This is a genomic window from Myroides odoratimimus (assembly GCF_001485415.1).
Taxonomy (GTDB): Bacteria; Bacteroidota; Bacteroidia; order Flavobacteriales; family Flavobacteriaceae; genus Flavobacterium; species Flavobacterium odoratimimum.
In genome coordinates this window covers 1-57,671 of record NZ_BCMQ01000011.1, presented here as the reverse complement: position 1 = coordinate 57,671, position 57,671 = coordinate 1, and the positions used below count along the sequence as shown (strand labels likewise).

Sequence of the window (57,671 nt, the reverse complement as noted above, 5' to 3'; positions counted from 1 at the left end):
CTACTTCTTTTTCAACAAAGAAAATACGAGTCTGTAAATAAGTTTCGTATGTTACGTCTTTATTCACTCCTAGTTGTAGACTATCTTTATCTTTTATAGCCTCTATTAATTGGTCTTTAGTCACTGACTTACCTTCTACTAAGAAGTTATTAGCATCTTTTAGATATACTACTTTATCTAGAGAAGTAGGTCCTACGAAACCAAAGTCTAAGTCTTTAATTGGAAAAAGAGAAAGATGCTTGTGTAGTGTATCAGCATAACTTAGATATACTCCCTTCTCATCTCTATGCATATTGTCTTCTGCATATTTGTGATCTTTAATTCTCTTTATCTCTTGTAATACTTCTTTAGCATTCAAATCACGTTGAACAGAAACAATATAGTTCGTACCAGCAATTCTGTTGGCATCATTTAAATTAAAGCTCTTTCCTTCTTCTCCGGTTTCAAAGTAAATAGGTGAATGATCGTCTATTCCTTCTTCAACAATAAAAGAAGCTCTACTTAATTGCATTTCTTTCTTATTACAGCTCACTAATAATAGTAAAGCAGGTATTAATAGTAGCACTTTTTTCATATACTCAATTGTTTTATTATTTCTCTTGTTTGTACAGCCTCTTTCACATCGTGAACTCTTAAGATATGAGCTCCTTTTTGTAAAGCTACTGTATTTAATACTGTCGTTCCGTTTAATGCCTCTTGAGGAGTAATATCAAATAACTTATAGATCATAGATTTCCTAGATATACCTACTAAAATAGGCAATTCAAAAGAAGATAACAACTCCATTTTACTCATCAGCTCATAATTTTGTTCCAATGTTTTAGCAAAGCCAAAGCCTAGGTCTAGTATGATATCGTTAATCTTATATTCTCTTGCTTTTGCTACTCGTTCTGAGAAGTATATTTTCACTTCTTTTACTAAATCATTATATGTAGTCATCGTCTGCATCGTCTGAGGAGTTCCTCTCATGTGCATCATAATATAAGGCACTTGCAACTCCCCTACAGTAGGCAACATCTGCTCGTCTAAATGCCCTGCGGCAATATCATTTATAATAGAAGCTCCAGCAGCTACTGTAGCTCTAGCCACACCCGCTCTAAAGGTATCTATAGAAAGATGCATAGTCGGGAACTCTTTTTGAAGTAACTCTACAATAGGTACGATACGTTCTATCTCTTCTTCTTCACTGACATACTCTGCACTAGGTTTACTAGAATACGCCCCTACATCGATAAAGTCAGCACCTTGCTTTATCATCTGCTCTGCATGATTTAAAAAAGCTAGATCAGACTTATACTTTCCTCCATCAAAAAAAGAATTAGGAGTGATATTTAATATTCCCATTATTTTTGGAGAACTTAAATCAATCAATTCTCCTTTACAATTTATTGTCATTGTGTGTAATGCGTTACTTTTTTATGTAGTTTTATATAATTAAAAACAGCTAAAATACTTCTACCTCTTTCAAAGGGTTAGTATTATTAGTATTTTTGAAAAAATATTACACAAATATAATCCAAATGAATACGACTTCTACTCAATTTGATCAAGTAATTGCGATATGCAGAGATTTATATACCAAGAAAATGAAAGACTATGGATGTGCATGGAGAATCCTTAGAATGCCTTCATTGACTGATCAAATATTTATAAAAGCACAACGCCTTAGAAGTATTCAAGAGAATGAAGTTAGAAAAGTAGATGAAGGAGAAATCCCTGAGTTCATTGGTATTATCAATTATTGTGTGATGGCGCTTATCAATTTAGAGATAGGAGTTGCGAACCAACCTGACTTATCTACTGAAGAAGCAATTGCTTTATACGATCAAAAAGTAGCTGAGACAAAGCAATTAATGGAAGATAAAAACCATGACTATGGAGAAGCTTGGCGTGATTTAAGAGTTAGTTCATTAACAGATCTTATCTTACAGAAACTATTGCGTGTAAAGCAAATTGAAGATAACAAAGGAAAAACTATTGTATCAGAAGGAATAGCTGCTAACTATCAAGATATGCTAAACTATTCTGTATTCGCATTGATACACTTAGATTTACCAAACCAATAAATCACTGTTCTAATACAATCAAATAACTATGAAAATAATTGCTCAATTATCTCGAATATTTGTAGGAATACTATTTATCCTTTCTGGATTAGTGAAACTAAATGACCCTATGGGGTTCTCATATAAGTTAGAAGAATACTTTTCTGAAGCTGTATTAAATATTCCTTTCCTAGCTCCGTATGCTGTAGGATTGGCAGTGACTCTTGTGATTGCTGAGGTACTATTAGGAGTTGCTCTGTTAATAGGGTATATGCGAAAGTTGACAATTCTTTTACTGTTCTTAATGATTGTATTCTTCACATTCCTTACATTCTACTCTGCATTCTTTAACAAAGTAACAGATTGTGGATGTTTTGGGGATGCTGTTCCATTAACACCTTGGGGATCTTTCACAAAGGATATTGTATTACTTATCTTGATTCTTATTATCATGAAATATAATCAAGTAATAAAACCTATCTTCTCTGGTAAGATTAACAATATTATAATGATTCTGTCTTTAGTACTATGTAGTTTTATGGGATACTGGGTATTGAACCATTTACCTTTAAAAGACTTCAGAGTTTATAAAGTAGGTACTGATATCGTAAAAGGAATGGAGATTCCTGAAGACGCTCCAAAAGCAGTTTATGAGATTACGTTCTACTATGATGTAAATGGTGAAGAGCGCAAGTTCTCTGATAAAGAGTTAACTAAATTACCTGAAGGTGCTAAATACCTAAGAAGAGAAGAGAAACTTATCTCTGAAGGATACCAACCTCCTATTCATGATTTGACTATGGATAAAGACGGTATTGACCACCTATCTATGATGATGGCAGAACCGAAATTAGTAATGCTTATCTCTTATGACCTAACTAGAGCTGATGAAAAAGGCCTAGAAGCAATGAAAGACTTTGCTAACAAAGCTATTGTTAAAGGATATGTAGTAGCTGGTATGACTGCTTCGAATCAAGACTTAATAGAATCTGTAGTTAGTAAATACAAACTTCCTTTTGACTACTATACATGTGATGGGACTACACTAAAAACAATAGAGCGTGGTAACCCAAGTATAGTAGTAATAGAAAATGGTGTTATTGTAGAGAAGAAACATTGGAATGACAGAGAATCTGTAAACTTAAAATAAGCCTACACGACCTTGTTAAGTTATTTTTTAAAGAAATTATTATACGCATTCTTCACCTTGTTTGGTGTAGTTACTGTTGTCTTCTTTCTATTTAATATTCTTCCTGGAGATCCAGCTAGGATGATGCTTGACCAGAATGAAAACTCAGAACAACTATTAGCTATCAAAAAAAAGTATGGTTTTGATCAACCTAAAGGAAAGCAATATCTGCTTTACTTAAATGACTTATCTCCTATCTCTGTACATAGTGAAACAGAAGGAGATTACAGTTTTAATACCGATCAAAAGTACAATGGAACAGTCCTATTTAGCACAGGGCAATACAACTTGATGCTGAAGACACCATACTTAAGAGAAAGCTTCCAAAAAAGTGGTAAGAAAGTAAGTACCATATTAGGAGAAACCTTGCCAAACACTATTCTATTAGCAACATTAGCTATTAGTATTGCGCTTGGTATTGGTGTACTACTAGGTGTTGTTTCAGCTCTATTTAAAAACACATGGCTAGACAAAACAATAGCTATTATAAGTACTTTTGGGATGAGTATTCCTTCGTTCTTCAGTGCTATTTTATTTGCTTGGATATTCGGGTACGTACTGCATAGTTACACTGGACTACCGATGACAGGAAGTCTCTATGAGGTTGATGATTTCGGAGAAGGAAGACATTTAGTGCTAAAGAATGCTATATTACCTTCGATAGTACTTGGAATAAGACCATTAGCTGTTGTAATTCAGTTAATGAGAAATACACTATTAGAAGTACTTAATCAAGATTATATACGCACAGCCAAAGCTAAAGGATTAAGCACTACACAGGTTATCTATAAACACGCTTTAAAAAACTCTCTGAATCCTGTAGTTACAGCATTATCAGGATGGTTTGCCTCAATGCTGGCAGGAGCAGTCTTTGTTGAATATATCTTTGGGTGGAATGGCCTAGGTAAAGAAATAGTAGATGCACTGAATACACTAGACTTACCTGTGATTATGGGCGCAGTACTTATTATCTCTTCTTCTTTCGTAATCATTACTATTTTAGTAGATTTGATATATGCTTATTTAGACCCTAGAATCAAGTTAAATTAAAACAATAAAACAGAAATAGAATCAATGAAAAAAATATTCATAACATTAGCACTAGCTGCTGCAGTATTTACTTCTTGTAAAGAAAAAGCAGAAACAACTACAGAAGAAATCTCAACTACATTACAAGAGGAGACTTCTGCTACACCAGAAGTAGAACAAGTAAAAGATACAACTGTATTTGCTTCTAGAGCATTAGAACAAGACTTTGCTGAATTAGATGGGAAGTCAATTACACTTCAACAAATCCTTGATCAACAAAAAGGAAAAGCTATCCTTATAGATGTATGGGCTGCTTGGTGTCCTGATTGTATCAAAGCGGTTCCTACTATGAAAGAGATTAAAGCAGAATTTACAAATGTAGCATTCGTTAATCTTTCTCTTGATAAAACAGAAGAATCTTGGAAAGAAGCAATTGAAAAATATGGTATTGAAGGACTTCACTACTACTCTAAAGAAGGAAAAGGAATGAAAGGAGACTTTGGTAAATCACTAGATTTAAACTGGATTCCTCGTTATATCGTAGTAGATAAAGAAGGAAAAATAGCACTATACAATGCTACTGAAAAGAACTTCGATCAAATAAAAGACTTACTTAAAAAAATTCAATAATATGAGACATTCAATCGTTGCTGGTAACTGGAAGATGCACAAGACATATTCTGAAACGCATACTCTATTAGATGAGTTAATTGAAAAATTACCTTCAGGGAAAGAAGTTGAAGTAATTGTAGCTCCTACTTTTGTAAACCTTGCTAGTGCTGTAGCACATTTAGAAGGAACTAATGTACAAGTAGCTGCACAAAATATGCATCAAGCTGAAGGTGGAGCATTCACAGGTGAAATATCTGCTCAAATGCTTACTAGCATTGGTGTAGAGACTGTGATCATTGGACACTCTGAAAGAAGACATTACTTTAATGAAACTGATGCTGTATTAGCTGATAAAGTAAATACTGCATTACGTCATAATATGCGTGTTATCTACTGTATAGGAGAAGAGCTAAAAGATAGAGAGAATAAACAGTTCTTAAACGTTATCTTTAATCAATTAAGAGATGGGTTATTCCACCTTACTAAAGAGCAATGGAGCAATATCGTTATTGCTTATGAGCCTGTTTGGGCTATTGGTACAGGAATGACAGCTACTCCAGAGCAAGCACAAGAAATACATGCTTTTATCCGTCAAGAAATTGATAGAAAGTATGATAAATCTGTTGCTGAGAATACTTCTATTCTTTATGGAGGAAGTGTTAAACCTAGCAATGCTCAAGAAATCTTCTCTAAACCTGATGTAGACGGTGGTCTTATCGGTGGAGCTGCTCTTGTAGCTGATGACTTTGTCGCTATCGTAAATGCTGCTAATTAATAGTATTTCATAATATTAAAGAGCATAAACTTTTGACAGTTTATGCCCTTTTTGTATATCATAACTTATACATATTGCCTTATTTCACACCCCTTTACAAAAGTACTTACCCTCTATTTAAATAGATTCTAAATAATTACAGTATATTTGTAGTCTATTAAATAACAATATAATGACTCATACTAATGATATTATCACTTATAGCCAGTCTCCTAAAGCATTAGGAGGTATTTATATAAAGGATCATACACATATAGAACAAAAAAAGTCTATCATTAACCACACGCATAGAGATGATTACTATGTAATTTCTATTGTAACTAATGGAGAGATGAGAATGGACTGTGAAATGGAGACATTCACTGCCTTACGCAATAACATACTTATTGTCAAACCTTACCAAATACACAACGTTAGACACATTAGCGATGACTTCACGGGTTATCTTTTAGGCATACAAGAGTATAGAATACCTAATGATCTCAATGACTTGCTTTATACTTTACCAGAAAGTCAACAACTTCTAAACATAAAAGAAGAAGAGATGCAAATGCTTGCTACTACTTTTGAGTTAATGAAGAAACATACGGCTACCAATAGCCAACATAAGATGCAGATCATTAATGGGCTATTCTCTACTGCATTATATAGCATTTGTTCTCAAACGACGCATAACTTGCAAAACAAAGAGTTAGGGACTCAGTCACAACCAACAGTGATTACAAGCAACTTTAAACGCCTGATCACACACCAGACACATCTAAACCTACCTTCTTATTTTGCAAATAAATTAAGCATTACAACAGCGCATCTGAATGACTGTGTAAAGAAAACCACAGGACAAACAGTTAGTTATTGGTTAAAGAAATCAATACTAGATGAAGCGAAACGCTTACTATATTACACCAACAAACCTGTTAAAGAAATTGCCTTTAACCTAGGTTTTGAAGACCATACGTATTTTTCTCGTATGTTTAAAAAACTAACCTATCAGACTCCTCTACAATTTAGAGATACTGTAAGAGCTTAATTCTATACTGTGAATTAAGCTCTTTTTTATAAGGAAAAAGAGAACATAAAACAGGGAGCAGTCAACTAAATTTAGAGATGTACATAACTCCTAATTCTTAATTCTACACTTTCCCCTCTTTTATCCAATCTTCTCCTATTTTAGTTTTACATCCTATTCCTTCTTTTTAATGAATTTTGCTTAAAACTAAAAGAGAAGAAAATGCCAAAGATTCCAAAACTAATAGGTACAATAGTAAAGACTGCATGGAGTAAGATGTTTGTTACTGTAGTAGTTACACAAAAAGAACAGCTAGCTAATGGCTTATTGAGAATACGTTTTGAAGCTGACCTTTCTAATGCTAAATATGAAATAGGACAAGCCATATTAATGCAAATATCAGACACAGAATATCGCAATTACACTCCTAGCATTTTTAATAAAGAAGAAGGGTACTTTGATGTAATATTTCATCAAAAAGCAAAAGGTCCTGGCACTACTTTTTTCAAGAATATAACAGTAGGTACTGAACTCACTTCTAGTTTACCTAGAGGTCTAAATATCTATAATGAGAACACCTATTATCACTTCTTCTATGGAGACGATACCTGTATTGGCTTCTGTCAGGCATTACAAGAAGAAATGAAAAAGAATAACCACAAACTAGAAGGTCTGCTTGAGTTAAGTGATCATTCTATCCCTTATGCCAATGACCATCTACCTCATATGGAATATATTGAAAAATCAGATGATAAAGAAGTATACCCTGCAGTAGATTATTTAGAATCTATAGATACTTATCGTTGGAATAAACTAGTTCATGGACAGTTCTATTTAATGGGTAATGGAAAGAGTATTCAGAAGTTTAGAAAGGCACTACGAGCAAAAGGAGTCTCTTCTAACAATATCATTACGCAGCCTTTCTGGGTAGAAGGAAAAATAGGCTTATAAAATGACAAATCTAACTAACTCAATAAACAACTGCTACGGAGAATAAATCAGATTAACTTATTCTCCGTAGCTATTTTTACAAGTTCAAACATATTCTTTGCTTTAAATTTCTGTAACAGATTTCGTCTATGCGTCTCCACAGTAATTATTGAAATAAACAGTTTATCCGCTATTTCTGCAGAAGTCAATCCATTAGATATAGCTTGTAGTACCTGCTGTTCTCTTTTAGTCAAACGAGGCAATTCTATAGGATTAGATAATTGAGTCAACATAATCTCTTGTACTTTCTTACTCAATGCTAACTCTCCATTAATAGCTCTTTCTACACATTCGACTATTTCTTTAGCGTCAGCATTCTTCAGAATATATCCATTACCTCCATTCTCTAAAAATTGAAAGATAATACTTCTCTCTTCCTGATTACTTATCCCTATCACAACAATATTAGGGGATTTCTGTTTAATCATCTTACAGAAATCTAATCCACTGCCATCGTTGAGTACTATATCTAGTAATACCACATCTACTTTATTCTTCTGTACAAAATCTACTATTGCCTCTCCACTACTGAAAAAGAATAATTGATATTTCTCATCTACTTGAAACAATGATTTTAAGCCTTCTAATATCATTGGATGATCATCTACTATCGCTAACGTGATTATATCCTTATTACACATTACATTCTACATTTATCGTTGTTCCTTGTCCTTTTTGAGAGTCTATACTTAATGTTCCATTGATTAACTGTACTCTACTTTCCATATTTTTAATCCCTAATCCATATACTACCTTAGTAGTGTCAAATCCTACTCCATCATCCTCTATTGTCAGAGTCAACAAGTCTTCGTTTTGACTAATCTGTACAATCACATTATCTGCTTGAGCATATTTAATTATATTACTCAATCCTTCCTGTGCTATGCGATACAAAGCTAATTGTGTCTGAAAAGGAATAGTCGTACTTATAGTAAATGCTTCGAACTGAATACTCATTTTTTCATACGTCATAGATTCACACAATTCTTTTAAAGCAATTTCTAATCCTAAATTCTTTAGTGTCTCAGGCATTAGGTTTCTAGATATCCTCCTCATTTCTATGATAGACTTATCTATTTTAGCTAATAGCCCACTAGACTCACTCGTCTCTGTAGAAGAAATAGACATCCTTATATTCGCTAACATTCCTCCCATGCTGTCATGCAGATCTTGAGCAATGCGTTGTCTTTCTTGCTCTTCCCCTTTTAATACAGCCTGAGAAGCTTCATATTTTCGCTTATTCTCTAAGTTTATCAATTCTTGTTGATGGCTTATGTTGATCTGTTGATTTAGCTTTTGTTGATTTTTATAATTTCTAAAAGCTAATATAGCTATGATTACACTTAGTACTAGGCCTATTGCTAAAAACAGCATACGCATATTTCTATTTTTAGCCATCAAAGCATCTTCCTTTTTCTCTTGTATTAATTGATTAATTGTCTGCTCCTTATCATGAGTATCGTGTATAATCTCTAATTCGTTCATCTTTTCCAACAGCTTTTGTTGTTGGAGGCTATCTCCTAATACACTTGATTTTTTCATCCATTGATAAGCTTCTTTATAATCGCCTAACACCTCATTAACGGCTGCTAACTGTGTAAAAGTTATTTTGCGATTAACAGCTTCTTTACTCAAGATATTATCCTTTAAGATCTGCTCTAAGATAAGTTTAGCTCCCTCGTAATCACTCTGCATCAAATACACATTATAAACGCGGAAATAAAGCATTTGAGTAAGCTTAGGTTGCTTCATTTGCTTAGAGAGTTCTATTCCTTTATTTAAACTCACTAGAGCAGGTTTATATTCCTGTCTAGTGGTGTGATACATTGCTAATTGATAATAATAATTGGGATACTGTCTCGAATTAGGGTAGTGTTCTAACAGTTGAGTCGCTTTATCTAAATAGATCTTAGCTGCAGTGCTATTAGCTTGATAACAATAATTACTCACTAAATTAAAATAAGTAATCAAGTGAATAGTTTCCTCTTCAGGCAATTCTTTTAATACCTCTAAAGCTTTAAAGTGGTACTCTTCTGCTTTATCAAATTGTCCCACTGACATAAAGGTCAACCCTACTTGCGTATTAGCATAAGCTAGATATAACTTATTTCCTGCCTTTTCACTTAATGGAATACACTTCTCTGTCAGTATTTTTAATAAGACTTCATACCCCATATCCTCTACTTGCACATATGCGTAGTTATACCAACTTCGAATTAAAACATCTACATTTTCCTTATCCTCCTTCAGCTCTTTAATCGCCTCTTCATAATATTGTTTCGCTTTGCTTTTACTCCCTTGATTAGTCTCATAAATCCCTTGATAATACGCTATCACGCCTTTAGATAACAAATGCTTATGAGGCGAAGACAATACCTTAGTCAGCGCTTCCTTACTTTTCACACTATCTGTAGGAGCATAAAACTCTGCTAAAAGCAAATAATGCTCTAAACGATTTTTTTCACTCTTACTAGTCTTGATTTGTTCATTTATTTCTCTGAAGTAACCTTCTTCATCTAAAGGTAATAGCTGCTGACCATAACTAAAAGAAATGAATAAAGTAAAGGAAACAAGTAGATAAAGTTTTTTCAACATAGAATCATGTATTAAAGTACAAATATCACAATAAAAACACATTCATCATTTACTATTCTAAAATTAATGGTAAACCATTAGAAACAGATTCATGGTATTCTGTGATTGTCATAAAAAGCCAATCTACTGATATTTGTAACTCACATATAAAACAAAACAAAAAACATGAAAAACTCAAAATTAAGAACTGCTTTTTTAAGTGTATTAGCCGTTTTAACATTAGGCTTAGCTACTACAGCTTGTAGTAGTGATGATAATAGCACTGACAGCCCAGCTTTAGAAAAGAATACTTACAAAGTCACAGTATCCTTAACTAATGTTGGTGAGAATGATTTCGTTTCTCTAACTTATGCTGGAGGAACACTTAGCGGAAAGACAGATGTATGGAAAGTAAATGGTAAAGTTAGAACAGGTGAGTCTGCTATTAGTCTAGCGAAGAACGACTTCGGTGCTGGTACTAAAACGTATGTAATCGAAACTACTGAGCCAATCAACGCTTTTGCTAATAGTGTACAGATTATTAACTATGGAGAGAGTTTGCCAATCAACTATAAAATAGAAAAAGAAGGAAAAGTATTGGTTAATGAAGAACTAACTTTATCAGGAGATGGTAAAGACTTCTCTAAACAATACGCTTTCTAACACATTCTTATTACTTTCTCAAGTATTGTTTAGTTACTAGAACATCTTTATTATTAGTTGTCTAAGATGTTTACATGAGATGTTTGTTAACGATTACCCACTATAAGTGTTAGTACCTATAGTGGGTAATTTTATGTTTAAAAAGGTACTATACACTAATACATCAACCCCACAATTCCTCTATTTAACCCTATCTTACTCCTTATTGCCATAAGCTAATAAACTATCATAAGGATTGCCAGTTAACCCTAATAACTGTGCAAAAGCAGGCTCTGTTTTTACCCCTGCTTTTTTCAGCTTTATTACTTCTTGCTTGAAGCTATCACCTTTCTCGTTTAAGATAGCATATTCGATGAGCATATGTCGATAACCATTTTGTTCTTCTACAGGTCTAGGTTGAGCAAATAACTCTACAGAAAATTCTTCTAACGTAAAGTTGACTACTACAGTAGGTATACCTCCTATCTCTACTTCTGTCAAAGTATAATCTTCTATAAACGAAAACGAAAGTTGTACTGTTTGTATAAACTCCTCTTTATTCTGATAACAACAAGCAATATCTAAATCACTCCCTTCAACGGCAATATCTATCGGAAAAGTACCGATTAATACTGGATCAAACTTACGTAACTTATCCATTACTAATCCTTGTTCTAGTACCTCAGCTATTCGCTGTTGTACCTTATTTCCTTCTCTTAGATAACTCAGCTCTTTAAAATTAATATCACTCATTCTTCTATCTGTTATTTAATGCGCACTCATCTTAGAGAACACATTGATTACAACTACCCCCGCTATAATCAATCCCAGCCCTAATACAGCAGGAACATCTGGTTTTTGGTTATACAGTACTATCGCTATCAAAGTTACTAAAACGATACCTACTCCTGACCATATCGCATACGCTATCCCTACGGGAATAGTGCGAAGAGTCTGACTTAAACAATAAAATGCAGCCGCATACATCAATACAGTCAATACACTAGCTCCTAATTTAGAAAATTGTTCTGATGCTTTTAAAGCACTTGTACCTATTACTTCACACACAATAGCTACTGCTAAAAAGATAAAATTCTTCATATATCATTTATTTACGCCACAAAAATAGCCCTCTGTTGAGGGCTACTTTTTTGATATATGTCAAATTCTTCTGATTCTACTAAGTGTTTCTTGGGAGATCCCTAGATAAGATGCGATATTTCCTAAAGGGATTCTATTCACATCACTCCCTAGATCTTTTAATAATCTGTGGTATCGCTCTGTAGCAGACATGGTCTGAAGTTGAAAAGCTCTATCTTCTAACTGTAAACAATAGTCTTCTGTAGAGCGTCTTAAAATCAAGTTTAACTCAGGATACTCTTTAAAAAAACGAAATATAACTTGGTTTGGAATCGCATGTACCACACAGTCTTCCATACATTGTATAAACTCAAGAGAAGCTTTGCTCTTATACATCTGATAAGTAGACCCCATGATGGTTTGTTCAAAAGCAAACCATACATCTATCTCTTGATCATTATGCATATAGAATCCACGCACAAAGCCTTCTTCTAAAACATAAAGACTACCTGATAGTTGTCCTTTTTTTAGTAGGTACTCCCCTTTTCTCTTATAAAATATCTGAGTATTTTTTTCCAAAGCCTCTTTACACATTGGTGATAAATACCCGTATTGCTCGAATAATCTAATTAACATATTCATAGCGTTCCTTCGTTATAGCCTTTTTATTTCTTAAGTCTAATATACCAAAAATTTGGCACACCTTCATCTAAAAATGTATCGACTACTTTAAAACCTACTTTTTCTAACACATGTCTAGAGCCATCATTACCTACTTCAGAACTAGCATGTATCGGTAACGTTGTCAAATGTTTGTCTGCATATACTAAGCATGCTTTCGCAGTCTCAGTAGCATATCCCTTACCCCATGCCTCGTAGATAAAGCGGTATCCTAAATCTAAGTATTCTGCGACTCCACTAGGACCGTCTTTTAAATACTTAAAGCCTGTCCACCCGATAAAAGTATTCGTTTCTTTCTCTATCACAGCCCATCTTCCGATACCGAAGTCTTCGTATTGCTGACGAATAAATCTGATTACGCCGAGCGCCTCTTCTTTACTCCCTATCGGTTTCTTACCTAAGAACTCTAACACTCGGATATCTCCGTCTAAAGCCAATATCCCCTCTACATCTCCTTCTTCTAAAGGGCGAATTATTACTCTATCAGTCTCTATTATTTCTTTCATTTTCTTCTTTCTTTAATTGATTCATTACGAAGGTTACGCGTTCATCTACTGTCCCTTTAGGCACCTCTATTAGAGTATAACCATATCGTTGATACGTTGTTTTCATTGTCTCATAAGTTGCCCTAGCTACCTCCATATCCTGTTTGCGTTCTTTGTCTTGCGTATAGATTTCTCCCCACGGAGGTAAGATAAAGACAGTTGGCATATAGGGAAGACTGGAGGCGATACTATGCTGTGCCTCACTTATATCTAATCCTTCTAATACGGCATAGCCTATGCTATCGAGTATCCCTCTGTCCCATAATATAACCTCATCCGTTATACAATGTTCGTAATCATAAACAGACTGAGATAGCATCGCTTCATAAAATAATTGTTTATTCTCCCAAGGCAGTACATCGCTACCCAATGCTTGTTCGCGCTGGATAATAGCCCTCCCCACTTCAGGCATTACGGTATATCCTTGAGCTTCTAAGGCATGAAGTAACGTCGTTTTTCCGCTACCTGGGCCTCCTGTAAATATATAGAATGGTGGTATGTTCATGTATAAAATATGGTATTACTCACTCTTATTGATAATCTCAACAAGAGCAAAACTGTTGTTACTGATACTTGTATTCTTAGGAAAAACGAAAAGCAATCACTGTAGTAGTACCTACACACTTTTCTAAAAATGAAGTCATTAAGATAGAAGATAAACTTAATGTAGTAAGGCAAATTTACTCAAAATATCCTAATCCCAAAAAACAAACGCATTACCGCCTCACTATGGATATAGATATACACCTCATATTCTATTCACTCTATACTATAATATACGCTATATATAGACTCAACTATAGGCACGGATTATACTCTGTTATCTCATATATATAAGCCGCGTCATGCTTACTTTCCTGCTACGATAGCATATACTAAAGGAGCTTTATCTCCAAAAGGTTTAATCTGATACTTCTTAGGTGCTATCTCTACCACCTGATTAAAACAAGGATAAGGAGAATAATTATGTTCTTCGAAGGCCTTTATTTGCAATTGATTATTAACCAATCCCTGCACAACATCAGCAATACTGTGATTCCAACTTACACTACCAAACTCGGCATCAGCAGTCTTATCTGCGTAGGTACCTGTCTCTGTCTCTACAATAGGCTCTATATTAAAATAAGAGTACTCAATCTTAGTAAAATCGTAGTCATACATCCAAATGAAAGGATGAAACTCTACGAATACAAATTTACCTCCTGGTTTGACAAACTTAGATACTACTTCAGCCCATTTATTCATATCAGGTAACCAACCTATCACTCCATAACTGGTATATACGATATCAAACTGCTCTTCTAACACCTCTGGCAGTTGATACACATCACTGCAAATAAAACGAACATCTAGTCCTAACTGCTGAGCTAGTTCACTCCCTTTTTCTACAGCTTTATCAGACAGATCTACACCTGTTACATCTGCCCCCATTCTAGCTAACGAAAGCGTATCTTGTCCAAAGTGACATTGTAAATGAAGAACCTTTTTCCCTCTAACATCTCCTAACAAGTTTAACTCTATCTCATTTAGAGAAGTCTCCCCTGCCAAAAAATCTTTCATATTATAGAACTCAGAATCTACATGCAAAGCCACCTTCTCATTCCAAGTTTTTTTATTGATCTCTATATAGTTATTATTTGTGTCCATGATTAGTTTACTCTTTCTATTTTAAGAAAGCTAAAAATAATAATTCCCATTTATAAATCATCTACAGAGATGGTGTATTTTAAGGAGATACAGAGACCATTAGTATAATTTTAAAATTAGAACTCTTTTTTTACTAATTCAACAGCATCATTTATAGAGTTTTTTCCTTCAAAATACTTTGTTTTTATTTCTTCAAACTTCTTATCATCCTTAATTGTCTCCTTTAACGTAGAACATAGAAAATCATAGTTTGTAAAATCAGTTTTTGTCATAAGAATATTTCTTAACCAACTCCACATCTGTTTATCTCCGATTTCTTTTCGTATCGCCTCGAATAACAAAGGTGCATAGTAATACACATATAACTCTCTATCCAAATACTCTTCTTGAGACTTTATTTTACCAAACGGAATAACAGCTTCTTTAAACTTATCTAATGCCTCTATCTTTCTAGATACTATCCCTTTATAAATATCCTTACCTAAGACATCCTTAGTTAATTGCCAAGATAGATATTCTGCAAATCCTTCACTCATCATATCTCCTAACTCTGAATTAAACACCTTATAAGTCCCAAAGTAATAATGTCCTAATTCATGTGCTATAAAAGGTCTAAACCAATTCTGTGTCTTAGGCTTAAAAATACTTTTCAATCCATTATTTCCCCAACCAATAGTATATATACTAGGATAAGATACAAACATCCAAGAATTATTCTTAGAAGTAGGTGTAGTATTTATAAATACTGTTTCTTGTTCAAATGGAATACCGATATTAGTAGTATAATATTTTTTAAATGATTCTATCAAATGGCCGAATTCTTTTATTTGACTTTCTTCAATATCTGGATTTAATAAATAGGTATTATCAACTTTTGAATATTTGTAATCTCCACTAAAAATAGCTAGTTCTTGAGGTACATCACTTTTAAATCGATGAGTTTGGCTCTTCACTGGTATATTCCCATTGATATAAAGCGTAGTACAGTCCTTACATGTTAATTCAATATCATATTTTACCCTATCATAAGCCTTATCCTTATCTATATCGTATAAAACAGGATACCAACCTGATTGATTCCCATCTGCTCTAACAGAATAATTATTAAAAGCTATATTCCCTTTCCAATCCTCTCTACTATAATTCTCAATAGTATCAGTAGCTACAGGAAATTTACCTACATATCTTATCTGCAAAGATTTAGGTAGAAACTTGCCACTCTTAGTATTATCTGCAAAATAGTAAGCTAATGTTTCTCCTGTTGAAGTTGAATCTGTAACTGATTTATCTGCATAGATTAAAAAGTCATTTGGTTCCTTACTTCTAAAGTGTAAAGGGTTCATGCCTGAGTTTAAACGAATATAATAGTTCTTTAACTGCGGAATATCTGATAAAGTCAAGTCACATTCAAAGGTTCCCTCTTTAATAGAAATATTAACTTTTCCCGTGATTAAAGGTGCATTTTCTTGAGCAAACAAATACATTGATGTAAGGAAGATCAGTACTAGCAAATATGCTTTTTTCATAATATAGTATAGGTATGTTTAATAAGTTACAAGATAATAAAAAACAACCCCTTAATAATCAAAAAGTTATACTATTAATCAAACAAATAGCTTATTCTAAAGAATTATAAAATCTGAATAACATAATTAAACCTATAGTTCATTATAAGCACACATTCAATAGTTCTAGTATTATTCTATTCTCCTAAAAATACCCTGACACATCTTAATAACTTTTTCTCTATACAATTCTCTTCCACCTCAATAGAATCACAAGAGCTAATCCTAGAACAATAGCTGGATAATAAAAGGAGCATCCTTCGACAAACCATCGCTTTCCTCCACCATTCTCTAGGTATTGTCCATGAATTGTCCAAGGATTTTGCTGTATGCCTCGTATTTACTAGGGTTAAAGCAGGTATGAGTAAAGTATAAAAAACAGTCAAAAACAAACAAAACACTAACAATCAACAACTTAAGATAAAATATCCTTCAAAAAAATGATAGCTTTTTTTAATATATTGGTTGTATAAAGGTCAAAACAACTGCTTTAACTAAAAAAATAAGAGTAAAAAAAGCTATTTACCATTAAAAAACAGTAAAAAGAAGAGAGAAAACAAAAAAAGTACAGGTAGTTTTCTCGAATAGATACAGTAACAAAAAGACGCAGTTCTGTGGTGAACTACGTCTCTATCTATATTTATTTTTGATAATATTTCTTTTGCCAATACAAGCTTAATCTCACAAGAGCAATTAAAACAGGTACTTCTACCAAAGGCCCGATTACTCCAACAAAAGCTTGGGGAGAATGTATTCCAAAGACTGCAATAGCAATGGCAATAGCTAATTCAAAGTTGTTTCCTGAAGCAGTGAAAGCGATAGCAGCATTGTGATCATAAGGTAATTTCATACGATAATTCAGCCAAAAACTGATGGCAAACATCAATACAAAATAAATGACTAAAGGAATACCTACTTGTATCACTTCCATCGGTAATTCTACTACTTGCTGTCCTTTAAAAGAGAACATCAACAGTATCGTAAACAATAAAGCATACAAGGTAAAAGGTGATATGCGTGGAATAAACCTGTGATTATACCACTGCTCTCCTTTGTATTTCACCAAGTATTTTCGGCTTAAGAAGCCTGCTAAAAAGGGAATTCCTAAGTAGATCAAGACACTTTGTATCACATCACTTATCTCTATATGTACATCATAAGTAGCCAAACCTAATTTGGCAGGTAGTACATTGATAAAAAGCCATACATATACACTGTAAAAAAGTACTTGAAACACACTATTCAGAGCTACTAACATAGCAGCATATTCTTTATTTCCTTTTGCCAAATCATTCCATACTAGCACCATCGCTATACACCTAGCCAATCCGATTAGAATCACTCCTATCATATAGTCAGGCTGATCCCTCAAAAAAATAATAGCCAACACAAACATAAGAACAGGACCAATCACCCAATTCAGTAGTAAGGATGAAGTCAATGCCTTTTTATCTTCAAACACTTTTGGTAATAAGTTATAATCCACCTTAGCTAATGGAGGATACATCATCACAATCAACCCTATCGCTAGAGGGATATTCGTACTCCCAATAGACACCGATGCCATAAGATCTTGAATGCGGGGAAAGAAATAACCGACGCCAACACCTAATATCATGGCCAAAAATATCCAAAGGGTAAGGTAGCGATCTAAAAATTTCATCCTTTTATTTCTCATCCGAACAACACTCGCTACTAGGTGAACAACAAGATTCTGCTTTTAAAGAAGACAGAGCTACTTTAGGTTTAGATACAGGTATACCACATGCATCTTCTGCTAAACACGCTGTCAAGGTATTTTGTAATACAAAGTGCTTATTAGTTGTATCAAAACCAAGATTATACTTACCTATAGTAGCCTGTTGATACTCTACCTCTACTTCAGCATCTTGGATCTGTAATAAACGCTCAGACAAATTAATAATGTGCAATAGCTTCTCAGCTTTCAGTTGATGATCGTAATCATCTGCTAACCACAACTGGAAACTCACTTTCTGCTCTTTTCGTACAGTACCTCCACAGTCAATAAAGTTTTTATCAATCTGACCTACTTCTGTAATATGAAAATGCGAGGGTACACTATTACCGTCTTCTAATTTAAATACCACGTCTTGCATGGTTGCTAACACTTGTTTTACTTCTGATAATTTCATATTTCTAAATTTTAATGCTCATTAATACATCGTAATATTACGATACGTTGGTTTAAAAAAATGCTTTAGCAGCATTCGTTGTTTTGAATAGATTGTGCAAAGAATAACCCAAATTCTTGAGCAAATTCATTCCATACAGTATCATCTATACAATAACAGACAGACTTCCCTTCTATACTTCCCTTAATAAGACCACTTTTTTTTAACTCTTTCAGATGTTGAGATATAGTTGCTTGTGCAAGACCTAATTCTTCTACTAAGTCATTACAGATACAGGCTTTCTGATTAATGATGTATTGAAGAATAGCTAATCTAGCAGGATGCGCTAGTACTTTAAACATACTAGCTAACCGATTCTTTTTCTCGCTAAACAATTCTGCTTTTGTAATTCCCATAATCTCTTCATTTAATACATCGCAATATTACGATACATTATTTAAATAGCAAAGGAAATGAGGGATAATTACACGAATGATATAAGGAGAGACGCAATACTTTGCGCCTAACAGAATAATACACACAATCAAGGTCATGTAGAGACGCAACACTTTGCGTCTAACACCCAGTATTTAAATGCATTAAAAAAAACAGGAATACTTTTTGTAGATATTACTTAAACCAAAAACAATGAATCAAAACAATAAAATATATAGAAGTCCTACTAACAGGGCTCAATGGTGGGATTATAGTAATAATGGTACTTACTTTATTACAATATGTACAAAAGATAGAATCAATTACTTTGGTACAATTCAACAAGAAGAAATAATCTTGAGCCCATTAGGACATAGCGTATTAAAATGTTGGAATAATATTCCTTCATATCATCCTTATGTCATCTTTGATGCTTTTATCATAATGCCTAATCATATACATGGTATTTTACATATTAACAACAGTAACACATTTAATGACAACAGCACATTAAAAAAGGAATGCAAAGTTACTTCTGGTAGTTTAGGCTCTATAATAAGAGGATTTAAAGTAGGAGTAAAGAAAGATGCTTACACACTAAATATTCCTTTTTTCTGGCAACCAAGATATCATGATCATATCATACGAACTGCAGAATCTTATATTAAGATTGCTAATTATATTATAATGAATCCTATTACATGGAAACAAGACAAATTCTATAATAACCTATAAATCATATTGATGGACATACTATACGGTAGACGCAATGTATTGCGTCTCTACAGAACATTACTGGTAGACACACTACACGTTAGATACAATGTATTGTGCCTCTACAGAACATTCTTTGTCATATAAAATTCATTAACCAATGAATATAAAAAAAAGAGGATGTTCTATAAAGAACACCCTCCACTTAAACAATTAAAAGTACTTATTACTACTAATAAGCTTTATCTATATCAGTTACTCTGATCAGTTTTTCATTGACGAATTCATGGATACCGTATTTCGCTTGTTCTCTACCATACCCTGACTTCTTCGTACCACCAAAAGGTAATTCTGGTGAGATACCTGTCACATGGTTGATATACACCATTCCGGTAGCGATCTGACGAGCGACCTTCACTCCTCTTTCTTTATTCTCTGTGAATACACTACCACCTAATCCATAATCTGTATCATTAGCTAATGCGATAGCCTCTGCCTCGTTCTCTACTTCATAAATCATAAATACAGGCCCGAAGATCTCTTCACTATAGGCATCCATCCCTTTCTTGATACCAGTTAGAATAGTTGGTTCCATAAACCATCCCTCTCTATCTAATTTATTTCCACCATAGACTAACTTAGCGCCTTGTTCTACAGCTTTCTTCACTTGTTTTAATACATCTTCTCTAGCTTTCTCACTACTTAGAGGTGCTAACTGAGTATCGGCTGACATAGGATCTCCTACTTTTGTTTGCTTTACTTGTTCAGTCACTCCTTCAATAAACGCCTTAGCTAATTTCTTATCTATTATAAGACGTTTAGGCGATACACATACTTGACCAGCATTCCATAGTCGACCTTCCACGGCTCCTTTGATAGCTTTATTAAGATCTGCATCATCTAGTACCACGAAAGCATCACTACCTCCTAACTCTAATGTCGTTTTCTTAATGTGCTTACCTGCAGCAGCAGCTACACTCGATCCTGCTGGCTCACTTCCTGTGAATGCTACAGCTTTCACTCTAGGATCACCGATAATCGCTTCTATAGATGCTCCTGGCACAAATAAGTTAGTGTATACCCCATCAGGTAGACCACATTCTTTAAAGATTATCTCCATAATCTCTGCACATTGAGGAATATTAGAAGCGTGTTTTAACACCATTGTATTCCCTGCCATAAGATTAGGAGCAGCAGAACGTGTAATCTGATAGAATGGGAAGTTCCACGGCTGTACACTAAGGATAGTACCTATGGGTTCTTTACTAATAAATGCTTCTCCGTGAGGTGTTTTTATCTTTTCATCTGCTAATAAGGTTTCTGCATTAGTAGCATAGAAGTCAAAGATATCCGCACATAATAGCACTTCTCCTATCCCTTCACTGTGTAGTTTACCCATCTCACGAGTGATTAAGGCTCCTAGCTCTTCCTTACGTGCTCTGAAAGCTTCTGCTACTTTATGAATAATAGCTGCTCTTTCTTTTATCGTTGTCTTTCCCCATGTCAGAAAGGTCTTATCTGCTTTAGCTAAGATCTTATCTATTTCTTCAGGTGACATCACTGGATACACTTTTTCTTCTTTTCCCGTAGTTGGGTTAATTGTTTTAATACTTGATTTTATCTGTGTACTCATAATTATATTTTTTTAAGTTCCCACTAATTTACTTAATTGAAAATGAAACACTTAAAAACTTATGTTAAATCCCTATAAGCGAAGAAAATATAACAAATGTGAGTCTGAATAACACAAGGATCTCATAAGAACAAGAACTGTTGTACTATAATAAACAGTAGTATGAGTCTATTGTATTCCATATTTAGCTATGCAACACTGTTGCAAAGACATAGTCTATGTTTTATCATCTCATCTCTTTCTACTATATTTGCCTTATGAAACAATTCAACAACATATTAAACTTATTTCTTTCGTTAGTTTTTCTAGCGATAAGTTTCTATCCTTGTGCGGATAGTTATGTTGATTTGAATATTACTCAAAGTACAGAATCTATACACTTAACTTCTTTACAACAGGCTGACTCTGATATAGACCACTTAGATGTGTGTTCTCCATTGTGTAGCTGTTCTTGTTGTGCAGTTTCTTTAACTGTGGCAGAAGTTATTAATGTAATAGACCTTTCTTCTGTAAAACACAATCACAAAATCCCTTCATATCACAAAGATGCTGTGATTAGAATGGAGTATCCTATTTGGCAACCACCTAAGATAGTTGCTTAATACCCTTTTAACTTTTTATTTCTATCTATTCATTGAGCTATAATATTGTTCAATGAACCTTTAGAGCTACTTATTTCTGTAGACATATTCTAACAGAGAACAAGATTGTAGTTATCCTATACAGGCTTATAGAATCATAAAGTTAACTCTTGTTATGGCGTATTACTTAGCCCATACAACACATCACAAATCATTTTTAAGACTATTACTACTATGTTAGATAAAATCATACATTTTAGTATCCGCAACAAGTTTATTATTGGACTATTTGTTCTAGGGTTAATCACGCTTGGGACTTATTCTCTCCTTAATTTACCAATGGATACTCAACCTGATATAACCAATAATCAAGTTCAAATTATCACTAGTTCTCCTACACTAGCAACACAAGAAGTGGAACAATTCATCACCTATCCTATCGAGCAGGCTGTAAAGCCCATTCCTAATATAACGGAACTTCGCTCTATCAGTAGGTTTGGACTAAGTGTGATCACTGTAGTATTTACAGAAGACACGGATATATACTGGGCTCGTAATCAAATATCAGAAAAACTAAAAACTGCTGAAGAAGTCATTCCTAAAGGAGTAGGAACACCTGAGTTAGCTCCTGTGAGTACAGGGCTAGGCGAAATATACCAATATGTAGTCTACCCTAAAGATGGCTACGAAGAAAGATACAATAGTATGGATCTACGTACTATACAAGACTGGATTATCAAACCGCAACTGGTAGGTGTAAAAGGAGTGGCTGAAGTAAACACCCTAGGAGGTGAATTAAAACAATACGAAATAGCAATAAAACCTGACTTGCTTAACAGTATGAACACCTCTATCCTGGAGATATTTAACGCACTAGAAGCCAATAATGAGAATACTGGAGGAGCTTATATTGACAAAAAACCTTATGCTTACTTCATCCGAAGTGTGGGAATGGTAAAAAGCATAGAAGATATAGAGCGAATCGTAGTAAAGTCTAACAACGGTACACCTGTATTAGTACGCGATGTGGCAGAAGTACGCATCGGGAGCAGTATTCGATATGGTGCTGTGACTAAAGATGGAAAAGGTGAAGATGTGAGTGGTATGGTGATGATGCTAAAAGATGCCAATACACAAGAAGTGGTCAAAGCGGTAAAAGAAAGAATCACTCAAATAGAAAAAACACTACCTGAAGGGGTAGCAATAGAACCTTTTATAGATAGAACTAAGTTAATAGATAAAACAGTTAGTACAATACAAACAAACCTTATCGAAGGAGCATTGATTGTCGTATTTGTACTAGTATTGCTTTTAGGAAACTGGAGAGCAGGGCTAATCGTAGCCTCTGTGATACCTCTAGCCTTATTATTCGCTATCTCTATGATGAAGTTATTCGGTGTAAGTGGTAACTTAATGAGTTTAGGAGCAATTGATTTCGGATTAATAGTCGATGGAGCTGTTATTATTGTAGAAGCCATAGTACATCGACTCCACGCAGGTAAAAATAGGGTGCTCACCCAAGACGAAATGAACACTGAAGTATATACTGCTTCGTCTAAAATAAGAACAAGTGCTTCGTTTGGAGAAATTATTATTCTAATCGTGTACTTGCCTATATTAGCTTTAACAGGTATCGAAGGAAAAATGTTTGGCCCTATGGCGATGACTGTGTCATTTGCTATTCTAGGAGCTTTCATTCTTTCGCTTACTTATGTACCTATGGCTTCTTCGTTATTCTTATCGAAGAAAGCAGGCAAAGAAAAACCAAACTTTAGTGATAAGATTATTGACAAGTTATACAGTTGGTATAAGCCTGTATTAGAAGGTGCTTTTAAAATAAAAAGAATCGTTCTAGCTATTGCTTTTGGATTATTTGCTATTGCTTTATTTGTCTTCGGTCGTATGGGAGGTGAGTTTATTCCTACTCTAGACGAAGGAGATTTAGCTACACATATTATTATCTCTTCTGGTAGTTCACTATCTCAAGAAATAGAGACTACAACTAAGGCAGAACAGATTCTAATGGAGCGCTTCCCTGAAGTGAAAATGGTCATCTCAAAAATAGGTAGTGCAGAGATTCCAACAGATCCTATGCCTATGGAAGCTGCCGATATGATTATTATTTTAAAAGAGAAAAAAGAATGGACATCAGCTAAAACCAAAGAGGAACTTATCTCTCTAATGGAAGAAGCACTAGAAGAAATACCGGGAGTAACGACAGAATTCTCTCAGCCTATCCAAATGCGTTTTAACGAACTAATGACCGGAGTAAGAAGTGATGTAGCGATTAAAGTATTTGGAGACGATCTAGATCGCCTAGCGAGTATAGGAGATGAAATAAGTGGTCTAATCTCAGGTGTACCTGGTGTAGCTAGTCCTAAACTAGAAAGAGTAAGCGGATTGCCACAGATATCGATTAAGTATAATCAAGATAAACTTGCGCTATATGGGCTTACCATATCTGAAATCAGTCAAGTCGTAAGAGCTGGTTTTGCAGGAGAAACTGCAGGAGTAGTTTATGAAGGAGAAAAGAGATTTGACCTAGTCGTGCGCTTAGAAAGCAATTCTAGACAAGATATTGAAAACCTAAGAAATATGTTTATCCCATTAGCGAATGGGCAACAAATTCCCTTAGGGCAAATCGCTAATATCGACTATGAAGACGGTCCTCAACAGATCAGTAGAGAAGATGGTAAAAGACGTATTGTATTAGGATTTAATGTCCGCGAACGAGATGTAAAAAGTGTGGTGAATGACATTCAAGCCATCTTAGATAAAAAACTAGATATGCCTGATGGATACTTTATCACTTATGGAGGACAATTTGAAAACTTAGTGGAAGCAACAAACCGATTAATGGTAGCTGTACCAGTAGCTCTAGCATTAATATTTGTGTTGTTATACTTTACTTTTAAATCAGGAAAACAGTCCTTGATGATCTTTACTGCTATTCCTCTTTCTGCTATCGGTGGAGTAGCTGCATTATGGCTTAGAGATATGCCATTTAGTATCTCAGCAGGAGTTGGATTTATCGCACTTTTCGGAGTCGCTGTATTAAATGGTATCGTACTAATCGGTCAGTTTAACTCACTTAAAAAAGAAGGTATGGATTTATACGAAAGAATTATAGAAGGAACTAAAATACGTCTACGCCCTGTATTACTTACAGCAGCTGTAGCTTCTCTAGGTTTCTTACCAATGGCACTGAGCACTAGTGCTGGAGCAGAAGTACAAAAACCCCTAGCTACAGTAGTTATCGGAGGGTTAATATCTGCTACTATCTTAACGTTAATCGTCTTGCCTATTATCTATTACTATGAAGAAAAAGGATTGGGTATAGGCAAAAAAAATAAAACTATAGTAGCCTCTACTCTATTATTACTAATGGGGATAGGTACACAAGCACAAGAAGTCAAAAAGCTTACATTACAAGAGGCTTTAGAACTAAGCGTAGCAAATAATAAAGGAATAAAAGCGGCAGAGTATAATACAATTGCTCAAAAGCAAATGATAGGAACATACTTTGACCTAGCTAAAACAGATATCTCAACAGGTTTTGGGTATTTAGACACTAAAGAGAAAAAGGACATTACCTTGTCTATTTCTCAATCTTTCTCACCGTTTACCTATGGAAAGAAAAAGTCTGTTCTAAATAAGGCTTACGAGACCGCTGTTATCCAACAGCAAGGAGCTGTTAATGTTACAGAATATGCAGTAAGACAAGCTTGGGAAAACTTATTGTATGCACTTTCAAAAGAAGTACTACTTAAAGAACAAGCAGACTTGTTAAAGGATTTTTCTAAATCAGCTAAGCTTCGCTATGAAACAGGTGAAACTACACTGATGGAAAGTAATGTAGCTTCTGCTAAAGAACAAGAGTTAAGAGTACTTATCACACAAAATAAAACAGGGATAGACAACGAAACTTCTAAGCTAAAAGCTCTATTAAACTTAGAGGAAGATTTCATCCCTATGAACACTGATATTGTGTATGACAAACACGAGGCGGATGTTGACTTTGATTTGAGTTTAAACAACACTATTCAGCTAGCAGAAAAAGAGATCGAAACAATAGAAGCAAATAGAAGACTAGAGAAGGCAAACTTCTTACCTGACTTCTCATTAGGTTATAATATAAAATCAGATTCAGGAACTGTAACAGGGAGTAATGGACTACCTATCACTTATGGTAAAGAATTGCGTGTACCAAGTTATACTGTTGGGATTTCTATACCTATCTTCTTTGGTAGTCAAAACGCTAAGGTAAAAGCGATGAAGTATGAAATACAACAAGCTACAGTGCAAAAAGAATACCTGCACAAACAGTTAGAAGAAAATGTCCAACAACAATTTGACATTATCAAAGCACAAGAAAAAGTAATCGATTACTATCAAGAAAACGCTTTAAAAAATGCTGCGCTTATCAAAGATCACGCTAAGAAATCTTATAATAATGGGGATATCTCTTATGTAGAATACATTCAATCTGTAGAAACAGCACTAGCGATTCAGATGAATTACTTAGATGCTATTCTACAGTATAACCTAAGTCACAATACCCTACATTATTTAGTAAACCAATAATATCAGAGAAATGAAAAAGTCGATTATATTTTTATCAATAGCTACAAGTATTCTATTCTTTAGCTGTAAAAATGCTGAAGAAGACCATTCTGGTCATGATCACGAAAACGAAAAAACAGAGAGTACTACAAAAACAGAAGCGAAAGAAGAATCTGCTAATAAAGAGGTAGAGCTCAACCAAGCTCAATACACTGCTTCTAACATTCAACTAGGACAAATACAGCAAAAAAACTTAAGTGATGTCATTAGAGTAAATGGTAATACTGAGCTTCCTGCTCAAAGTCAGGCTGATGTATCTTCTTTTTTAAGTGGTACAATCACAAATATCAATGTGAATCTAGGAGACTATGTAAAAAAAGGGCAAACAATAGCAACTATAGATAGTCCTAAATATATTCAGCTACAAGAGGAATACCTCGTTTCTAAAAACACATTAGAATATTTAGAGCTAGAGTATAAACGTCAACAAACTCTAAGAGCAGAGAATGTCAACTCTGAAAAGACATATCAGAAGACTAAATCAGACTTAAATATAGAACGCGCGAGATACCAATCTTTAAGCAATAGACTAAGCTTAGTTAATACAGCTCCTGGGTCTATTTCTAAATCGCTGAGAATAGTATCTCCTATATCTGGTAATATAGCTACTATACCAGTCAAAATAGGTACTAATGTTATGGCGGGGCAGTCTCTATTTACTATTGTAGATAACTCTAGAATTCACTTAGATTTATTAGTGTATGAAAAAGACATGCCTTTTATCAAAATAGGACAAAAGGTCTCTTTTAACTTTACTAATATCAATAATTCAGAGGTAACTGCTACTATTTTTAGTATCAATAAATCTTTTGAACCTGGTACTAAAACCGTAATCGTACATGCTAATATTGACAATGTACCTGAGACTCTGATACCGGGACTTTATGTTAATGCATTAGTACATATCGGAGAGAGAACAGTAGATGCTCTGCCTAATGACGCGATTGTCAAAGCAGATGGACGTGAGTTTATTTTCATTCTAGAAGATGCTCATAAAGAAGAAAGCGGTATGTCATATCACTTCCAAAGAATAGAAGTCAAAGCAGGAGTATCAGAATTAGGATACTCACAGGTAACAGTCTTACAAGACATTCCTAAAGATAGTGAGATTGTACTATCTGGCGCTTACTATATTCAAAGTCACTTGATCAAAAACGAAGGAGGCGGAGGACACGCTCATTAATCTAATTATAACTAATAAAGGCTATCCTAGTGATAGCCTTTATTAGTTTATATGTCCTTATTCAATAAATTCTTAATTATAAGTTCATGAGAATTGCTTACAATACTTGTGAGGTGTTACTACTAGAAATAGAATATTCCATAAATTCAGCTACTACAGCAGGAAAAAGCTTTTATCTCTATGACGTTAATTACTCTACTCACTTATCGTTTAACAGCTTTAATCATTCTATCATTTCCTACCATATCTTTTCTTAACTCTACACCTGTGAAATCAAGAGATTCAAACAATGTTTTAGTCTCCTCTCCTAAATACTGGTTAATTTCATAGAACAACATACCTCCTGTTTGTAAGTTGTTATTGGCTAGAAGAGCTATCTTTCTATAAAATATCAGTGGATCATTATCTTCTACGAATAAAGCTAGATGAGGTTCATAATCTAATACATTCTTTTTTATTTCTACTTTTTCTAAGTTGCGTACATAAGGAGGATTAGACACTATAATATCGTACTGACTCTTCAACTTCTCTAGTTGTAATACATCTTGTAATACCGTTTCTACAGCCACTCCATTACTTACTGCATTCTGTTTTGCTATCTCTAAAGCTTTATCAGAAACATCCATTAAAGTAACTCTAGCTAGAGGTAATTCATTCGCTAGTGTTATCCCTATACATCCACTTCCTGTTCCGATGTCTAATATTCTAACAGGTTTAGATGGATTGACACTATTTATTATCCATTCTACTAATTCTTCTGTTTCTGCCCTTGGAATAAGAGTAAATTCATTCACCTTAAAGGTCAATCCGTAAAAATAGGCTTGCCCAAAGATATATTGAATTGGTTTTTCTTGTTTTAATTCTTCTAATACAGATTCCCATACTGCTACCTTATCTGTCTGCATCGTTGGATTCATAACTAGATCAATTCTAGTCTTCCCTTCTATTTCTTCTAAAGCAATCAAAAATAATTGCTCCGCTTCCACAGCATCATAAATAGGAGTTAAACTCTCTTTAAAATAGGATTGGTAGTACTTTATCTGCATAATATTCTTTAAAAACAAATGTTTTAGTTTAATTTTGTTCAAAGATACATTATTATCAATTTTGGAAAGACACGAATTATATATTTCTCGCTGTATTCAGTTAGCACTACAAGGAACTTATGCTGCTATGCCTAATCCTTCTGTAGGAGCTGTGGTAGTACACAACAATCGCATTATCGGAGAAGGCTTCACTTCTCCTTATGGAGGTCCTCATGCTGAGCCTAATGCAATAGCATCTGTTCAGAATCAAGAGCTCCTTAAAGAAAGTACTTTATATGTCAGTCTAGAGCCATGTAGTCACTTTGGTAAGACTCCTCCGTGCTGTGACTTGGTAATCGAAAAGAAGATACCTAAAGTCGTTATCGGTACTGTAGATCCCTTTGCAAAAGTATGTGGCAGAGGAATTCAAAAAATGCGTGATGCAGGAATAGAAGTAATAGTAGGTGTATTAGAAAAAGAATGCCAAGATAGTAACAAGCGTTTTTTTACATTTCACAATCAAAAACGCCCTTATATTATCCTAAAATGGGCTGAGTCTATAGATCACTTTATCGCTCCTATACAAAGAACTACTAATAGACCTTTCTGGATATCGAATGCCTATTCTAAACAATTAGTACATCAATGGAGAAGTGAAGAAATGGCTTTCTTAGTAGGTACACAAACAGTTCTTAGTGATAATCCTTCTCTTACTACAAGAGATTGGTACGGCAAAAGCCCTATCCGTGTATTTATTGATAGAATTGGCAAAATAGACAATTCCTTTAGCATTAAAGATAATAATGTCAAAACAATCTGTATCACGGCTAATCAAGACTTAGTCTCTACTGATAATCTAATCTATGAGCATGCAGATTTTAGTCAATCTCTAGTACCACAGATTCTAGATATTTTATACAGACATCAGATTATGTCTGTTGTAGTAGAAGGTGGTACGCATACACTTCAGCATTTTATTGATGCAGAGTTATGGGATGAAGCAAGAGTATTTATTGGAAGTACTCCAATAACAGAAGGTATCCCTTCTCCACATCTTTCAGGATTTGATAAAGTAGTAAAACATCGTATTTTAGACAACGAATTAAGAATAGTATATCGCAAATAATGGCAGAAGCATTAGATTCATATAAAACAATAAGTAAACCGACAGAAGAAGTATTGTATAAAGAAAAGAATAGTAAGTTTTTTGGCTATGCTTTTCCTATTCAACGCGAAGAAGAAGTAAAAGAAATCATCGATCGCATCAAGAAAGAGCATTATAATGCGCGCCACTGGTGCTATGCCTTTCAACTTGGAGCAGAACAGGTATACTATCGTGCTAATGATGATGGAGAACCTAGTAATACTGCAGGCGCTCCTATCTATGGACAAATACAATCTTATGAGGTCACAGATATTCTAATCGTAGTGGTACGTTATTTCGGTGGTATAAAGCTGGGCGTAGGAGGACTCATCACTGCCTATCGTGCAGCAGCTCAGATGGCCATGGAAGAAGCGGAAATTATAGAAAAAACAATTGATAAGAAGTTTAAAGTTCGCTTTGAATACAAAGACATGAACAATGTCATGCGTGTAATCAAAGAAAAAGACTTAAACATTCTAAGTCAAAAAATGGAAATGAGCTGTGAAATAGAGTTATCTATACGCAAAAATGAATATGAACAAGCGCTAGCTGCTTTTGTTCCATTTTATGAAGTAAAAGTTGTCGAAGAAACGGACGAAGCATATTAGTTTCGTTCTTTACTTTCACTCAATAGTCTATTTTAGATACAATTAGCTTTTTCTCCTTTATTTGTAGTTTCAGTACTGAAAAAATACTGTTGAGTTAAATATATTATTTTTCTATTCGCGTACCTGCTTATATTTGGCTAAAAATACAGCTATGCTTTGGAAAATACTTGCAGCAATCTTTACTACCTTTCTCATTATTTTTCTTTATTTTTTCTTCTTAGGAAGTCAAGATTTTGATGACACGACGATTACACAAAAGGAAGTAATCTTTACTTCACAAGGAGAGGAATTGTCTGCCACTTTATTTCTACCTAAAAAAGAGTTTTTTAAAACTGCTCCTATCGCTATTTTTATTCATGGAGATGGCCCACAAAACAAGACCTCTAACTCAGGCTACCTTCCTTTAATACATCATCTAGTAGATCAAGGAATTGCTGTATTTACCTGGGACAAGAAAGGTATAGATAAAAGCAAAGGAAATTGGTTAAACCAATCCATCACGGACAGAGCTGTAGAAGCTAAAGATGCTTTTGACTTTCTAGTACATGACAAAGGAATTGCTCCGAATAGAATTGGATATCTAGGTTTCTCTCAAGGAGGCTGGGTCATTCCAAAAGCAGCTATCCTTACTAAGCCTGCTTTCTCTGTTATCATCGGAGGAGCCGTTAATTGGATGGATCAAGGTTATTACTATACAACTAAACGCTTAGAGGAAGAAGGATACTCAGAACAAGAAATAAAACGAAAAGCAGACTCTATACAGCAAGCAGATTATAAACTATTCACTGATTTTAATGATTGTACAATTAAAGAATCAGAAATAGAAAAAGATAGATTCTTATTCATTGCTAGAAATCTCAAAGCTGATTCTTCTGTTGATTTACAAAATATGCAAGGTCCTCTATTAGCCTTATGGGGAAGTGATGATCTTAATGTCCCTGCTGGTACCAATGCTCAACTTTATCAACAATATACTTCTAATAGAGAATCAGACACTACCACTATCAAAGTATATCCAAGAAGTACACATGGTCTACTAAATGCAAAGTTATTCAACTATCAATTAGATGCGCAATGGCCTGAATGGAAAAAGTGGTTATTTGTCTTCCAAGGTCGTAAAGCTTATAGTAAAGATGCTTTATTTGATATCTCTACTTTTATACTTAAGACCAATAAAAAAACTGAATAATAGCGTACTATTACTCAGTTTCTATAATAATATCATGATATGATTCTACATTAAAATCATTATTCTTCTAAATCCATAAACCCTAAGAAATCAATATATTCTTGAGCTAAATAAAGTTTAAAACCTTCTGTGCGCTCTACTTTTATTTTTTCAAAACTAGGCTGAGCTACTACGTAGTAAAGAAATGCCTCTAAACGTTCTTCAGGAATTTTAAAATCCTCTAACAGTTCTTCTCTAGTGTAGTCATCTAAGAACTGCTGCACTTTTATATCTAATTTTTCATAAAGAATCGCCTGTTTATCTCTTTTCTTTTGACCAGATATCATATTAACTAAGGCATCTAAACTAATTCCCATTCCATAGTTAGATGTTGAGGAAAAAACAGTATTATTCTTTTTATAACGTTTCTCTGCTGCTGTAAGGTTTTTATTAGGAACACCTTCAAAGAAGTCATCACCAAAATCTTTGCGAACAATGATAATCTCATCTAAGGACTGCCCTTTTTTAGTCATTAGTACATTAAACCTACTGGCATTCAAATCTTCTTTGCCAATGATATAATTAACAGAAGCTAACTTCTTATCAGAAAAACGAATAGTATCCCCTACAGCTGCATCCATGATAAAATACCCACGTCCATCAGCTTTAGTCACTTCTTTACTTCTTTTATTTTCAATAGTAACAGGAACTACATTTCCATCATATAAACGTACACGACCATCTAACAACTTTGGTTCTTGTGCATACGTCCCTATTGATAAAAGTGTACCTAGGCTCATCAGCCAATATATTGGTTTCATAATTTATAATCTTTTGTGTAAATATAAATATTTGTTTTAAGTAATGCTGTACCTAATTTGTCTTTTTTACCATTAAAAGACAACTAACAAAAACAATTGTTCAACTAGATTATTTTTATTCACTCTAAAATGACTGCTATTTTTCTAACATTTGTATTTTATCAACAACATAATCTGGTGCAGCCATTGGTCTTCCTGTTTCCATATTCACAAACACTAAAACGGAATTACCTGTTGTTAATAAATCGCCTTTTTCGTTATATAGTTCATAATCAAATTCTATCTTCACAGAACTAAGTTTTTTAAAGATTGTACGTATGGTTAAATCGTCATCGTAGAAGGCTGATTTCTTATAATTCATAGTTAACGATACCACAGGTAACATAACACCAAGTTCCTCCATTTTCTTATACGATATACCTAAGTTCCTCAACCACTCAACTCTCCCAATTTCAAAGTATTGCGCATAGTTACCGTGATATACAACGCCCATTTTATCTGTCTCCGCATAACGTACGCGAACCTTATAATCAAAATATTTCATAATCTTTCTAATAAACTTGTGAGTTATTTTTTTTCTTATACTTAACAAATTATTTTATACTTTGCAATGACAAAAAGGTTTTTTTATCCCAAAAATTGTTCACATATTTGCCACTGAAATAAGAGGTCATTTTCTCCCCTTGAAAATCCCTCAAAAGTAGTAACTGTTTTTATAATTCTAACCTAAAATGCACGATAATACAATTAAGACAGCAGAATCTGTATGGAATAATTGTCTTGAATTCATAAAGGATAACATCCAAGAACAAGCATTCAAGACATGGTTCATGCCTATTAAGGCTATTGAGCTTACAGAGAATGCTCTTTATATTCAGGTGCCTAGTAAGTTTTTTTACGAGTGGTTGGAAGAACACTATGTAAAAATCCTAAAAGTAGCCCTAACAAAACAGTTAGGAGCTGAAGCAAAGTTATTGTATAAGATTCAGATGGAAACTCCTTCTGGAAACAAACAACCTTATACAGAACAATTACCAAGTACACAAAGAGGTCCAGTAAAACCTCAAGAGTTAGATGTACCTATTCAAAACAAGAATCCAGAATTAAAAAACCCTTTTGTAATTCCTGGAATCAGAAACGTAAAAATCGAATCTCAGTTAAATTCAAACTATTCATTTGATAACTTCTTAGAAGGTGATTCAAATAGATTGGCACGTTCTGCTGGTATGGCTGTTGCGAATAAACCAGGTGGTACTTCTTTTAACCCACTTCTTATTTTTGGAGGAGTTGGATTAGGAAAGACTCACTTAGCACACGCTATCGGTGTTGAAATTAAAGATCTTTATCCAGAAAAAACTGTCTTGTACATTTCTGCAGAAGTCTTTACTCAACAGTATATCGACTCTGTACGTAAGAATACGCGTAATGACTTTATCTACTTCTATCAATTAATAGATGTACTTATCGTCGATGATATTCAATTCTTATCAGGTAAATCAGGTACACAAGATGTGTTTTTCCATATCTTCAACCATTTACACCAAAATGGTAAACAAGTAATTCTTACTTCTGATAAAGCACCAGTAGATATTCAAGATATCGAACAACGTCTTTTATCTCGTTTTAAATGGGGATTATCTGCAGAGATATCACACCCAGATTTTGAAACAAGAGTAAAAATTGTTGAAGGAATATTATTCCGTGATGGAGTAGATATGCCAAAAGAAATAATCGAATATGTAGCTAAAAATGTAAACTCTAATATTAGAGAATTAGAAGGAGCTATCATTTCATTAATCGCTCAATCTTCATTTAATAAGCGTGAAGTAACAATTGACTTAGCAAGACAAGTTGTTGAGAAATTTGTGAAGAGTGTGAAGAGAGAAATCTCTATCGATTATATTCAAAAAATTGTTTCTGATTATTTCCAAATGGACACAGAAACATTGCGTTCTAAGACAAGAAAAAGAAACATAGTTCAAGCTAGACAACTAGCGATGTTCTTTGCTAAAAAATACACTAAAGCTTCTTTAGCTTCTATTGGTTCACAAATAGGAGATAGAGATCACGCTACAGTATTACACGCTTGCAAAACTGTGGATAATTTATTAGAAACGGATAAGGAGTTTAAGAAATTCCACGATGATATAAATATTAAATTCAGTATGTAATGACAAAAGTATTGATGGTTTGTTTAGGCAATATTTGCCGTTCGCCTTTAGCAAAAGGGATATTACAATCAAAGCTTTCTACAGAAAGTTTTTTTGTTGATTCAGCTGGTACTGGAGATTGGCATATAGGTAGTCAACCAGACAAACGATCAATAGCTGTTGCTAAAAAATACAATATTGATTTAACTACACAACGAGCAAGACAGTTTAAAGTAAGTGACTTTACTAATTTTGATCGCATCTATGTGATGGACAAATCTAATTACGAAAATGTAATTAAGTTAGCACCTAATCAAGAAGCTAAAAATAAAGTAAAGTTAATTCTTAATGAGAACACACCTGGTCAAAACCTAGAAGTACCTGATCCATATTTTGGAGGAGATGATGGTTTTGAACATGTTTTTCATCTTTTAGATGAAGTTTGTAATGTAATAGCCAAAGATTTAAAATCTTAGATATATGTAAGTAAAAGGAAGAAAGTCATTTTCTTCCTTTTCTTTTTTGTACTATACTTTATCTTTACCTTTGTACTCTATTTGAGAGAAATTTGACAAATGACAAATAATATACCTACAGGTACACTATACCTAATCCCTATCACCCTAGGAGACACTACAAATCCTATAGACGTTTTGCCACAAACTGTAAAACGCGCTATCGAAATGCTTGACATATTCATAGTTGAAAATGAAAAAACAGCAAGACATTTTATTAAAAGCATATGTCCTGAAAAAAAACAATCAGAACTTATTCTTTTTCCTTTAAATAAACACACTGAAGTAAGTGAATACAAAGAATATATTAAACCATTATTAGAAGGCAAAAGCGTTGGTGTAATGAGTGAAGCAGGTTGTCCTGGTGTCGCAGACCCTGGAGCAGTTATTGTAGACATAGCTCATAAAAGAAATATTAAAGTAACTCCTTTAGTAGGTCCCTCTTCTATCTTATTATCCGTTATGGCTTCAGGAATGAACGGACAAAGCTTTGCTTTCAATGGATACCTACCTATAGATAAAAGTGATAAAAAGAGTGCTCTTAAAGCTTTAGAGAGAACTTCTCAAGAGAAAAACCAATCACAGTTATTTATAGAAACTCCATATAGAAATAATCAACTGTTACAAGATATGGTACAGATATTAAATCCAAACACTCTTATCTGCGTAGCTTGTGATATAACCTTAGAGACAGAGTTTATACAGACTAAACCAGCTTCTCAATGGAAAAACACAAAAGAAGACTTACACAAAAGACCTTGTATCTTTATCATTCACAAGAACTAAATAGAACAAAAAAAGCTGAAAGTATTAACTAATACTTTCAGCTTTTTTATAAATATAATAATTGGTAAACTTCTTATTTATCTTTTGGCACTAAAGAACCAAAACCCATTCTTCTTAGCATTTTCATCACGAAATTCCAAAAAAAGCGATGTTGTCCAAATATAGTACCCACACAAATCAAAATAACTTTATAAACGGGCAGAATTAGCACAATATACAGAACCCAATATATAAACGGATTAGTTGTAGCTCTGTCTAGCCCTATGCTAGTTAAAATAGGTTTCGATATGTAAGCTGCAGTAGAACCTGTAATTGCAAAAACTAATAAGATTACACCCATTTGCCAATTTGATGTAATACCCCAACGTTGTTTTAATTTTTCCATTATTTAATTTAAATCTAAACAAAGGTAAGTCAATTTCCCTGATCTAAAAACATAAATATTACTAAATAAACGATTTACATCGTCTTACCTCTACCTCTACAATTCTAGTTTAGTAAGAGCTTCTATTACATATTCATGCATTACTTCGCGATAATCTAAATGTGTCACCATACGAAGCCATCCCCCTCCCATATCACTGATAAATATATTCTTTTGTTTCAACTTATCTATAAAGACTTTGTTTTGAGCTATTTCTTGCAGCCTAAAAACGACGATATTAGTTTGAACAGGCAAAACCTCCTTAACCCATATTTTCTTACTTAAAACCATCTCTATTTGCTTCGCTCTGAAATGATCTCTTTGCAGGCGACCAACATTATTTTTTAAAGCGAACAAAGCAGCCGAAGTTAAATACCCAATCTGACGCATTCCTCCCCCCATTAATTTACGTAGGCGAATAGCTTTTTTGATATCTTCTTTCGATCCTAACAACACAGAACCCACTGGAGCTCCAAGTCCTTTAGAGAAACACACTGATATCGTATTAAATAAAGCACCGAACTGACTTGGATGTTGTGATTTAGCCACCAATGCATTCCATAATCTAGCTCCGTCTAAGTGCATCTTTAATCCCTTTTCATTACACACCTCACGAATACGCTCTATCTCACTTAGCTCATAACAAGCTCCTCCACCTAAATTTGTCGTATTTTCTATACAAACTAATTTAGTGATTGGCAAGTGAATATTATTGGGGTCATTATAGTTTTCCAAGACTTGCTCTGCTGTAATACGTCCTCTATCTCCATCTATTAATGCACAACTCACTCCACTGTGCACTGCTATCCCTCCCCCTTCAAACATATTGATATGAGAACTTTTATCACAAATTAAATGATCTCCAGGTTGAGTATGCAATTTTATAGCGACTTGATTTGCCATTGTTCCTGAAGGAAAAAAAAGGGCTGCTTCCATCCCAAACAACTCAGCAACAGCAATTTCTAATTCATTGGTACTTCCATCTTGCTTGTAAACATCATCTCCTACCCTCGCTTTCATCATGTAATTCAACATTTCAGGTGTAGGCTTAGTGATTGTATCACTGATTAAATTAATTTCCATAAATTGATAGGAATAAGTATTTTTGTGCTATAAAAGTATTAAAAATTATGGTAACCACAGAACAACAGAAGGATATTATTGATCGCCTTGGTGCGTTAAGGAGGTATCTTTGACATCGATAAGAAGCTTATCGAAATAACAAACGAGGAAGAAAAAACTTTTGCTCCAGACTTTTGGAATAATCCTAAAGAAGCAGAAGTTATCGTTAAAGCCCTGAAGTCCAAAAAGAAATGGGTAGAAGGCTATGAATCTGCTATATCTAACCTAGAGGAATTAAAGATTCTTTTAGAATTCTATGCAGAAGGTGAATACACAGAAGAAGAAGTAGTAGAACAGTATGAAAAAACGCTTCAGATTATAGAAGAACTAGAGTTTAAAAACATGCTTTCTGACGAAGGAGATAATATGAGTGCTGTACTACAGATTACGGCAGGTGCAGGAGGTACAGAGAGTTGCGATTGGGCAGCTATGCTGATGCGTATGTACATCATGTGGGGAGAGAAGAACGGCGTTAATGTAAAAGAACTAAACTACCAAGAAGGAGAAGTTGCTGGTGTAAAAACAGTAACCTTAGAGTTCGATGGAGAATTTGCGTTCGGATACTTAAAAGGCGAAAACGGAGTTCACCGTTTAGTGCGTATCTCACCATTTGACAGCAATGCTAAGCGTCATACCTCATTCGTATCTGTTTATGTTTATCCATTAGCAGATGATACTATCGAAATCGAAATTAGCCCATCAGATATCTCTTGGGAGACTATGCGATCTAGTGGTGCAGGTGGACAGAACGTTAATAAAGTAGAGACAGCAGTACGATTGCGTCACCACCCTACTGGTATTATTATTGAGAACTCTGAAACGCGTTCTCAATTAGACAACAAAACAAAAGCAATGCAACTTTTAAAGTCTCAATTATATGAAATTGAGCTTAAGAAGAAACAAGCAATGCGTGATGAAATAGAAGCAAATAAGAAGAAAATAGAATGGGGTTCGCAAATCCGTAACTACGTGATGCATCCTTATAAACTAGTTAAAGATGTCCGTACACAATTCGAAACTACTGATGTAGATTCTGTAATGAATGGAGAGATTGACAACTTCTTAAAAGCATATCTAATGATGATGGGACAAAAAGAAGAAGAATAAAAAAAGGAGCTAGCAGCTCCTTTTTTGCTTCATTAACACATCAACTTCCCGCAATAAAAAAAGTGGCACATCGCTGTACCACTCTATATATCTTTTAAACTATATGCTTACATAAAGAATGTAATCAAATAATATACTACCATTGCTATAATAGCTGATACAGGTATAGTTAATATCCAAGCCCATAATAGATTAATAGTCACTCCCCATCTAACAGCAGAGATACGTTTAGTAACTCCTACCCCGATGATAGAACCTGTGATCGTATGCGTAGTCGATACTGGGATACCTAAATGCTCAGTCACATATAACGCAACAGCACCAGCTGTCTCAGCAGCCACCCCTTCTAATGGAGTTACTTTAGTAATCTTAGATCCCATAGTCTTCACGATCTTCCATCCTCCTGATAAAGTACCTAGACCAATGAATATAAATGATGCTAACGGAACCCACCACCAGTGCTCTACGAATACTTTAAATGTATCTACTCCATCCACTAGATAAGCTTCATCCATATCTATATTAACATGATAGAAGATAACAGCTGCACCGATAATACCCATTACTTTCTGAGCATCGTTACCACCATGTCCTAAAGAGAACATTGCAGATGACACTAACTGCAAACGTTTAAACCATGTATCACATTTATGAGAATTACCATTTCTACAAATCCACATAATACCCACCGTTATAAAATAGGCTAATATCATACCTAAAAACGGAGCTCCGAAGATAAATAAGAAAATTGGAATTACTTTAGAATATACAATAACATCCTCTCCTCCAGGTGCAAAACCACCTGCATGAGCTACTGCTGCTCCAATAAATCCTCCAATTAAAGTATGCGAAGAAGAAGAAGGAATACCCAACTTCCAAGTCAATAAGTTCCAAATAATAGCAGCTACTAATCCAGCGAATATCACCTCTAAACTAATAAAGTTTTCATTCACTGACTTGGCTATCGTATTACCAATTTTAAACTCTCCAATAATATAAAGAGAGATAAAATAAGCAGCAAAGTTAAATGCTGCTGCCCATAATACAGCTTGGAATGGTGTCAACACCTTTGTAGTCACAATGGTCGCAATAGAGTTTGCTGCATCGTGAAAACCGTTAATATAATCAAACCCTAATGCTAAGACGATAATGATCATCAGCATAATACCAGCTTGATTAGTAAACATTCCTAAGAAAAAATCCATAAATAATGTTTCTGATTAATTAAGCGTATTTTACTGTAATTGTCTCAAGTACATTAGCAACGTCTTTACAACTATCTGTTGCTGTTTCTAGAGCCATCATTACCTCTTTATATTTAATAATCTCAATAGCATTGCTTTCATTCTCAAAGATGTCCGCAACAGCTTTATCAAATACTTTATCTGCTTTACGCTCTAAACGAGAGATATTTTTACTGATTTCTGCTAATGCTGTAAAATTTTTATTGTCTTTTAAGATTAAAAGCCCCTTAGCCACTTCACTACAAGCTTCTAAATTAGCCTCAGTTAATTTGCGCAAAGGTTTTGTTACTTTATCGATTTGATATAATCTCATACGAGATGCAGCATCCGATAAGTGATCCGCTATATCATCTACAGCTGTAATCAAATTGTGGATATCCTCACGGTCAAAAGGTGTGATGAAGTTTTTTCCAAGTTCTACACGTGTAGTTTGAGCGATTGCTTCTATCTCTTGTTTTAATACTTCTACATTCTTTAATAACTGATCTCTTTCTTTAGCTGGAGCATTTACTGCTTCGTTTAAAGTTTCTGAAATTTTCTTAATCTTACCTGCTGCCTTTTCAAATAATGGATAAAACACTTTATCCTTAGGCACTAAAAACTGAAAAATATTGTTTAATGACATCTTATAAATGATAATAATCGGGCGCAAAAGTAAACCTTTTAAGTTAGCTCAATGTTTCCTTAACGTTAATTTTTACGACTTTATTAATACTATTACTTTACGATAAAAACATAACTATCTGAATTACAAATATAAACCTATTTCCCTATATTAATTTAATGTTATGTAATAAAAGTACACTTTCCCCCTTATATTCTTATTTAGCGACGACAATTACCCTCATTAATTACAATTCATCACACCCTCACTTCTTTTTATCTCATTATTCACCATTCCTGATATATAATTTTAAAAGAAGACAATACTATAACCTCATTACCTAACTCACTTTTATCCCTCTTCATTTCATTATTATATCTTACTCATCAATCTACAGAACTACACTTTTATAAATCACCAAATTATACACATTTATCAACTATTCTCCTGAATCTAAACCTCCTTTTACTTCAACAACTGTCATTATAAATATTAATAAAATGAACAAAAGAAAATAGGTATCATGCTAAAAATCGCATCTCCTCATTTTTGGATAGTCAAAATTCTAGTATATTTTGTATTTTAGCGAAAACGATCAAGGATTAGTACACTATTTACTCTCTAAATATAACTTATACTAAACCACAGACAACAGTGAATCAACCCAACAAACTATGGATATAAACTTCAATAAAAACGAAGACCACAATAAGCTTTTGCTTTCTGATTTAAAAAGAAAATTAGTAAAAGTAAAACAAGGTGGTGGCGAAAAAAGAATAGCTAAACTACACGAGCAAGGCAAAATGACTGCTAGAGAACGTATCGACTATTTACTAGATGATAAGACCAATAGTATAGAGATCGGTGCCTTCGCAGGAGACGGGATGTATGAAGAGCATGGAGGATGTCCTTCTGGAGGTGTAGTGGTTAAAATAGGTTATGTAAAAGGAAAACAGTGTATCGTAGTAGCAAATGACGCTACTGTAAAAGCAGGTGCTTGGTTCCCGATTACAGGAAAAAAGAATCTAAGAGCCCAAGAAATAGCAATAGAAAATAAACTACCTATCATCTACCTAGTAGACAGTGCAGGTGTTTATCTACCTCTACAAGACGAAATCTTCCCTGATAAAGAACACTTCGGACGTATATTCAGAAATAATGCTGTCATGAGCAGTATGGGTATCACACAGATAGCTGCTGTCATGGGTAGCTGTGTAGCCGGTGGTGCTTACCTTCCTATTATGAGTGATGAAGCACTTATCGTAGACAAGACAGGAAGTATCTTCTTAGCAGGTAGTTATTTAGTAAAAGCAGCTATCGGAGAGAGCATTGACAACGAAACTTTAGGTGGAGCAACTACGCACTGCGAAATATCAGGTGTAACTGATTATAAAGCTAAAGATGACAAAGATGCCCTTGACACAATCAAAAATATCATTGATAAAATAGGAGACTTTGACAAAGCAGGATATAACCGTATCAAAGCTGCCAAACCTACTTTAGCTCAAGAAGACATCTATGGTATCTTACCAAAGGCTCGTAATGAGCAGTACGATATGATGGAGATTATCAAACGTCTAGTAGATAACTCAGAATTCGAAGAGTACAAAGAAGGGTACGGACAATCGATCATCACAGGATACGCTCGTATCGATGGATGGGCTGTAGGTATCGTAGCGAACCAACGCAAAGTAGTAAAAACTAAAAAAGGCGAAATGCAATTCGGAGGAGTGATATACTCTGACTCTGCAGATAAAGCTACTCGTTTTATAGCGAACTGTAATCAAAAGAAAATACCACTAGTATTCTTACAAGATGTAACAGGATTTATGGTAGGGTCTAAGTCTGAGCACGGAGGTATTATTAAAGATGGTGCTAAGATGGTTAATGCTGTATCTAACTCTGTAGTACCTAAATTCACTGTAGTAGTAGGAAACTCTTATGGAGCAGGTAACTATGCGATGTGTGGTAAGGCTTATGACCCTAGACTTATCTTTGCATGGCCTAGTGCTGAGCTTGCTGTAATGGGAGGTGCTCAGGCAGCAAAAGTATTATTACAAATAGAAGCTTCATCTCTTAAAGCAAAAGGGGAAGAACTAACTAAAGAACAAGAAGAAGAATTATTCAATAAAATTAAAGCGAGATACGACAATCAAGTTTCGCCTTATTACGCAGCAGCTCGTCTATGGACAGATGCTATTATCGATCCATTAGATACGCGTAAGTGGATCTCTATGGGTATTGAAGCTGCAAATCACGCTCCTATCGAAAAACCGTTTAACTTAGGAGTTATTCAAGTATAATAAAAACCTTAAAAGGGCTTTCAATGTATTTGAAAGCCCTTTTTATTATTTGAGAGTTTCTCCTTTTCATTATGGAAGCTCTGTTCTATAAGTTGTATCGTGTATGCTAAACTTACCTTTTATTGATACACCTGTTTTAGTCTTTGCCTCTAACCAACATTGAGTAAACCAAAATTCAAGTATTCGTTCTTGTTGCTCAGATAGAGTTTGCATTAACTCGTCATACATTTCTTCTCCATCTTCAGTCTCTGTCCATGATTCTTCTAAATCGTGTAAAGAAAAGTACAATTCTCTTGGAAACAAATTATCACTTAAGTTCTCTGGAATACCCATTGATATACTTGAAATAACTTGCTCTGCCTTATCCTCTGCCCAAACTACAATATCAAGTGTTTCATAGTCATATTCAAAATAAAATGTATCTACATCTCTAACAGTACATGGATCAACTAAAGGTATATATTCCCTTACAAATAAACTACATAAACTATCTATCATAGTAGGTCTTACTACTTCTAATCTATCTTTTAACCCTTTAGTGTAGTAAGCGATATACGTACTTATATTCATGATAAGTGTTAACTATTTATTGCTGATAAACTATAAAGATAATTTCTTTTGTCCAATTTAGTGTGATTTTCAATTTAAACACATTGTTTCCTATCTATTTTAATTCACATACATAATATAAAGCAGTGAAGTCACAGAAATAAATATCCACAGTCCTACTCCTTCTAATAGAGGTTTAAATCCTACAGATTTCACGGTGCGATAAGATAAAGATGTACCGATTAAGAATAAGGTCAAGGTCAATGCTGCTTTAGAAGCTTCTACGATATATGGTCCGATAGACTGTACTGCTGGGATATAAGAGTTCGCTAGCATTGCTAATACGAATAACCCGATAAAGTAAGGCAACTTCACTTTACCTCCTTTATTGTTAAAGAATACCATAGATAAGAATGCTACAGGGATCACCCATAATGCACGAGCTAGCTTCACAGTAGTAGCTACTTCTAGAGCTTGGTCACCATACTTAGCCGCAGCTCCTACTACCGAACTCGTATCGTGTATCGCAATAGCAGACCATAGCCCGAAATCTACTTGACTTAATCCTAAGGCATGTCCTATAGGCGGAAATATAATTAAAGCTACAGAGTTTAAGATAAACACGATTCCTAAAGCTACTGATATCTGCTTCTCATCTGCTTTAATAACAGGGGAAACCGCAGCGATAGCACTACCTCCACAGATTGCAGTACCTGAAGAAACCAAATACGATATTTTTTTGTCTATTTTCAACACTTTTCCTAATAAGAATCCTAGTGCTAGAGTCAAAAAGATAGAGAAGATAGTAAGTATAAAACCATCCTTACCTGCAGATATTGCGCTATACACATTCATACCAAAACCAAGCCCTATCACAGCTACTTTTAACAATAGCCCTGTTGCCTTCTTAGTCTGTTTTGCATACGGGTTCTCAAATAGCTGTGCATATACTATCCCTATCACTAGTGCTACTGCGGATGAAATAAATGGAAATAAACTAAGCAAAGCGAGTCCTACTAGAAGCACTTTACCTATTGTCTCACGAGTGTTATTTTCTGTTGTCATTTGTATCATTATTTACAGATACAAATTTCCTTCATACACTAAGGAAAAGAAAATACATAATTGTTATAACCTATAACTTTAAGTTATGATTCTGTACAAAGCGAATGAACAGTTCTACCAAAGCGCTTTCTTGTCCTTGACGCTGTATTAAAGAGAAAGTTCTACTGATATCTAATCCCTCTATATCTACAATGCTCAACTCATTATACCTCAACTCTTTTAGAATAGCGTGTACGGATAAGAATGCAACACTATCTGAGTGCATTAAATACATCTTAATACTCTCTGTACTAGAGAAGTTCATTTCATTAGTCAAATCACTTAAAGTTATACCGATCTCTTTAAGTGTAGTATCCACGACATCTAGTGTCCCTGACCCCGTTTCTCTTAATAAAAAAGACAACTCCTTTAGCTCTTGAGGTTTAATACTTCCTCTTTTGGCTAATTCATTATTGCTACTACACACCAAGACGATTTCGTCTTTGATAAAGTCAATATACTTTATCTGAGGATTTTTAGAATACCCTTCTACTAGACCTACATCTATTGTTTTGTTCAGCAGAAGATTCTCGATAGCATTCGTATTATCAGATACTACGTCTAGATGCAGATCATTTACCTTCTTTCTAAACTCTGCTAATAAGGGAGGTAATACATACTGTGATATAGTAGTACTCGCTCCTACTCTAAGGCTTCCGTCCATTTTAGCATTCAGTGCGTGTATATCGAACTCAAGATTGCGATAGATAGAGAATATCTCTTCTGCATACGTATAGAGTAGTTCACCTGCTTCTGTCAAGTGTATCTTCATCCCGTCACGTACAAAAAGTTTAGTCTGATAGCTAGCCTCTATCTCTTGGATATGCTTCGTCACAGCAGGCTGAGAAATCAACAATTCCTTAGAAGCCTTCGTGAAGCTCCCTCTCTTCGCTACTGTATAAAACACCTTTAATCTAAAGTCAAACATATCATCTCTTTTTTATCATAGAAGTAATTCTCTCTTAACATCTCCTCTTTCCCTAAACAACAAAATTAATGAATTAATATGGGTATTTTATACTATTTACACAGAGATAAAATCTGACTTATACCTATATTTGACTGTCCTTTTTAGACAAAGTCAATCCATAAAACTAAAAAACAAACTCAATGAAACGAATAGGAATACTAGGTGGTACAGCATACCCTTCTACAGCGTTATACTACACGCTATTAAACAAAATGGCAAATGAAAAATGGGGTGGATATCACTCATGCCCTATCCTCTTATACAGTATAGATTATCACAATATCAAAACTAGATATGCTAATCAATGGGATGAAGTACCTAATATCTTAAAACACGAAATCGAAATCCTACTATCGCTACAACCAAATTGTTTCTTGATAGCAAACAACACCTTACACAAAGCTTATGATGAGATCAAACAGGAAATACTAACTAATATTCCAATCTCACACAGTATAGAACTGACCAAAAAACATATACTAACGCATAATATGAAGAAAGTACTTCTGCTAGGTACACCCTTCACGATGGAAGATGATTATTTTAAATCTCCTTTACAGCAAGCAGGGATAGAAGTAATCATTCCTAACACTGAAGAAATAGCCCAAATAGGTCAATTCCAATCTATACTCGCTACAGGAGCCATCACAGAAGAGATGCGTTCATTCTTTATGACATTAATAGAAAATTATTCCTCTGTAGAAGGAGTGATTCTGGGTTGTACAGAATTGCCTTTAGTATTTAATTCACTTGATATTAAAATACCTATTATAGACACTATGGTATTACAGTGTGAAGACGCTTTTAGTAAGATATCCTAATCCGTAATCTTACAGATAATATTTCTTCATTAGACAAATCTTTAACTAAGCAGTAAGCAGGACTTATCACCTTTATGGATGAGTATATTGAGTTCTGTTTTACTGCTTATTTTCTATAAATAGAATACCTCTTCTAATCCCCATCGGAGATAATTTCTTAAATATTATCTACTCAACTCATCCCTCGTTATAATGACTCTTTTTCATAGACATATTCACTCGTATGTACTATACCCTTCTTTATTTTAGCATGTACATTATTAGAAGGAGAATACATGGAGAATAGAAGAAGCATTGTTCGACAAACATCTTCTCTGCTCCACTATGTATGGGGTATTCTCCATGAATTGTCGAGGGATTCTAGTCAAGTGCCCTATTTTACTGGGGTTAAGGCAATATCCATATTGGCTAAAAAAAAGTCAAAAACAAATAACAACTTAAATATCAACACTTTACAATAAAACCTATTTAAAAAAAGTATCTATGTTTTTTTAAAATAATCCCCTAAATAGACTTATATCCTCCTGATTTAGAAAAAAAACAGATTTTAAAAGTTTATTTTCCTTGATTTAAAGAAAAAAAGACTTGAAAACAAAAAAAGGATTCCTTTATTTCTTCATAAGCAAAGAATACGGATCATCACATAGATGAAAAAAAAGACTTCATCTTACTCTTTAAAAGAATTATATAACAACTCCTTAAAATCGTATAACAACGATAATGACACACTATCCTACATTTGTAATATAAATTATTAAACAAAAAAGAAATGGCAACAGTATATCAAATTAAAGGAATGGGATGCAGTAGTTGTGTCGGAAAGATTCAAGAAGAACTAAAAAAGTACCCTAATATAGAAGCTACAGTCACTCTAGATACACATAGTATAGAGGTTAAAACTCCTGAAGTGACGAAAGAAGAAGTACAAAAGATATTAACTTCTGCTGGAAAGTATGAGATACTTTAATAAAAATAAGGCTGTCCTTTTTGAACAGCCTTATCTTTTTAAGTATCGTTATATTATTTCTTAGAACGTAGCACCTAAAAACACACCTACTACAGGATATACTTCTGAGCACTTCGCATCATAATCATTAAAGTGTCCTACACCTAACTGTACTTTATAATACATTGGTCCTACTAACTTGCGTTTTATTCCCCAATGTACTTCACTTACTAGAACACTATTTAAGGAATTCATATATTCTTCACTATCTGTACCAAAACTATACTTAGCTTGAAACCCTACATAATTACCTGAATTATTGTCTAAAGTACGATTCTTCTCTATTCTCTTATTCTTATTATAATACCAATCTAGTCCCCCTCTCAGATAAGGAATTGGCTTCTTAAAGGTAAATACAACTGACATACTATTATTCCATACATCATAACCTGCGCCTATCCCCATACCCGTCTGAACGAATATATTCTCACCTATCAAAAAATCTCTTCCTGCATCTACTCCTAAAAAACTAGTCTGTATATAGAATCTACTCTTGTACTCATTTTCTTTCTGCGCAGTCATCAACAATGGCAGTAATAACATTAACAAAACAATTAGTTTCTTCATTTTTTTATATATTTTCATCTAATATATTTTCATCTAATATATTTACTAACAAAAAAGTAAGAAACATAATCTTTGTTTACTTTTAGAAATACTGCTCTAATATTTGAACAACTTCATTATTATTATACACTGTTTGGTAGTGAGTATGTTCTTCTCCTGCTAATCGATGAATTCTCTCTTTTATCTTATCCATACGTTGTATTAATTGTGGGATAAAATAAGCTACACTTCCCGATGGTATATCAGCCATACGCATATAATACTTAAGCATAATGATAGAAGCTTCTATCGGCATACAGTGATATTCTTCATAAGGAGTATAATCCATATCTATCAGATTATAACGCTTAAAGAATCGATTAAACAATTCTGTATTTAAAGTGATATAACGCGTATAATAATCTGTCAACTGTGGATGCTCACGCATAGCTTCTTCTATATCGACATTATCGTATAAGTGATACTTCCACAGTATCGTCCCATCTGTATACATCGACTGAGGAAGAGCTAAGAGCTTCTCTAAAATCTCTAATTGCATTGGGATTTTATAGCCTATTGGCTTATTCTGTGTAGCATATTCCTTTAATTCTAAAAAGTACTCATGCTCTTGGATAGTGCTTAATAAAGGATGGTCAAAGAACTCTTCCATATCAAATGCTCCATACATAATCGCTTTTCTCAGAGTATCTAATGCATGTTCTTGTTTTCCTTCTATACAATACATCAGTATCACATATTTATAACTATCTGCTTCTATCCATAAATAAGGTTCTACTAGACTATAGATCTTCCAAAACGGAATTAACTCTTCCTTGTCCTTCTTATCCTCATATTTCTGAACAATCAATTTAGCATAGTCACGCAATTCCTTTATTTGATAAAATACCCATGGAGTCTTACACTTTTTAGCAAACTCCTTATAATATGCAGCACTTGGTTTCTCTAGGCAGATACGTTCATCCTCTTCCATTCGCCAATATTTATTGCCATACTTATCTTGAAATAATTGTAACAATTGATCAATAGACAATCCTGTTGAACGAATAACTTGACCTTTATTATCTTCTATCAAGTACACAAACAGCCCCTCCTTATCCTCTCCTACAAAACCAGTATAAGAATAGGCTAAACCTTCTAACCTCTTTAAAAAACGAAAGCTCTGAGCATCTACCTCTAGCTTATATTGAGTATAATACACTGCTGTATCTGTGATCAAAAAGTCTGTGTGATAGGGATAACTCTCCACTCTGTAAGTTGAAAAAGAAGATTTAGAAACTACATGTCCCCAATAGTACAGATGAATACTGTCTTCTGCTAAGTAGTCTTCTGTCAGCTTAAAGGTAGTAGCATCGCTTCCCTCTATCCATTCGCCCTTCTCATCTAATACTCCTTCTTCAGATAAATAATAGACCGTCTCATACTTCGCTACTCTTTTAAACTTCTTAGGATTGGTCTTGATACACTTGCCATTAAAAATAACATGCTCTTGATCACAAGCCCCATATACCATTGGCTTAAAAGTAGCTAAATCAATCTGAGGGTACACTATCCCTCCCTCTTTACAACTAAACACCACCTTGCCATTATAATAAAAAGCTCCGAATAAGTGAATCGGGTTTAAAGGCGTTGCCTCTTTTGCAAAAACGGTTAAGTTAGCCAAGCGGTTCTTCCCTTGTAGTGTAGCTATTTTTTTGACTACATTACTATCTACCATTTTTGAATCAAACACTTTCTGCGCAAAAGGCTGATCAAAGTGTTCTAAACAACTAAAGACTAAAACTCGTAATGCTTCTAACTCTACAGCACTGATGGCCTGCACCTCCCATTGGTTATCTACTAACACCTCATAGCATTCTATTTCCTGCCAATTATAAGCATCTAATGTCAGTGCTATTACACCTGTTCTTCCCTCTTTTGCAAAAGGTGCAATGGTCTGAATACTTAGATAAAAATCTCCTCTGATAGTCTCTCTATTACCATGGTTATAAAAAGCTAAACACAGTAGTTCTTCTTTCTTTTTATTGTACTGATAACAATAGTTATCTTGACAATTATAAAGGATACATTGGTGCATCTCTTCACTAATCACAGTGATTGCTTTGGTTTTAAAAAATGCTTTATAATTAACCTCTGTTAGGTGTATTTGAGCAAAGACTCCTACTGGTTCTGCCATAGTGCGAATATTTAGAAGGTGTAAATATACTTATCCTAGATTAAGCATTGACCAAATATTACAAAGCAATTCTACTTCATATCTATTTCATTAGCTCTAAAACCACACTATAATATGCTTTGATCATTAATTCAGTCCTATTTGTATAATTCCTTTTCATTTATATGTCTATCTCTTATTCTGGGCTTATCGAAATGTTATCTTTGTCAATAAATCTAATTCTCTGTAGTCTTATGTCAGAAAGTAAACCTCGTCTAAACCGATTAACAGCTATAGTGACCCAGTTACAATCTAAGCGTATCGTAACCGCTACTGAGATAGCCGAAAAACACAATGTAAGTATACGTACGGTGTATAGAGATATCAGAACGTTAGAACAATCTGGTATTCCAATTTATACAGAAGAAGGTAAAGGATACTCTCTGGTAGATGGGTATGCTCTACCTCCTGTCATGTTTACACAAGAAGAGGCGAATGCTCTTATCACTGCTGAGCAACTGATATTAAAGAATAAAGATGCTTCTCTAATCAAACAATATCAAAATGCTATTCTCAAACTAAAAGCTGTACTGCGCTACACCCAAAAAGATAAAGCTGATCTGCTCTCTCAAAGAATAATCGTAAGAGATAATCCTGATAAAGCACAGACGAGTGATTACTTAATACAAATACAGACTGCTATTGTCAATCATCAGGTGCTTGTTATTGATTATTTGTCTTTAGAAAACCAAAAGAGTCAGCGAGACATAGAACCCTTTGCTATCTATACTACACAGGACAACTGGATATTAATAGCCTACTGTAGATTGAGACTAGACTTTAGAGCCTTTAGACTAGACTGTATCCAACACTTAAAAGATACCTTGCAAACATTCGAACCTCATCAAATCACAATGGAGCAATACTTAAAAGCGTGTAGAGAAAAATATTACCCACAAGACAACACCCCTGACATACCTATGTCATAAGGGGAACCTAACTTTGCTACATAATCTTAAACTCATGTATTATGAATCAAGTAACCTTAAAGAAATTCCACATCATCGGAATAGAAGTACGCACTACCAATGAACAAAACAAAGCAGCTAATGATATTCCCTTACTATGGGAACGCTTTTGGAAAGAAGATGTGCTAAACCGTATACCAAATAAAGTATGTACTGCTGTCTACTCCATGTACACGAATTATGAAGGGGACCATACGATGCCCTATACTACAATAATAGGCTGTGAAGTATCTGACCTATCTAATATCCCAGAAGGAATGACAGGGCATACTATAGAAGCAAGTACTTATAATAAAATAACTGCTACTGGAGATCTAACAAAAGGGTTGGTTATCAATGAGTGGTTTCAAATATGGGAACAACAGTGGGATAGAAAATACACAGCTGATTTTGAAATATATGACGAAAAATCCATGAACCCACAGGATGCTGAAGTAAGCATTTATGTAGCTATAAAATAACAATTATGAAAGAAACAGAACAATACTATTTACGACAAGAAGAACCCAATAGAGGTTGCTTACAGGCATTAAGAAACATTATCTTGCAGTTAGATGATCATGTCACAGAGTCGTTAAAGTGGGGGACTCCTTGTTTTAGCTATAAGAATCGTATGTTCTGTTTTCTCGCTTTGACTAAAGAACCTAAAACACCTTATCTATTAATAGTAGAAGGAATGCGTATAGAACATCCTTTATTAGAAATAGGAAGTAGAAAGCGCATGAAAACATTAAGTATAGATGCCAATGCTGATTTACCTATTGATGCTATAATAGATGTTCTACAAGAAGCCTTAAACCTATATCGAAATGGGGTTATCAAAACAAAGTAATTTAGACTCAGACCATTTAATAAGTGTTAATTATAAAAACAACTAAGACTAATTGCCCATACAATTAGTCTTTTTAATTCTCATAATGCATGTTAACCAAACACTAAACCCCTAATAAACAATCAATAACAACACAACGTTATCATATCAAAAAGTTTAATATTTTGTTATTGAAAACTATAAAATATGTCATACATTTGTTTATACTCAATCTAAATAAAATGCATACCTTATTATTTTCAATTACAGCATTTGCTTTCTTTATGCTATATAACACTTCTCAGAAAGTAAAATATGAGAAGAAATGTACATTAACTACCTGGATTAGGTCAAACACTAAATTATCCAAGATTATCGCTTACTCACTATTAATAATAGCCTTAACAACAGAGTCTATTTATGAAGGTCTAGGAGTAGGAAGCTTAACGTTCTTTATCTTCTTAATGTTTATTGGTTCTGCTATTCTAACATTATATCCTATGTTATCATTTAAGACTAAACACATCGTTAGTTTTATAGGGTTAGGATTATTTCTAGAACTACTAATATTTTAATTATGCCCGCAAATAAAAAGCATTTAGAAAGTTCAATTATACAACGTATACTGAAGATAACTGCAGGTCTATTCGGAGGATTCTTAGTAAGTACAACATTTCACATGTTTCTAATGTACTTTTTCCCTTCTCATCCTATTTATACAACGATGTTCGTCACAGGATATGTATTATGGACCATCTTATTCATTATGGCCTTTATCATTGGCAACGGATATAAAATATGGTTAGCCTATATCGTGCTAACACTGGTTTTTTATTCACCTTATTTAATCGCTCCAATACATACCTAAACACAAGACACATCACTATTATGAATATTAGAAATTATAATAAATACTTCCACCTACATACGATAAGTGGGATTATTATTACAGTATTACTATACATTATCTTCTTCGCAGGTTCTTTCTCTTTCTTTAAAAATGAAATAGCGAATTGGCAAAGTAATAAACCACAAGAAAAAATAGCTGTTCAATCTATCAACTACAATACCTTATTAGACTCATTAGACAATCAAATAGGATTACAGGGTAGAAATATTTACTTCCGAATGAATGATAGAAGTAGAGTCATGAGCTATAATATCTCTACTTCACAAGACACCTTGTTACCTAAAGCGAAAGAACGTGACTTCGGTCTATATGACACTGCTACAGAAGAAAAACACGGATATGAAGAATCGTATTCTTTAGGAGGATTCTTATACAGACTTCACTTTTTAGCACAATTAAATGGTCTAGTTAATATCCATATCTCTCCATTTGGTTACTTTGTAGCTGGGTTAGTTTCTTTCATTTACATTTTTGCACTTATTACAGGCTTACTTGTACACTGGCAAAAGATAGTATCTAACTTCTATGTATTTAGACCTTGGGAAAAGCTAAAAACCGTATGGACTGACCTACATACAGCATTAGGTGTTATTACCTTTCCTTTCCAATTAATCTTTGCTATCACGGGAGCTTATTTCTTATTAAACTATCGAATAGTCGCAGCTACTATCATTGCATTAGGATATGGTGGTGATGCAGACAAATTTAGCAGTGATACCACACAAGATAGAGGAGCTAAAGAGATCGTATACCAACATAAAGCCATTGATAAAGAAATAGATCTAAACGCCTATATTCTTCAAACAGTAGAAAAATGGGATGATCCATATATCTCTAATATCTCTATACTTAATTATGGGGATGAAAGTATGACTGTAGCCATCAGTGGTAGAGCGCATAATGAAAAACAGTTAAATAGTCGTGGAGAAATAAAATATCACATTCATTCAGGAGAAGTAGAAGAGATAAGTAATCCTAATGAAAATCCTGGATATAGTTATATATTCTCTAACTTAGTTTATTTACTTCACTTTGGTTCTTTCGGAGGTTTAGCGACTCGTATCGTTTACTTCTTAGTAGGGATAGCTGGATGTATAGTCATTATATCTGGAGTACTGATCTGGTTAGTGGCCAGAGATAAAAAGAATGTTCCTGAACACAAACGCAAGTTTAACTTCTGGCTAGCAAATATCTATATGGCTATCTGCTTATCTATGTATCCTGTAACGGCATTAGCTTTTATAGCAGTAAAACTAAACCCAACAGGAGGGCAAAACTTTGTTTACTCCTTTTATTTCTGGACTTGGTTAGCTATCACGATCTTATTAAGCATCAGAAAGAATATTTATAAAACCAATAGAGACTGTTTATTAGTCGGAAGTATTATTGGTCTTACTATTCCTATCTTTAATGGTGTCATGACAGGTAACTGGATATGGGTAAGTTGGGTTAAAGGTTATTCTGATATCCTGCTTATTGATTTATTCTGGATCATCGTTCCACTTATCACACTATACTCGTGGAAACTAGTCAAAGATAAGCAAGAGAAAAAATTAAATACAGCAGTAGAATAGTTTACTCATTATTTCTATAAATCGAAAAAGCCTTTATATGATAAAACATATAAAGGCTTTTTACTTATCTAGTCTTTAACCATCCTGTAATGCTATAACGAGTATGATTTACCATCTTCACCTCGTGTTCTATACTCTTACTGTCAAACACGACAAGGCGTCCTGGTAAGGCATGTACAATCTCTTCTCTTTCATTTCCATGTTCGTCTTGTAGGTAAAGTGCTAACTCTCCGCCATAAGCTGGAGTCCATTCTTGATCATTCAAATATAACACTACAGACAGCGTTCTACGGCTATCTGATTGGAAAATATCTAAATGACGCTTATAACAAGTACCTGGAGGATAACACGCATAGTGAAACTCTCCTTCTTGAATACCTAGATAGCAAGTTCTGTTTACATATTCTAAGAAGTGATTCACTTTATTGAAATACATCTGCTCTACTTCATCAGGTTCTTTCTCATCTAACCATAAGATAGAGTCTCCTCTAATTTCTTCTACTATTTGTTCGCTACTTGCCTGCCCTATAGCTGCTTTTTTAAAACTGTGTAAGTCTTGTTTTAAAAGCAAATTTGCTCTTAACAAGTTGATCTCTTCTTCCGAAAAAAAACAGTCAACCACCGAGTATTTACGATTCACTAAATCGTCTATTATTAACTCATAAAATGGATTTAATTCAAAATCACCCATACATTAACAAATAAAAAGTACACAAATATAATTTACAAGACAAAAAAATCAACACACAAAAAGGTGTTTTTTTAAGCCAATTCACTGTTAATATGCACTTTTACAGATTTGATAATTCAAGAGGTTTCAAAAGCTTTTATCGAAGAGAGTATTGGCATTTTTTTAGAATATTTTGCAGGATTTTCATCAATATTCCACATCCTTTTACATGTCAAATAACCTCTTTAAAGTTATGAGGCTATAATTGCTTATAATAAAGATCAAAAACAGACTCAAAGCATATCAAATGAGCATATTATTATCAATAAAAAAAGGAAACTATAAGCTTCCTTCTTCTATATTTTATTTCTTTATAAATCATTATTATTGATTACTTTTAGTGCTAATTTGGGGATTAGCTATAGCTCCACAAGCAATACCATCAATAGTAATAGCTGTAGGACGAGACTTACCTCTTTTTCCATTACTTCGATTATCCCCTTCAATAGTATAGTAGACCTCAGCCTTATCCCCTCCTACGATATCCACAGCATCTACACCTGTTGCCTTTTTCCCTTGTGCAGCTACAGTATTATATATTTCTTCTTTTACAGTATTCTCTTTTAATATCTCTGTGATATTCTCTACTACAGTCTGCTTCACATCTATAGTAGCCACTGGTATATCCTTACTTCTTCCATCGAAGAAAAGATACTTTCCATCTTTAGTCGATTCGATACGTAGGGTATTAGAATCAAAAGATTCTCCTACAGATCCCTCTATAAATTTTCCGTCTTTGTCAAAACAAGCTTCGTTATAATATGTCAAAGTACCATTACCATTATCTTTTAACAGCGTAATTGCTTGGTTCAGTGACAAGATTTCTTTTATAGAATCATCCGTAGCACTTACCCACTGTACATCTCCATTCTTAGCCGTAATTAAAAAAGTACCTATTGCACCAGGTGCTATTTTATTAGGTGTAATACCTTTCTCAGCTACAGAGACTTGCATTGGGTTTAATACAGCCTTCCCTCCATTATCGATCTTGATAGAAGTATCTGCTGGAGTAGCTGCCTTCCCATTATTAGCTACATTAGTATATATTTCATTAACGACTTGTTCGTCTTTCAGTATCTCTGTAATATTATTAATAACACTGCCTGTCACATCGATAACCTGTGCTACACCTGCCTCATTCGTATACGTATATATACCATTTGCACCTTCCTTAATAGTGGTAATGATATTCAAGTCTTTAATAGGAGTGTTCACTTTTCCTCCTTTAGTATCTTCTAATACTAAGTCATCCCCTTTAACACCTAATACTTTATTTCGAGGAAAATTGTCTATATTATCAATAACGTCCTGATTATTTACTAATCTAACCCATTCTTTTCCTTTCCAATAGTAAAACCCAGAAGTAACCACACTATTCTCTGTTGTATTAAACACCAATAAGCTAGTCTCTACATCCCCTTTGTTTATAAGTGATTTATCGGTTAAGTCTTTTAAAGGAATACGCGGAATCAATACCCCTCTATACTCACCTGCATCTGCTTTTAACTCTAATAATGCTGATTTGTGCGGTGCTCTTATCCCAATACCAACTTGTGAAAAAGCTAATCCACTCATCATTAAAACTCCAATAGTAATTACCTTTTTTTTCATATCTCTTTGTTATAAACTAGCCTAAAAGTACTCAATTATTAACAATTTTTACAGCAATTAAATATCGTTTTCACAATCGTTACAAGATTCGATTTTAATAATTAACAACAATTACACTGTTTATAGAATACTTTTTTTATTAATTTATTAAATCTTAAAATTTAACTATCAACTTTCGTTTAGCTACTTCTAATTTTTAGTTTTAAAAATATTTGATTTTTAAAACTTTTATACCCATATCGTATTAATTTAAGCAAATATCAATATAGATACAGCACAGATTAGGTATATTAACGATTAATCAAATCTTAAAAAGATCTACTATTAAAAAGCCAAAAATCATACCATAAATGGTATGCATATAGAGATAAATGAAATCCTATTATTTGTTTTAAACCCTTACCTGCTATTTGTTTCTAAATAAAAAAAGCAATAAGAAGAATTCTTCTTATTGCTTTTTTTTATTTCTCTTACTTGTATATTTAAGGAGTAACTATTTCTGTAGATACATATTTTAGTACAACAATATAATTTTTAGCCACTGGCAAAGTGTTATAAAAATTACCACTACCAAAACGGAATTTAACAGATGTATTTTTACTATTAGTTACACCATTAATTCATAATTTATTACTACTATCATAAATATGAGCTGTTAATAAATAATCTATATTACTCAATGGAATAGCCTTTATTTCTGAATTATACGTTAAGCTTGTCCCTGGAGGGGTTTCTACTTCTCCATTTATAATTCTAACAGTATAAACTCTTTGTCCCTCAACAGTTTCATTGGTCGCTATTGGTTTAGTAGTAATTTTTATATCGCTACCTTTCAAAGTTTCCCATTGTGGTTTACCATTTATATCTGTTACTAAATGCATATTCTTTTTCTCAGGAACAGTAGCTAATTTATCTATTGTAAGAGTACTAGGTGCTATCTTATCATTATCAATAGATTCTTTTTTAATCGACAAATTTACTCCTTCAAGAAGTGCTCCTGTGGCTAGCTGAGTTCCTGTTGTAGCATCCCCTACCACGATAATACCATCAGTAGTTAAATCAGCTTTTGTTGGTTTAATATCACTTTTAAGTGCCCACTCTACTCCACCTGTAGCATTAGTAGTTAATACTTT

The 57,671-nt window shown here is 34.0% G+C and carries 57 protein-coding genes and 1 pseudogene (1 of these 58 running past the window's edge); 28 read left to right on the top strand and 30 right to left on the bottom strand.

The genetic code is table 11. The features are described 5' to 3' along the window. Positions 1–574, bottom strand: partial view of a hypothetical protein gene (locus tag MODO_RS11375; RefSeq protein ID WP_006258547.1) — the 5' portion only. Its footprint begins 35 nt before the window's first position; only the first 574 of its 609 coding nucleotides appear in the window; the start codon lies at positions 572–574; its stop codon lies beyond the left edge, outside the window. Then, positions 571–1,395, bottom strand: a complete 825-nt coding sequence (gene folP, locus MODO_RS11370) for a dihydropteroate synthase (RefSeq protein WP_059050977.1) — start codon at positions 1,393–1,395, stop codon at positions 571–573. The genes MODO_RS11375 and folP overlap by 4 nt, the downstream gene beginning before the upstream one ends. Positions 1,396–1,520: 125 nt before the next feature. Between folP and MODO_RS11365 the strand changes: the two genes are divergently transcribed. From MODO_RS11365 to MODO_RS11335, 7 genes are all read left to right on the top strand, one after another. Beyond that, positions 1,521–2,066 carry a DUF1599 domain-containing protein gene (locus MODO_RS11365; protein ID WP_006258549.1) on the top strand — a complete coding sequence of 182 codons (546 nt, stop codon included), beginning with the start codon at positions 1,521–1,523 and terminating at the stop codon, positions 2,064–2,066. Between the two features lie 28 nt (positions 2,067–2,094). Further along, positions 2,095–3,195 (top strand): BT_3928 family protein, encoded by a 1,101-nt coding sequence (locus tag MODO_RS11360; RefSeq protein ID WP_058699683.1) that lies wholly within the window; start codon positions 2,095–2,097, stop codon positions 3,193–3,195. Positions 3,196–3,207: 12 nt separating this feature from the next. Next, positions 3,208–4,284, top strand: a complete 1,077-nt coding sequence (locus MODO_RS11355; RefSeq protein WP_058699682.1) for an ABC transporter permease — start codon at positions 3,208–3,210, stop codon at positions 4,282–4,284. Positions 4,285–4,308: 24 nt separating this feature from the next. Next, positions 4,309–4,893: a TlpA family protein disulfide reductase gene (locus tag MODO_RS11350; protein ID WP_006261757.1), complete on the top strand. Its 585-nt coding sequence runs from the start codon at positions 4,309–4,311 to the stop codon at positions 4,891–4,893. A gap of 1 nt (position 4,894) precedes the next feature. Further along, positions 4,895–5,650, top strand: coding sequence for a triose-phosphate isomerase (gene tpiA / locus MODO_RS11345; protein ID WP_006258553.1), 756 nt, complete (start codon positions 4,895–4,897; stop codon positions 5,648–5,650). A 172-nt stretch (positions 5,651–5,822) separates the two neighbouring features. Then, positions 5,823–6,680 (top strand): AraC family transcriptional regulator, encoded by an 858-nt coding sequence (locus MODO_RS11340; protein ID WP_058699681.1) that lies wholly within the window; start codon positions 5,823–5,825, stop codon positions 6,678–6,680. 201 nt (positions 6,681–6,881) lie between these two features. Then, the gene (locus MODO_RS11335; protein ID WP_058699680.1) at positions 6,882–7,610 is read left to right on the top strand and encodes an FAD-binding oxidoreductase; all 729 of its coding nucleotides are present in this window, start codon (positions 6,882–6,884) and stop codon (positions 7,608–7,610) included. A gap of 47 nt (positions 7,611–7,657) precedes the next feature. Here MODO_RS11335 and MODO_RS11330 read toward each other — a convergent pair whose 3' ends face one another. Both MODO_RS11330 and MODO_RS11325 read right to left on the bottom strand, forming a co-directional pair. After that, positions 7,658–8,290 carry a response regulator gene (locus MODO_RS11330; protein WP_058699679.1) on the bottom strand — a complete coding sequence of 211 codons (633 nt, stop codon included), beginning with the start codon at positions 8,288–8,290 and terminating at the stop codon, positions 7,658–7,660. Then, complete coding sequence (locus MODO_RS11325; protein ID WP_058699678.1) at positions 8,283–10,244, bottom strand: tetratricopeptide repeat-containing sensor histidine kinase; 1,962 nt, start codon at positions 10,242–10,244, stop codon at positions 8,283–8,285. Before MODO_RS11325 ends, MODO_RS11330 begins: the two co-directional genes overlap by 8 nt. A gap of 165 nt (positions 10,245–10,409) precedes the next feature. Here MODO_RS11325 and MODO_RS11320 point away from each other — a divergent pair, with 165 nt between their 5' ends. Continuing rightward, positions 10,410–10,886 carry a hypothetical protein gene (locus MODO_RS11320; protein WP_059050975.1) on the top strand — a complete coding sequence of 159 codons (477 nt, stop codon included), beginning with the start codon at positions 10,410–10,412 and terminating at the stop codon, positions 10,884–10,886. 195 nt (positions 10,887–11,081) lie between these two features. Here MODO_RS11320 and MODO_RS11315 read toward each other — a convergent pair whose 3' ends face one another. From MODO_RS11315 to MODO_RS11270, 10 genes are all read right to left on the bottom strand, one after another. After that, the gene (locus MODO_RS11315; RefSeq protein ID WP_059050973.1) at positions 11,082–11,618 is read right to left on the bottom strand and encodes a DUF4269 domain-containing protein; all 537 of its coding nucleotides are present in this window, start codon (positions 11,616–11,618) and stop codon (positions 11,082–11,084) included. Positions 11,619–11,633: 15 nt separating this feature from the next. Beyond that, positions 11,634–11,966 carry a DMT family transporter gene (locus MODO_RS11310; protein ID WP_006258563.1) on the bottom strand — a complete coding sequence of 111 codons (333 nt, stop codon included), beginning with the start codon at positions 11,964–11,966 and terminating at the stop codon, positions 11,634–11,636. A gap of 60 nt (positions 11,967–12,026) precedes the next feature. Then, on the bottom strand, positions 12,027–12,587 hold the full coding sequence (locus tag MODO_RS11305; RefSeq protein ID WP_006258565.1) for a Crp/Fnr family transcriptional regulator: 561 nt from the start codon (positions 12,585–12,587) through the stop codon (positions 12,027–12,029). Between the two features lie 23 nt (positions 12,588–12,610). Continuing rightward, on the bottom strand, positions 12,611–13,132 hold the full coding sequence (locus MODO_RS11300; RefSeq protein WP_006258566.1) for a GNAT family N-acetyltransferase: 522 nt from the start codon (positions 13,130–13,132) through the stop codon (positions 12,611–12,613). Then, complete coding sequence (locus tag MODO_RS11295; protein WP_039330304.1) at positions 13,110–13,676, bottom strand: AAA family ATPase; 567 nt, start codon at positions 13,674–13,676, stop codon at positions 13,110–13,112. Before MODO_RS11295 ends, MODO_RS11300 begins: the two co-directional genes overlap by 23 nt. Positions 13,677–14,020: 344 nt before the next feature. Then, on the bottom strand, positions 14,021–14,818 hold the full coding sequence (locus MODO_RS11290; RefSeq protein WP_039330306.1) for a class I SAM-dependent methyltransferase: 798 nt from the start codon (positions 14,816–14,818) through the stop codon (positions 14,021–14,023). Positions 14,819–14,934: 116 nt separating this feature from the next. Next, positions 14,935–16,344: a M1 aminopeptidase family protein gene (locus tag MODO_RS11285; RefSeq protein ID WP_059050971.1), complete on the bottom strand. Its 1,410-nt coding sequence runs from the start codon at positions 16,342–16,344 to the stop codon at positions 14,935–14,937. A gap of 679 nt (positions 16,345–17,023) precedes the next feature. Then, complete coding sequence (gene arsB / locus MODO_RS11280; RefSeq protein ID WP_006258570.1) at positions 17,024–18,046, bottom strand: ACR3 family arsenite efflux transporter; 1,023 nt, start codon at positions 18,044–18,046, stop codon at positions 17,024–17,026. Between the two features lie 4 nt (positions 18,047–18,050). Then, a complete protein-coding gene (locus tag MODO_RS11275) occupies positions 18,051–18,536 on the bottom strand; it encodes a DUF6428 family protein (protein ID WP_039330310.1) in 486 nt (161 codons plus the stop codon). A gap of 65 nt (positions 18,537–18,601) precedes the next feature. Next, positions 18,602–18,931, bottom strand: coding sequence for an ArsR/SmtB family transcription factor (locus MODO_RS11270; RefSeq protein ID WP_039330312.1), 330 nt, complete (start codon positions 18,929–18,931; stop codon positions 18,602–18,604). 232 nt (positions 18,932–19,163) lie between these two features. On the opposite strand from MODO_RS11270, the gene MODO_RS11265 reads away from it, so the two are divergent. Continuing rightward, positions 19,164–19,685, top strand: coding sequence for a transposase (locus MODO_RS11265; RefSeq protein WP_039330314.1), 522 nt, complete (start codon positions 19,164–19,166; stop codon positions 19,683–19,685). Positions 19,686–19,896: 211 nt separating this feature from the next. On the opposite strand, the gene MODO_RS11260 is transcribed toward MODO_RS11265, so the two are convergent. After that, positions 19,897–21,297: an NAD-dependent succinate-semialdehyde dehydrogenase gene (locus tag MODO_RS11260; RefSeq protein WP_039330316.1), complete on the bottom strand. Its 1,401-nt coding sequence runs from the start codon at positions 21,295–21,297 to the stop codon at positions 19,897–19,899. A gap of 257 nt (positions 21,298–21,554) precedes the next feature. Between MODO_RS11260 and MODO_RS11255 the strand changes: the two genes are divergently transcribed. The 3 genes from MODO_RS11255 to MODO_RS11245 all read left to right on the top strand — a co-directional run bounded on the left by MODO_RS11255 (position 21,555) and on the right by MODO_RS11245 (position 27,684). Continuing rightward, complete coding sequence (locus MODO_RS11255) at positions 21,555–21,899, top strand: DUF6660 family protein (RefSeq protein ID WP_006258575.1); 345 nt, start codon at positions 21,555–21,557, stop codon at positions 21,897–21,899. Between the two features lie 213 nt (positions 21,900–22,112). After that, complete coding sequence (locus MODO_RS11250) at positions 22,113–26,462, top strand: CusA/CzcA family heavy metal efflux RND transporter (RefSeq protein WP_059050969.1); 4,350 nt, start codon at positions 22,113–22,115, stop codon at positions 26,460–26,462. A gap of 10 nt (positions 26,463–26,472) precedes the next feature. Further along, the gene (locus MODO_RS11245) at positions 26,473–27,684 is read left to right on the top strand and encodes an efflux RND transporter periplasmic adaptor subunit (RefSeq protein ID WP_039330321.1); all 1,212 of its coding nucleotides are present in this window, start codon (positions 26,473–26,475) and stop codon (positions 27,682–27,684) included. 203 nt (positions 27,685–27,887) lie between these two features. On the opposite strand, the gene prmC is transcribed toward MODO_RS11245, so the two are convergent. After that, complete coding sequence (gene prmC / locus MODO_RS11240; RefSeq protein ID WP_006258578.1) at positions 27,888–28,730, bottom strand: peptide chain release factor N(5)-glutamine methyltransferase; 843 nt, start codon at positions 28,728–28,730, stop codon at positions 27,888–27,890. A 34-nt stretch (positions 28,731–28,764) separates the two neighbouring features. Here prmC and ribD point away from each other — a divergent pair, with 34 nt between their 5' ends. The 3 genes from ribD to MODO_RS11225 all read left to right on the top strand — a co-directional run bounded on the left by ribD (position 28,765) and on the right by MODO_RS11225 (position 31,650). Then, positions 28,765–29,835, top strand: a complete 1,071-nt coding sequence (gene ribD / locus MODO_RS11235) for a bifunctional diaminohydroxyphosphoribosylaminopyrimidine deaminase/5-amino-6-(5-phosphoribosylamino)uracil reductase RibD (RefSeq protein WP_006258580.1) — start codon at positions 28,765–28,767, stop codon at positions 29,833–29,835. Further along, positions 29,835–30,461, top strand: a complete 627-nt coding sequence (locus tag MODO_RS11230; RefSeq protein WP_006258582.1) for an IMPACT family protein — start codon at positions 29,835–29,837, stop codon at positions 30,459–30,461. The genes ribD and MODO_RS11230 overlap by 1 nt, the downstream gene beginning before the upstream one ends. Before the next feature lie 151 nt (positions 30,462–30,612). Continuing rightward, positions 30,613–31,650 carry an alpha/beta hydrolase family protein gene (locus MODO_RS11225; RefSeq protein ID WP_058699672.1) on the top strand — a complete coding sequence of 346 codons (1,038 nt, stop codon included), beginning with the start codon at positions 30,613–30,615 and terminating at the stop codon, positions 31,648–31,650. 59 nt (positions 31,651–31,709) lie between these two features. Here MODO_RS11225 and MODO_RS11220 read toward each other — a convergent pair whose 3' ends face one another. Both MODO_RS11220 and MODO_RS11215 read right to left on the bottom strand, forming a co-directional pair. Beyond that, positions 31,710–32,450, bottom strand: coding sequence for a hypothetical protein (locus MODO_RS11220; protein WP_039330326.1), 741 nt, complete (start codon positions 32,448–32,450; stop codon positions 31,710–31,712). A 136-nt stretch (positions 32,451–32,586) separates the two neighbouring features. Further along, complete coding sequence (locus MODO_RS11215; protein WP_006258585.1) at positions 32,587–32,994, bottom strand: acyl-CoA thioesterase; 408 nt, start codon at positions 32,992–32,994, stop codon at positions 32,587–32,589. 187 nt (positions 32,995–33,181) lie between these two features. Between MODO_RS11215 and dnaA the strand changes: the two genes are divergently transcribed. The 3 genes from dnaA to MODO_RS11200 all read left to right on the top strand — a co-directional run bounded on the left by dnaA (position 33,182) and on the right by MODO_RS11200 (position 35,901). Continuing rightward, a complete protein-coding gene (gene dnaA, locus MODO_RS11210; protein ID WP_006258586.1) occupies positions 33,182–34,621 on the top strand; it encodes a chromosomal replication initiator protein DnaA in 1,440 nt (479 codons plus the stop codon). Then, positions 34,621–35,076, top strand: coding sequence for a low molecular weight protein-tyrosine-phosphatase (locus MODO_RS11205; protein WP_059050967.1), 456 nt, complete (start codon positions 34,621–34,623; stop codon positions 35,074–35,076). The genes dnaA and MODO_RS11205 overlap by 1 nt, the downstream gene beginning before the upstream one ends. A gap of 99 nt (positions 35,077–35,175) precedes the next feature. Next, positions 35,176–35,901, top strand: a complete 726-nt coding sequence (locus MODO_RS11200) for an SAM-dependent methyltransferase (protein ID WP_059050965.1) — start codon at positions 35,176–35,178, stop codon at positions 35,899–35,901. Between the two features lie 73 nt (positions 35,902–35,974). On the opposite strand, the gene MODO_RS11195 is transcribed toward MODO_RS11200, so the two are convergent. After that, a complete protein-coding gene (locus MODO_RS11195; protein ID WP_006258589.1) occupies positions 35,975–36,286 on the bottom strand; it encodes a DUF6787 family protein in 312 nt (103 codons plus the stop codon). Between the two features lie 96 nt (positions 36,287–36,382). After that, complete coding sequence (locus tag MODO_RS11190) at positions 36,383–37,408, bottom strand: threonine aldolase family protein (RefSeq protein ID WP_006258590.1); 1,026 nt, start codon at positions 37,406–37,408, stop codon at positions 36,383–36,385. A 47-nt stretch (positions 37,409–37,455) separates the two neighbouring features. On the opposite strand from MODO_RS11190, the gene prfB reads away from it, so the two are divergent. Beyond that, positions 37,456–38,554, top strand: a protein-coding gene (gene prfB, locus MODO_RS11185) for a peptide chain release factor 2 (protein WP_115283932.1) whose coding sequence is annotated in 2 segments (ribosomal slippage) — positions 37,456–37,518 and positions 37,520–38,554 — 1,098 coding nt in all. Because the reading frame shifts where the segments join, the coding sequence is not laid out codon by codon here. A 107-nt stretch (positions 38,555–38,661) separates the two neighbouring features. On the opposite strand, the gene MODO_RS11180 is transcribed toward prfB, so the two are convergent. Further along, positions 38,662–39,759: an inorganic phosphate transporter gene (locus tag MODO_RS11180; RefSeq protein WP_006258592.1), complete on the bottom strand. Its 1,098-nt coding sequence runs from the start codon at positions 39,757–39,759 to the stop codon at positions 38,662–38,664. A gap of 19 nt (positions 39,760–39,778) precedes the next feature. Then, positions 39,779–40,423 (bottom strand): DUF47 domain-containing protein, encoded by a 645-nt coding sequence (locus tag MODO_RS11175; RefSeq protein WP_029988676.1) that lies wholly within the window; start codon positions 40,421–40,423, stop codon positions 39,779–39,781. A 653-nt stretch (positions 40,424–41,076) separates the two neighbouring features. On the opposite strand from MODO_RS11175, the gene MODO_RS11170 reads away from it, so the two are divergent. Beyond that, complete coding sequence (locus tag MODO_RS11170) at positions 41,077–42,705, top strand: acyl-CoA carboxylase subunit beta (RefSeq protein ID WP_006258594.1); 1,629 nt, start codon at positions 41,077–41,079, stop codon at positions 42,703–42,705. Between the two features lie 69 nt (positions 42,706–42,774). Here the strand turns inward: MODO_RS11170 and MODO_RS11165 are convergent, their stop codons facing one another. The 3 genes from MODO_RS11165 to MODO_RS11155 all read right to left on the bottom strand — a co-directional run bounded on the left by MODO_RS11165 (position 42,775) and on the right by MODO_RS11155 (position 45,286). After that, positions 42,775–43,275, bottom strand: coding sequence for a hypothetical protein (locus tag MODO_RS11165; RefSeq protein WP_006258595.1), 501 nt, complete (start codon positions 43,273–43,275; stop codon positions 42,775–42,777). 99 nt (positions 43,276–43,374) lie between these two features. Next, a complete protein-coding gene (locus MODO_RS11160) occupies positions 43,375–44,319 on the bottom strand; it encodes a YeiH family protein (RefSeq protein ID WP_006258596.1) in 945 nt (314 codons plus the stop codon). Positions 44,320–44,389: 70 nt separating this feature from the next. Next, complete coding sequence (locus tag MODO_RS11155; protein WP_006258597.1) at positions 44,390–45,286, bottom strand: LysR family transcriptional regulator; 897 nt, start codon at positions 45,284–45,286, stop codon at positions 44,390–44,392. Between the two features lie 182 nt (positions 45,287–45,468). Here MODO_RS11155 and MODO_RS11150 point away from each other — a divergent pair, with 182 nt between their 5' ends. Both MODO_RS11150 and MODO_RS11145 read left to right on the top strand, forming a co-directional pair. Beyond that, entirely contained in the window at positions 45,469–46,149 is a 681-nt protein-coding gene (locus MODO_RS11150) for an aspartate/glutamate racemase family protein (RefSeq protein ID WP_006258598.1), read from the top strand. A gap of 769 nt (positions 46,150–46,918) precedes the next feature. Continuing rightward, positions 46,919–47,116: a heavy-metal-associated domain-containing protein gene (locus MODO_RS11145; protein ID WP_006258599.1), complete on the top strand. Its 198-nt coding sequence runs from the start codon at positions 46,919–46,921 to the stop codon at positions 47,114–47,116. Between the two features lie 60 nt (positions 47,117–47,176). On the opposite strand, the gene MODO_RS11140 is transcribed toward MODO_RS11145, so the two are convergent. Next, entirely contained in the window at positions 47,177–47,722 is a 546-nt protein-coding gene (locus tag MODO_RS11140) for a hypothetical protein (RefSeq protein ID WP_225581761.1), read from the bottom strand. Between the two features lie 82 nt (positions 47,723–47,804). Continuing rightward, a complete protein-coding gene (locus MODO_RS11135; RefSeq protein WP_006258601.1) occupies positions 47,805–49,895 on the bottom strand; it encodes a hypothetical protein in 2,091 nt (696 codons plus the stop codon). Positions 49,896–50,128: 233 nt separating this feature from the next. Here MODO_RS11135 and MODO_RS11130 point away from each other — a divergent pair, with 233 nt between their 5' ends. The 6 genes from MODO_RS11130 (at position 50,129) to MODO_RS11110 (ending at position 54,197) form a co-directional block, all read left to right on the top strand. Then, positions 50,129–50,863, top strand: coding sequence for a helix-turn-helix transcriptional regulator (locus MODO_RS11130; protein ID WP_006258602.1), 735 nt, complete (start codon positions 50,129–50,131; stop codon positions 50,861–50,863). Positions 50,864–50,904: 41 nt separating this feature from the next. Continuing rightward, the gene (locus tag MODO_RS11125) at positions 50,905–51,363 is read left to right on the top strand and encodes a GyrI-like domain-containing protein (RefSeq protein WP_006258603.1); all 459 of its coding nucleotides are present in this window, start codon (positions 50,905–50,907) and stop codon (positions 51,361–51,363) included. Positions 51,364–51,368: 5 nt separating this feature from the next. Beyond that, positions 51,369–51,734 carry a DUF1801 domain-containing protein gene (locus MODO_RS11120; protein ID WP_006258604.1) on the top strand — a complete coding sequence of 122 codons (366 nt, stop codon included), beginning with the start codon at positions 51,369–51,371 and terminating at the stop codon, positions 51,732–51,734. A gap of 221 nt (positions 51,735–51,955) precedes the next feature. After that, complete coding sequence (locus MODO_RS11115; RefSeq protein ID WP_225581760.1) at positions 51,956–52,288, top strand: hypothetical protein; 333 nt, start codon at positions 51,956–51,958, stop codon at positions 52,286–52,288. Positions 52,289–52,290: 2 nt separating this feature from the next. Next, complete coding sequence (locus MODO_RS19025; protein WP_006258606.1) at positions 52,291–52,581, top strand: hypothetical protein; 291 nt, start codon at positions 52,291–52,293, stop codon at positions 52,579–52,581. A gap of 20 nt (positions 52,582–52,601) precedes the next feature. Continuing rightward, complete coding sequence (locus MODO_RS11110; protein WP_006258607.1) at positions 52,602–54,197, top strand: PepSY-associated TM helix domain-containing protein; 1,596 nt, start codon at positions 52,602–52,604, stop codon at positions 54,195–54,197. Between the two features lie 64 nt (positions 54,198–54,261). Here the strand turns inward: MODO_RS11110 and MODO_RS11105 are convergent, their stop codons facing one another. The 3 genes and pseudogenes from MODO_RS11105 to MODO_RS19340 all read right to left on the bottom strand — a co-directional run. Then, positions 54,262–54,888, bottom strand: coding sequence for a 2OG-Fe(II) oxygenase (locus MODO_RS11105; protein ID WP_006258608.1), 627 nt, complete (start codon positions 54,886–54,888; stop codon positions 54,262–54,264). 363 nt (positions 54,889–55,251) lie between these two features. Continuing rightward, complete coding sequence (locus MODO_RS11100) at positions 55,252–56,538, bottom strand: phage tail-like protein (RefSeq protein WP_006258609.1); 1,287 nt, start codon at positions 56,536–56,538, stop codon at positions 55,252–55,254. A gap of 620 nt (positions 56,539–57,158) precedes the next feature. Then, positions 57,159–57,671: pseudogene (locus MODO_RS19340) on the bottom strand (hypothetical protein); the annotation flags it as partial.

Bases quoted from the DNA above. Each gene is read 5' to 3' on its own strand.
- folP (WP_059050977.1), bottom strand. From the start codon at position 1,395: ATGACAATAAATTGTAAAGGAGAATTGATTGATTTAAGTTCTCCAAAA.
- MODO_RS11365 (WP_006258549.1), top strand. From the start codon at position 1,521: ATGAATACGACTTCTACTCAATTTGATCAAGTAATTGCGATATGCAGA.
- MODO_RS11360 (WP_058699683.1), top strand. From the start codon at position 2,095: ATGAAAATAATTGCTCAATTATCTCGAATATTTGTAGGAATACTATTT.
- MODO_RS11350 (WP_006261757.1), top strand. From the start codon at position 4,309: ATGAAAAAAATATTCATAACATTAGCACTAGCTGCTGCAGTATTTACT.
- tpiA (WP_006258553.1), top strand. From the start codon at position 4,895: ATGAGACATTCAATCGTTGCTGGTAACTGGAAGATGCACAAGACATAT.
- MODO_RS11340 (WP_058699681.1), top strand. From the start codon at position 5,823: ATGACTCATACTAATGATATTATCACTTATAGCCAGTCTCCTAAAGCA.
- MODO_RS11335 (WP_058699680.1), top strand. From the start codon at position 6,882: ATGCCAAAGATTCCAAAACTAATAGGTACAATAGTAAAGACTGCATGG.
- MODO_RS11330 (WP_058699679.1), bottom strand. From the start codon at position 8,290: ATGTGTAATAAGGATATAATCACGTTAGCGATAGTAGATGATCATCCA.
- MODO_RS11325 (WP_058699678.1), bottom strand. From the start codon at position 10,244: ATGTTGAAAAAACTTTATCTACTTGTTTCCTTTACTTTATTCATTTCT.
- MODO_RS11320 (WP_059050975.1), top strand. From the start codon at position 10,410: ATGAAAAACTCAAAATTAAGAACTGCTTTTTTAAGTGTATTAGCCGTT.
- MODO_RS11315 (WP_059050973.1), bottom strand. From the start codon at position 11,618: ATGAGTGATATTAATTTTAAAGAGCTGAGTTATCTAAGAGAAGGAAAT.
- MODO_RS11310 (WP_006258563.1), bottom strand. From the start codon at position 11,966: ATGAAGAATTTTATCTTTTTAGCAGTAGCTATTGTGTGTGAAGTAATA.
- MODO_RS11305 (WP_006258565.1), bottom strand. From the start codon at position 12,587: ATGAATATGTTAATTAGATTATTCGAGCAATACGGGTATTTATCACCA.
- MODO_RS11300 (WP_006258566.1), bottom strand. From the start codon at position 13,132: ATGAAAGAAATAATAGAGACTGATAGAGTAATAATTCGCCCTTTAGAA.
- MODO_RS11295 (WP_039330304.1), bottom strand. From the start codon at position 13,676: ATGAACATACCACCATTCTATATATTTACAGGAGGCCCAGGTAGCGGA.
- MODO_RS11290 (WP_039330306.1), bottom strand. From the start codon at position 14,818: ATGGACACAAATAATAACTATATAGAGATCAATAAAAAAACTTGGAAT.
- MODO_RS11285 (WP_059050971.1), bottom strand. From the start codon at position 16,344: ATGAAAAAAGCATATTTGCTAGTACTGATCTTCCTTACATCAATGTAT.
- arsB (WP_006258570.1), bottom strand. From the start codon at position 18,046: ATGAAATTTTTAGATCGCTACCTTACCCTTTGGATATTTTTGGCCATG.
- MODO_RS11275 (WP_039330310.1), bottom strand. From the start codon at position 18,536: ATGAAATTATCAGAAGTAAAACAAGTGTTAGCAACCATGCAAGACGTG.
- MODO_RS11270 (WP_039330312.1), bottom strand. From the start codon at position 18,931: ATGGGAATTACAAAAGCAGAATTGTTTAGCGAGAAAAAGAATCGGTTA.
- MODO_RS11265 (WP_039330314.1), top strand. From the start codon at position 19,164: ATGAATCAAAACAATAAAATATATAGAAGTCCTACTAACAGGGCTCAA.
- MODO_RS11260 (WP_039330316.1), bottom strand. From the start codon at position 21,297: ATGAGTACACAGATAAAATCAAGTATTAAAACAATTAACCCAACTACG.
- MODO_RS11255 (WP_006258575.1), top strand. From the start codon at position 21,555: ATGAAACAATTCAACAACATATTAAACTTATTTCTTTCGTTAGTTTTT.
- MODO_RS11250 (WP_059050969.1), top strand. From the start codon at position 22,113: ATGTTAGATAAAATCATACATTTTAGTATCCGCAACAAGTTTATTATT.
- MODO_RS11245 (WP_039330321.1), top strand. From the start codon at position 26,473: ATGAAAAAGTCGATTATATTTTTATCAATAGCTACAAGTATTCTATTC.
- prmC (WP_006258578.1), bottom strand. From the start codon at position 28,730: ATGCAGATAAAGTACTACCAATCCTATTTTAAAGAGAGTTTAACTCCT.
- MODO_RS11230 (WP_006258582.1), top strand. From the start codon at position 29,835: ATGGCAGAAGCATTAGATTCATATAAAACAATAAGTAAACCGACAGAA.
- MODO_RS11225 (WP_058699672.1), top strand. From the start codon at position 30,613: ATGCTTTGGAAAATACTTGCAGCAATCTTTACTACCTTTCTCATTATT.
- MODO_RS11220 (WP_039330326.1), bottom strand. From the start codon at position 32,450: ATGAAACCAATATATTGGCTGATGAGCCTAGGTACACTTTTATCAATA.
- MODO_RS11215 (WP_006258585.1), bottom strand. From the start codon at position 32,994: ATGAAATATTTTGATTATAAGGTTCGCGTACGTTATGCGGAGACAGAT.
- dnaA (WP_006258586.1), top strand. From the start codon at position 33,182: ATGCACGATAATACAATTAAGACAGCAGAATCTGTATGGAATAATTGT.
- MODO_RS11205 (WP_059050967.1), top strand. From the start codon at position 34,621: ATGACAAAAGTATTGATGGTTTGTTTAGGCAATATTTGCCGTTCGCCT.
- MODO_RS11200 (WP_059050965.1), top strand. From the start codon at position 35,176: ATGACAAATAATATACCTACAGGTACACTATACCTAATCCCTATCACC.
- MODO_RS11195 (WP_006258589.1), bottom strand. From the start codon at position 36,286: ATGGAAAAATTAAAACAACGTTGGGGTATTACATCAAATTGGCAAATG.
- MODO_RS11190 (WP_006258590.1), bottom strand. From the start codon at position 37,408: ATGGAAATTAATTTAATCAGTGATACAATCACTAAGCCTACACCTGAA.
- MODO_RS11180 (WP_006258592.1), bottom strand. From the start codon at position 39,759: ATGGATTTTTTCTTAGGAATGTTTACTAATCAAGCTGGTATTATGCTG.
- MODO_RS11175 (WP_029988676.1), bottom strand. From the start codon at position 40,423: ATGTCATTAAACAATATTTTTCAGTTTTTAGTGCCTAAGGATAAAGTG.
- MODO_RS11170 (WP_006258594.1), top strand. From the start codon at position 41,077: ATGGATATAAACTTCAATAAAAACGAAGACCACAATAAGCTTTTGCTT.
- MODO_RS11165 (WP_006258595.1), bottom strand. From the start codon at position 43,275: ATGAATATAAGTACGTATATCGCTTACTACACTAAAGGGTTAAAAGAT.
- MODO_RS11160 (WP_006258596.1), bottom strand. From the start codon at position 44,319: ATGACAACAGAAAATAACACTCGTGAGACAATAGGTAAAGTGCTTCTA.
- MODO_RS11155 (WP_006258597.1), bottom strand. From the start codon at position 45,286: ATGTTTGACTTTAGATTAAAGGTGTTTTATACAGTAGCGAAGAGAGGG.
- MODO_RS11150 (WP_006258598.1), top strand. From the start codon at position 45,469: ATGAAACGAATAGGAATACTAGGTGGTACAGCATACCCTTCTACAGCG.
- MODO_RS11145 (WP_006258599.1), top strand. From the start codon at position 46,919: ATGGCAACAGTATATCAAATTAAAGGAATGGGATGCAGTAGTTGTGTC.
- MODO_RS11140 (WP_225581761.1), bottom strand. From the start codon at position 47,722: ATGAAGAAACTAATTGTTTTGTTAATGTTATTACTGCCATTGTTGATG.
- MODO_RS11135 (WP_006258601.1), bottom strand. From the start codon at position 49,895: ATGGCAGAACCAGTAGGAGTCTTTGCTCAAATACACCTAACAGAGGTT.
- MODO_RS11130 (WP_006258602.1), top strand. From the start codon at position 50,129: ATGTCAGAAAGTAAACCTCGTCTAAACCGATTAACAGCTATAGTGACC.
- MODO_RS11125 (WP_006258603.1), top strand. From the start codon at position 50,905: ATGAATCAAGTAACCTTAAAGAAATTCCACATCATCGGAATAGAAGTA.
- MODO_RS11120 (WP_006258604.1), top strand. From the start codon at position 51,369: ATGAAAGAAACAGAACAATACTATTTACGACAAGAAGAACCCAATAGA.
- MODO_RS11115 (WP_225581760.1), top strand. From the start codon at position 51,956: ATGCATACCTTATTATTTTCAATTACAGCATTTGCTTTCTTTATGCTA.
- MODO_RS19025 (WP_006258606.1), top strand. From the start codon at position 52,291: ATGCCCGCAAATAAAAAGCATTTAGAAAGTTCAATTATACAACGTATA.
- MODO_RS11110 (WP_006258607.1), top strand. From the start codon at position 52,602: ATGAATATTAGAAATTATAATAAATACTTCCACCTACATACGATAAGT.
- MODO_RS11105 (WP_006258608.1), bottom strand. From the start codon at position 54,888: ATGGGTGATTTTGAATTAAATCCATTTTATGAGTTAATAATAGACGAT.
- MODO_RS11100 (WP_006258609.1), bottom strand. From the start codon at position 56,538: ATGAAAAAAAAGGTAATTACTATTGGAGTTTTAATGATGAGTGGATTA.